This window comes from Nocardioides sp., assembly GCF_047602075.1.
Taxonomy (GTDB): domain Bacteria; phylum Actinomycetota; class Actinomycetes; order Propionibacteriales; family Nocardioidaceae; genus Nocardioides.
This window is the reverse complement of the sequence record NZ_JASGIF010000002.1, coordinates 737,879-795,549: the sequence shown is the minus strand read 5'-3', so window position 1 is coordinate 795,549 and position 57,671 is coordinate 737,879. Positions and strand designations below refer to the sequence as shown.

The 57,671-nt window shown below is 68.1% G+C and carries 54 protein-coding genes, 2 pseudogenes and 1 riboswitch (2 of these 57 running past the window's edge); of the genes and pseudogenes, 20 read left to right on the top strand and 36 right to left on the bottom strand.

Annotated features, from left to right (window positions below; translation table 11 throughout):
• Nucleotides 1-735: the final stretch of a hydantoinase/oxoprolinase family protein gene (locus tag QM714_RS16560; protein ID WP_415102440.1), read on the top strand. 1,269 nt of this gene lie to the left of the window's left edge; the window shows 735 of its 2,004 coding nt (coding positions 1,270-2,004); its start codon lies off the left edge, out of view; the stop codon is at nt 733-735.
• Between the two features lie 6 nt (nt 736-741).
• Complete coding sequence (locus QM714_RS16555; protein ID WP_415102439.1) at nt 742-2,337, top strand: hydantoinase B/oxoprolinase family protein; 1,596 nt, start codon at nt 742-744, stop codon at nt 2,335-2,337.
• 187 nt (nt 2,338-2,524) lie between these two features.
• On the opposite strand, the gene QM714_RS16550 is transcribed toward QM714_RS16555, so the two are convergent.
• Nucleotides 2,525-4,198: a thiamine pyrophosphate-binding protein gene (locus QM714_RS16550; RefSeq protein ID WP_415102438.1), complete on the bottom strand. Its 1,674-nt coding sequence runs from the start codon at nt 4,196-4,198 to the stop codon at nt 2,525-2,527.
• Between the two features lie 334 nt (nt 4,199-4,532).
• Here QM714_RS16550 and QM714_RS16545 point away from each other — a divergent pair, with 334 nt between their 5' ends.
• From QM714_RS16545 to QM714_RS16510, 8 genes are all read left to right on the top strand, one after another.
• Nucleotides 4,533-6,143: an ABC transporter substrate-binding protein gene (locus QM714_RS16545; protein WP_415102437.1), complete on the top strand. Its 1,611-nt coding sequence runs from the start codon at nt 4,533-4,535 to the stop codon at nt 6,141-6,143.
• A gap of 111 nt (nt 6,144-6,254) precedes the next feature.
• A complete protein-coding gene (locus tag QM714_RS16540; RefSeq protein ID WP_415102436.1) occupies nt 6,255-7,478 on the top strand; it encodes an acyl-CoA dehydrogenase family protein in 1,224 nt (407 codons plus the stop codon).
• A 69-nt stretch (nt 7,479-7,547) separates the two neighbouring features.
• Nucleotides 7,548-8,474, top strand: coding sequence for an ABC transporter permease (locus QM714_RS16535; RefSeq protein ID WP_415102435.1), 927 nt, complete (start codon nt 7,548-7,550; stop codon nt 8,472-8,474).
• The gene (locus QM714_RS16530) at nt 8,471-9,385 is read left to right on the top strand and encodes an ABC transporter permease (protein ID WP_415102434.1); all 915 of its coding nucleotides are present in this window, start codon (nt 8,471-8,473) and stop codon (nt 9,383-9,385) included. The genes QM714_RS16535 and QM714_RS16530 overlap by 4 nt, the downstream gene beginning before the upstream one ends.
• Nucleotides 9,385-10,428 carry an ABC transporter ATP-binding protein gene (locus QM714_RS16525; protein ID WP_415102433.1) on the top strand — a complete coding sequence of 348 codons (1,044 nt, stop codon included), beginning with the start codon at nt 9,385-9,387 and terminating at the stop codon, nt 10,426-10,428. Before QM714_RS16530 ends, QM714_RS16525 begins: the two co-directional genes overlap by 1 nt.
• A gap of 67 nt (nt 10,429-10,495) precedes the next feature.
• On the top strand, nt 10,496-11,458 hold the full coding sequence (locus QM714_RS16520) for an ABC transporter ATP-binding protein (protein WP_415102432.1): 963 nt from the start codon (nt 10,496-10,498) through the stop codon (nt 11,456-11,458).
• The gene (locus QM714_RS16515; protein ID WP_415102431.1) at nt 11,455-11,967 is read left to right on the top strand and encodes a flavin reductase family protein; all 513 of its coding nucleotides are present in this window, start codon (nt 11,455-11,457) and stop codon (nt 11,965-11,967) included. Before QM714_RS16520 ends, QM714_RS16515 begins: the two co-directional genes overlap by 4 nt.
• Nucleotides 11,968-11,978: 11 nt before the next feature.
• Entirely contained in the window at nt 11,979-13,781 is a 1,803-nt protein-coding gene (locus QM714_RS16510) for a helix-turn-helix domain-containing protein (protein WP_415102430.1), read from the top strand.
• A 380-nt stretch (nt 13,782-14,161) separates the two neighbouring features.
• Here QM714_RS16510 and QM714_RS16505 read toward each other — a convergent pair whose 3' ends face one another.
• A complete protein-coding gene (locus tag QM714_RS16505) occupies nt 14,162-15,007 on the bottom strand; it encodes an IS5 family transposase (protein ID WP_415102429.1) in 846 nt (281 codons plus the stop codon).
• 108 nt (nt 15,008-15,115) lie between these two features.
• Between QM714_RS16505 and QM714_RS16500 the strand changes: the two genes are divergently transcribed.
• Nucleotides 15,116-15,259, top strand: a complete 144-nt coding sequence (locus tag QM714_RS16500; RefSeq protein WP_415102428.1) for a hypothetical protein — start codon at nt 15,116-15,118, stop codon at nt 15,257-15,259.
• A gap of 588 nt (nt 15,260-15,847) precedes the next feature.
• On the opposite strand, the gene QM714_RS16495 is transcribed toward QM714_RS16500, so the two are convergent.
• Together QM714_RS16495 and QM714_RS16490 are read right to left on the bottom strand one after the other, a co-directional pair.
• On the bottom strand, nt 15,848-16,234 hold the full coding sequence (locus tag QM714_RS16495; protein WP_415102427.1) for a VOC family protein: 387 nt from the start codon (nt 16,232-16,234) through the stop codon (nt 15,848-15,850).
• A complete protein-coding gene (locus QM714_RS16490; RefSeq protein ID WP_415102426.1) occupies nt 16,231-16,431 on the bottom strand; it encodes a hypothetical protein in 201 nt (66 codons plus the stop codon). Before QM714_RS16490 ends, QM714_RS16495 begins: the two co-directional genes overlap by 4 nt.
• Before the next feature lie 96 nt (nt 16,432-16,527).
• Here QM714_RS16490 and QM714_RS16485 point away from each other — a divergent pair, with 96 nt between their 5' ends.
• Nucleotides 16,528-17,013, top strand: coding sequence for a MarR family winged helix-turn-helix transcriptional regulator (locus QM714_RS16485; protein WP_415102425.1), 486 nt, complete (start codon nt 16,528-16,530; stop codon nt 17,011-17,013).
• A 48-nt stretch (nt 17,014-17,061) separates the two neighbouring features.
• On the opposite strand, the gene QM714_RS16480 is transcribed toward QM714_RS16485, so the two are convergent.
• The 6 genes from QM714_RS16480 to rsmI all read right to left on the bottom strand — a co-directional run bounded on the left by QM714_RS16480 (nt 17,062) and on the right by rsmI (nt 23,929).
• Nucleotides 17,062-18,858 (bottom strand): ABC-F family ATP-binding cassette domain-containing protein, encoded by a 1,797-nt coding sequence (locus QM714_RS16480; protein ID WP_415102424.1) that lies wholly within the window; start codon nt 18,856-18,858, stop codon nt 17,062-17,064.
• The gene (locus QM714_RS16475; RefSeq protein ID WP_415102423.1) at nt 18,858-19,784 is read right to left on the bottom strand and encodes a 4-(cytidine 5'-diphospho)-2-C-methyl-D-erythritol kinase; all 927 of its coding nucleotides are present in this window, start codon (nt 19,782-19,784) and stop codon (nt 18,858-18,860) included. The genes QM714_RS16480 and QM714_RS16475 overlap by 1 nt, the downstream gene beginning before the upstream one ends.
• Before the next feature lie 11 nt (nt 19,785-19,795).
• Nucleotides 19,796-20,692 (bottom strand): 16S rRNA (adenine(1518)-N(6)/adenine(1519)-N(6))-dimethyltransferase RsmA, encoded by an 897-nt coding sequence (rsmA, locus tag QM714_RS16470; protein WP_415102422.1) that lies wholly within the window; start codon nt 20,690-20,692, stop codon nt 19,796-19,798.
• Nucleotides 20,693-20,760: 68 nt separating this feature from the next.
• Nucleotides 20,761-21,891 (bottom strand): transglycosylase family protein, encoded by a 1,131-nt coding sequence (locus tag QM714_RS16465; RefSeq protein WP_415102421.1) that lies wholly within the window; start codon nt 21,889-21,891, stop codon nt 20,761-20,763.
• Nucleotides 21,892-22,175: 284 nt separating this feature from the next.
• On the bottom strand, nt 22,176-23,045 hold the full coding sequence (locus QM714_RS16460; RefSeq protein WP_415102420.1) for a TatD family hydrolase: 870 nt from the start codon (nt 23,043-23,045) through the stop codon (nt 22,176-22,178).
• On the bottom strand, nt 23,042-23,929 hold the full coding sequence (gene rsmI, locus QM714_RS16455) for a 16S rRNA (cytidine(1402)-2'-O)-methyltransferase (protein WP_415102419.1): 888 nt from the start codon (nt 23,927-23,929) through the stop codon (nt 23,042-23,044). Before rsmI ends, QM714_RS16460 begins: the two co-directional genes overlap by 4 nt.
• A gap of 34 nt (nt 23,930-23,963) precedes the next feature.
• Between rsmI and QM714_RS16450 the strand changes: the two genes are divergently transcribed.
• The gene (locus tag QM714_RS16450) at nt 23,964-25,781 is read left to right on the top strand and encodes a dolichyl-phosphate-mannose--protein mannosyltransferase (RefSeq protein ID WP_415102418.1); all 1,818 of its coding nucleotides are present in this window, start codon (nt 23,964-23,966) and stop codon (nt 25,779-25,781) included.
• A 269-nt stretch (nt 25,782-26,050) separates the two neighbouring features.
• Here the strand turns inward: QM714_RS16450 and katG are convergent, their stop codons facing one another.
• Together katG and QM714_RS16440 are read right to left on the bottom strand one after the other, a co-directional pair.
• Nucleotides 26,051-28,300: a catalase/peroxidase HPI gene (gene katG / locus QM714_RS16445; protein ID WP_415102417.1), complete on the bottom strand. Its 2,250-nt coding sequence runs from the start codon at nt 28,298-28,300 to the stop codon at nt 26,051-26,053.
• Between the two features lie 28 nt (nt 28,301-28,328).
• Entirely contained in the window at nt 28,329-28,778 is a 450-nt protein-coding gene (locus QM714_RS16440) for a Fur family transcriptional regulator (protein ID WP_415102416.1), read from the bottom strand.
• A 128-nt stretch (nt 28,779-28,906) separates the two neighbouring features.
• On the opposite strand from QM714_RS16440, the gene QM714_RS16435 reads away from it, so the two are divergent.
• Nucleotides 28,907-29,896, top strand: a complete 990-nt coding sequence (locus tag QM714_RS16435; RefSeq protein ID WP_415102415.1) for a Gfo/Idh/MocA family protein — start codon at nt 28,907-28,909, stop codon at nt 29,894-29,896.
• A gap of 3 nt (nt 29,897-29,899) precedes the next feature.
• Here the strand turns inward: QM714_RS16435 and QM714_RS16430 are convergent, their stop codons facing one another.
• The 13 genes and pseudogenes from QM714_RS16430 to QM714_RS16370 form a co-directional block, all read right to left on the bottom strand.
• The gene (locus tag QM714_RS16430; protein ID WP_415102414.1) at nt 29,900-30,589 is read right to left on the bottom strand and encodes an HAD family hydrolase; all 690 of its coding nucleotides are present in this window, start codon (nt 30,587-30,589) and stop codon (nt 29,900-29,902) included.
• Between the two features lie 58 nt (nt 30,590-30,647).
• Nucleotides 30,648-30,878, bottom strand: coding sequence for a hypothetical protein (locus QM714_RS16425; RefSeq protein WP_415102413.1), 231 nt, complete (start codon nt 30,876-30,878; stop codon nt 30,648-30,650).
• Between the two features lie 170 nt (nt 30,879-31,048).
• Nucleotides 31,049-31,276, bottom strand: a riboswitch (cobalamin riboswitch).
• A 106-nt stretch (nt 31,277-31,382) separates the two neighbouring features.
• Nucleotides 31,383-31,820: a VOC family protein gene (locus QM714_RS16420; protein WP_415102412.1), complete on the bottom strand. Its 438-nt coding sequence runs from the start codon at nt 31,818-31,820 to the stop codon at nt 31,383-31,385.
• Nucleotides 31,817-32,887, bottom strand: a complete 1,071-nt coding sequence (locus QM714_RS16415) for an NAD(P)-dependent oxidoreductase (protein WP_415102411.1) — start codon at nt 32,885-32,887, stop codon at nt 31,817-31,819. Before QM714_RS16415 ends, QM714_RS16420 begins: the two co-directional genes overlap by 4 nt.
• Before the next feature lie 16 nt (nt 32,888-32,903).
• Nucleotides 32,904-34,634 carry an IlvD/Edd family dehydratase gene (locus QM714_RS16410; protein ID WP_415102410.1) on the bottom strand — a complete coding sequence of 577 codons (1,731 nt, stop codon included), beginning with the start codon at nt 34,632-34,634 and terminating at the stop codon, nt 32,904-32,906.
• Nucleotides 34,621-34,956: a dihydrodipicolinate synthase family protein gene (locus QM714_RS16405; RefSeq protein ID WP_415102409.1), complete on the bottom strand. Its 336-nt coding sequence runs from the start codon at nt 34,954-34,956 to the stop codon at nt 34,621-34,623. Before QM714_RS16405 ends, QM714_RS16410 begins: the two co-directional genes overlap by 14 nt.
• 79 nt (nt 34,957-35,035) lie before the next feature.
• Nucleotides 35,036-35,545: pseudogene (locus QM714_RS16400) on the bottom strand (dihydrodipicolinate synthase family protein); the annotation flags it as partial.
• 146 nt (nt 35,546-35,691) lie between these two features.
• A complete protein-coding gene (locus tag QM714_RS16395) occupies nt 35,692-36,450 on the bottom strand; it encodes an SDR family oxidoreductase (protein WP_415102408.1) in 759 nt (252 codons plus the stop codon).
• Between the two features lie 40 nt (nt 36,451-36,490).
• On the bottom strand, nt 36,491-37,321 hold the full coding sequence (locus tag QM714_RS16390) for a hydroxypyruvate isomerase family protein (RefSeq protein ID WP_415102407.1): 831 nt from the start codon (nt 37,319-37,321) through the stop codon (nt 36,491-36,493).
• A complete protein-coding gene (locus QM714_RS16385) occupies nt 37,318-38,121 on the bottom strand; it encodes an HpcH/HpaI aldolase family protein (protein WP_415103051.1) in 804 nt (267 codons plus the stop codon). Before QM714_RS16385 ends, QM714_RS16390 begins: the two co-directional genes overlap by 4 nt.
• A 117-nt stretch (nt 38,122-38,238) precedes the next feature.
• Nucleotides 38,239-39,255: an NAD(P)-dependent oxidoreductase gene (locus QM714_RS16380; protein WP_415102406.1), complete on the bottom strand. Its 1,017-nt coding sequence runs from the start codon at nt 39,253-39,255 to the stop codon at nt 38,239-38,241.
• 31 nt (nt 39,256-39,286) lie between these two features.
• Nucleotides 39,287-40,333 (bottom strand): hypothetical protein, encoded by a 1,047-nt coding sequence (locus QM714_RS16375; protein WP_415102405.1) that lies wholly within the window; start codon nt 40,331-40,333, stop codon nt 39,287-39,289.
• The gene (locus QM714_RS16370; RefSeq protein WP_415102404.1) at nt 40,330-41,778 is read right to left on the bottom strand and encodes an NAD(P)/FAD-dependent oxidoreductase; all 1,449 of its coding nucleotides are present in this window, start codon (nt 41,776-41,778) and stop codon (nt 40,330-40,332) included. Before QM714_RS16370 ends, QM714_RS16375 begins: the two co-directional genes overlap by 4 nt.
• Nucleotides 41,779-42,063: 285 nt before the next feature.
• Here QM714_RS16370 and QM714_RS16365 point away from each other — a divergent pair, with 285 nt between their 5' ends.
• A complete protein-coding gene (locus tag QM714_RS16365; RefSeq protein WP_415102403.1) occupies nt 42,064-42,621 on the top strand; it encodes a helix-turn-helix domain-containing protein in 558 nt (185 codons plus the stop codon).
• Between the two features lie 30 nt (nt 42,622-42,651).
• Here QM714_RS16365 and QM714_RS16360 read toward each other — a convergent pair whose 3' ends face one another.
• Nucleotides 42,652-43,443 carry an IclR family transcriptional regulator gene (locus tag QM714_RS16360; RefSeq protein ID WP_415102402.1) on the bottom strand — a complete coding sequence of 264 codons (792 nt, stop codon included), beginning with the start codon at nt 43,441-43,443 and terminating at the stop codon, nt 42,652-42,654.
• A gap of 58 nt (nt 43,444-43,501) precedes the next feature.
• On the opposite strand from QM714_RS16360, the gene dhaM reads away from it, so the two are divergent.
• Both dhaM and QM714_RS16350 read left to right on the top strand, forming a co-directional pair.
• Nucleotides 43,502-43,894 (top strand): dihydroxyacetone kinase phosphoryl donor subunit DhaM, encoded by a 393-nt coding sequence (dhaM, locus tag QM714_RS16355; protein ID WP_415102401.1) that lies wholly within the window; start codon nt 43,502-43,504, stop codon nt 43,892-43,894.
• Nucleotides 43,878-44,177 carry an HPr family phosphocarrier protein gene (locus QM714_RS16350; RefSeq protein ID WP_415102400.1) on the top strand — a complete coding sequence of 100 codons (300 nt, stop codon included), beginning with the start codon at nt 43,878-43,880 and terminating at the stop codon, nt 44,175-44,177. Before dhaM ends, QM714_RS16350 begins: the two co-directional genes overlap by 17 nt.
• 60 nt (nt 44,178-44,237) lie before the next feature.
• Here the strand turns inward: QM714_RS16350 and dhaL are convergent, their stop codons facing one another.
• The 8 genes and pseudogenes from dhaL to QM714_RS16310 form a co-directional block, all read right to left on the bottom strand.
• Nucleotides 44,238-44,861: a dihydroxyacetone kinase subunit DhaL gene (dhaL, locus tag QM714_RS16345; RefSeq protein ID WP_415102399.1), complete on the bottom strand. Its 624-nt coding sequence runs from the start codon at nt 44,859-44,861 to the stop codon at nt 44,238-44,240.
• Nucleotides 44,858-45,905, bottom strand: a pseudogene (gene dhaK / locus QM714_RS16340) (dihydroxyacetone kinase subunit DhaK). The gene dhaL and the pseudogene dhaK overlap by 4 nt, the downstream one beginning before the upstream one ends.
• Nucleotides 45,902-47,713, bottom strand: coding sequence for a dipeptide ABC transporter ATP-binding protein (locus tag QM714_RS16335; RefSeq protein WP_415102398.1), 1,812 nt, complete (start codon nt 47,711-47,713; stop codon nt 45,902-45,904). Before QM714_RS16335 ends, dhaK begins: the two are co-directional and overlap by 4 nt.
• Before the next feature lie 3 nt (nt 47,714-47,716).
• Entirely contained in the window at nt 47,717-48,601 is an 885-nt protein-coding gene (locus tag QM714_RS16330) for an ABC transporter permease (RefSeq protein ID WP_415102397.1), read from the bottom strand.
• Nucleotides 48,598-49,554 carry an ABC transporter permease gene (locus tag QM714_RS16325; RefSeq protein ID WP_415102396.1) on the bottom strand — a complete coding sequence of 319 codons (957 nt, stop codon included), beginning with the start codon at nt 49,552-49,554 and terminating at the stop codon, nt 48,598-48,600. The genes QM714_RS16330 and QM714_RS16325 overlap by 4 nt, the downstream gene beginning before the upstream one ends.
• Before the next feature lie 38 nt (nt 49,555-49,592).
• Nucleotides 49,593-51,017, bottom strand: a complete 1,425-nt coding sequence (locus tag QM714_RS16320; RefSeq protein WP_415102395.1) for an ABC transporter substrate-binding protein — start codon at nt 51,015-51,017, stop codon at nt 49,593-49,595.
• A gap of 389 nt (nt 51,018-51,406) precedes the next feature.
• Nucleotides 51,407-52,483, bottom strand: a complete 1,077-nt coding sequence (locus QM714_RS16315) for a cobalamin-binding protein (RefSeq protein ID WP_415102394.1) — start codon at nt 52,481-52,483, stop codon at nt 51,407-51,409.
• Between the two features lie 63 nt (nt 52,484-52,546).
• Nucleotides 52,547-53,149 carry a TetR/AcrR family transcriptional regulator gene (locus QM714_RS16310; protein WP_415102393.1) on the bottom strand — a complete coding sequence of 201 codons (603 nt, stop codon included), beginning with the start codon at nt 53,147-53,149 and terminating at the stop codon, nt 52,547-52,549.
• A 65-nt stretch (nt 53,150-53,214) separates the two neighbouring features.
• Here QM714_RS16310 and QM714_RS16305 point away from each other — a divergent pair, with 65 nt between their 5' ends.
• Both QM714_RS16305 and QM714_RS16300 read left to right on the top strand, forming a co-directional pair.
• Nucleotides 53,215-54,120 carry a homocysteine S-methyltransferase family protein gene (locus QM714_RS16305; RefSeq protein WP_415102392.1) on the top strand — a complete coding sequence of 302 codons (906 nt, stop codon included), beginning with the start codon at nt 53,215-53,217 and terminating at the stop codon, nt 54,118-54,120.
• Between the two features lie 64 nt (nt 54,121-54,184).
• A complete protein-coding gene (locus QM714_RS16300; protein ID WP_415102391.1) occupies nt 54,185-56,470 on the top strand; it encodes a glycoside hydrolase family 3 N-terminal domain-containing protein in 2,286 nt (761 codons plus the stop codon).
• Between the two features lie 142 nt (nt 56,471-56,612).
• On the opposite strand, the gene QM714_RS16295 is transcribed toward QM714_RS16300, so the two are convergent.
• Nucleotides 56,613-56,834, bottom strand: a complete 222-nt coding sequence (locus tag QM714_RS16295; protein WP_415102390.1) for a ferredoxin — start codon at nt 56,832-56,834, stop codon at nt 56,613-56,615.
• A gap of 159 nt (nt 56,835-56,993) precedes the next feature.
• On the bottom strand, nt 56,994-57,134 hold the full coding sequence (locus QM714_RS16290) for a hypothetical protein (RefSeq protein ID WP_415102389.1): 141 nt from the start codon (nt 57,132-57,134) through the stop codon (nt 56,994-56,996).
• 275 nt (nt 57,135-57,409) lie between these two features.
• Between QM714_RS16290 and QM714_RS16285 the strand changes: the two genes are divergently transcribed.
• Nucleotides 57,410-57,671: the start of an IclR family transcriptional regulator gene (locus QM714_RS16285; protein WP_415102388.1), read on the top strand. Its footprint extends 533 nt past the window's final position; only the first 262 of its 795 coding nucleotides appear in the window; it begins with the start codon at nt 57,410-57,412; the stop codon falls past the right edge of the window.

The following is a 57,671-nucleotide window of genomic DNA, read 5'->3' as shown; positions in this document are numbered from 1 at the left end:
ATCGCCACCACGGAGCGCGGAATCGACCCGACCGAGTTCGACCTCTTCGCCTACGGAGGGGCCGGCCCGCTGCACGCGGCGAAGGTCGCGGAGGATCTCAAGATGCGGCGCGTGATCGTGCCGCCGAACGCCGGGATCGCCTCCGCCTTCGGACTGCTCGCCGCCGACTTCAAGCGGGAATACTCCCAAACCTGGTTCGTGCAAAGCGAAGAGGGCGGGGACCTTGCCGAACCGGCGGGTCACCTCTTCGAGCGGGCCGCCGCCGACCTGGAGGCGTACGGCCTCGACATCGCCGACGGCGATCTGAGCTACATCGCCGACATGCGCTATCGGGGGCAGGGCTTCGAGATCGCGGTCGAAATGCCCCACCCGGATGCGTCTGTCAACGAGATGCTGGTGCGGTTCAACGACCACCACGCCGCCCGCTACGGTCACGCCGACCGCGACCGCGCGGTGCAGATCGTCACGATTCGGCTCACCGTGCGAATCGTGAACCCCGCCAAGCCTCGGATAGTCGCCCAGGTCGGGGATACGAGGCCGCCGGGGCGTCGAATCACGGTGTTCGAAGGTGGCGAGAGCCGTGCGGCCCTGCTCTTCGACCGCGCTGAGTTGGCGACCGGCGAGAGCTACCGAGGCCCGGTGATCGTCACCGAGCCGACCTCGACGACCTTCGTACCGAGCGGCTGGACACTGCAGGTCGACGAGCTGGCCAACCTGACTCTTGAAAGGGGCTGATCCGGGGTGACCGAAGTGGGGATCGCCGACTTCAGCGTGATCAAATCGGGGCTGGACGCAGCCGTGCGTGAGATGTCGGTGAATCTGCGCCGCAGCGCATTCTCGTCGATTGTGCGCGAGATGCGCGACTTCGCGGTCGCCGTGACGGACACCAAGGGCGAGGTAGTAGCCCAAGCGGAGTGCATCCCGATCATGACCGCGGGCATCTCACTCGCCTTCCGGGCGATCGGCGAACTCGGCGAACTGGACGACCTGACCCCAGACGACGCGTTCATCATGAACGATCCCTACGCGGGTGGCCAGCATCTGCAGGACGTCTACCTGTTCTCCCCTCTGTTCGACAGCGACGGGGTCCACATCGGCTTCGCGGGCAACACTGCCCACCACGTGGACCTCGGTGGTGCGCACGCGGGCCTCACCGCCAACGCGAAGGAGCTCTTCCAGGAGGGCATCCGCTTCCCGATGAGCCGCTTCTCCGTTTCGCGCGACTTCGACTCACCGAACGGGTTCGTTCGGCGTTTCATCGCGGCCAACGTACGCACACCCGACTCGGTCCTCGGCGACCTCCGTGCCCAGTTCGCCGCGAACAACACGGCGGCGAACCGGCTGCGCGAGATCGTGGACAAGTTCGGCCGCGCGAAGGTCCTCGCGGTCATGGAACACCTCAAGGACTACTCTGACCGGCGGACCCGAGCCTCGATCCGGCGCATTCCCGACGGGGTCTACTCGGCGACCGAGGTCTTCCAGCGAGGCGGAGACGCTGCGATGGTCGAGATCGCAGTGACCGTGACGGTGGCCGACGACCAGCTCGTTGTCGACTTTACCGGGACGGGCGATCAGATCGACAAGCCGCTGAACTGCCCGCTGGCGTCGACGATCTCGGCAGCTCAGTCCGGGGTCCGCTGCATGCTCGACGACACCGACATCGATTTCAACGAGGGCTGCAACCGAGCGCTGACCTTCGTCGTGCCTCACGGCAGCGTGCTGAACCCAAAGTTCCCCGCGCCGGTGCGCTCCCGCCTGACGCCGGCCTCGCGAGTCTTCAACGGCGTGGTGAAGGCCCTCGGCCAGGCGATGCCCAAGCGCGCGGTCGCGACCGGCTTCGACACTTCGACAGCAGTTTCACTGAGCAGCCTGAAGCGCGATGGCGCCTACGAGGTGGTGGTCGAACTGATCGGCCACGGATGGGGCGGATGCGCCGAGCACAGTGGCGCGGACGGCTTGGACAACCCGATCTCGAACTGCGCGAATGCCCCGATCGAAGCCTTGGAGCTGGACTACAGCCACTTCGAGATCGACGAGTATTCGCTCCGCCGCGATTCAGCAGGTGCCGGCAGGAATCGAGGCGGCTACGGCGTACGACGCACCTACCGCGCCACTCGAGACGGCGTGCAGATCTCCGGTTACAGCGACCGCCAGATGATCGGGCCCGACGGCATCTTCGGCGGCGGATCCGGCGCCCCCGGATCCCACCTCATCAAACGCGCCGACGGCAGTGAGGAGCGGCTCCCGGTGATGTACGAGCGGATCCTGAACGAGGGCGACCAGATCGTGATCGAGACCGGGGGCGGTGGCGGATACGGCGAGCCGACGCCAGTCTGAGAACGTGTTGGGGAAGTCGAGGCCGTCGCGAGCGGCGCACCCGTGATGCTCCGCAAGGCAGCGGACTCGCGGCCATACCGGGTTGCTCGCGAGATTTCGCAACGCAGCGGAGCGCCGGTGGGCGCCGCGCAGCAGACCCATAGGCTTCTGAGTACGTGTTAGACGCCGCGTGATCCGGAGCGGCCCATCAGACGAACAGCCCGAGCGGCACGTGAACCAAGTTCACTCCCGGGGCTGAGATCGCCTCCGCGAGCACCGCCTCCAGATCTTCAGCGCGAGGGACGCGAAGGCCACGTCCGCCGAAGGCATCCATCAGCGCCGCCCAGTCGGGCTGGGCGAGGTCGACGGCAACCGGCGCGATGCCGCGCGCCGCCTCGTTCTCGCGGATCTCCTTGTAGCCGCCGTTGTCGACACAGACCACCGTCAGGTCCAGCCCTTGCTCGACGGCGGTCTGGAACTCCTGCAGCGCGAACATCAGCGCGCCGTCGCCGAGGACGCTGACAACGGTTGCCTCGGGGCTGGCGACTTTGGCGCCGATGGCGGCGGGGAGGCCGTAGCCGAGGGTCGCGTACGTCGGAGTCGAGAGGAATGCGCTCGGCCGCTCTGGTGCGAAGCGATACGCCATGCCGAAATAGCTCACCTGCGAGGCGTCGCCGGTGACGATGCTGCCTTCCGGCAACATCCGGACGATCCGGGCGGCTAGGCGGTCCTCCACGGGCGCGAAGTCGGCGGATACCCGGACCAGCGACGTCCTCAGCTTCGCGAGGTCGAGGTGCGGAGCCCTCGGCTCGGTGACAAGAGTCGCAAGCGCGTCACGCAGCTGCTCGGTCACCCGTTCCGCATGCCCCACGAGCCCGACGGTGGCAGGGAGGTTCTTGTCTAGCTGGGACGCGAGGACGTCGATGCGAATCACCGCACCGCGCGGCGAGATGCTGTGGCCCCAGAGCTCCTGTCGGCCGATCTTCGCGCCAACCACTAGGAGCACGTCGGCATCTTCGGCGAGCTCCTGCACGTTCCGCAACCGCATCTCCGCGCCGAGCGAGTGCGGATGCGACTCGGGGACGACGCCCTTGCCGTTCAGGGTCGTGGCGATCGGCGCGCCCAGCCGTTCGGCGAGCTCCCGCAAGGTGTCCCCAGCGGCGAGACTGCCCCCACCGGCAACGATAAGGGGGCGCTGCGCCGCGCTCAGAAGGCGGGCCGCCTCATCCACCGCGTCGGCGTCTGCCGGGGTCGGCCCTGGTGCCGGTCGGGGTTCAAGCGAACCGGTCGCCAGGTCGGCCCGGCTCTGCAGCACGTCCAGCGGCATCTCGATGTACACAGGTCGTGGCCGACCGGTGCGGAACAGCGCGAAAGCGCCGTGGACGGCGTCGACGGCCTCCTGCGCAGAGGTGGCCCTGGTCGCTTGCGCGAAGACCGCCTCGGCTGCAGCGAGCTGGCCCTTGGTCTCGTGCAGCACCCCGCTGTCGTTGAACTCCTCGCCTCTGGGGGCGCCGGGGGCGAGGACGATCATCGGGCGGGACTCGCAGAACGCCGTTCCGGCAGCGGAGAGCACGTTCAGCAGCCCGGGCCCGGAGGTCGTGATCACGACGCCGGGCAGACCGGTCCGCCGTGCCCAGGCCTCGGCCGCGTAGCCCGCCCCCTGTTCGTGGCGAGTGGTGATCGGGCGGATGCCGAGGCGTCCGACGTGCCGGTAGAACTCCAGGTTGTGTGTGCCGGGGATGCCGAAGACGGTGTCGACGCCGTAACCGGCGATCACGGCGAGTACGGCATGGCCGGCGTTCATCGGGTCGATCCCGCGCGATCGGGCCAGCTTGGCCTCGGCTGCGGGGACGGGCTCATCTGTTGTGAGGCGGTGCGGCATCGGATCTCCTTCATCCGAGAGTCTTCATGACGCCTCCCGGAAGTGTGACCCCGCTCGGGTGGAGGAATCGCCACCAAACACGCCGGCGCGGTGTAGCCGACATGCGGCCGAGAGTTTCGGCCGCACGGCGCACCAAGCGGTGGTGAATTCCACACCGGAATCGCCGCCGAAGCCGTCCGCGCAACATCAGTGAGCGATGGATCTCGTTGCTAACTTCATCGACAACCCGCACATTGCACGCCGACACGGATCGGAGCATCCACCAATCCGTGCGCCTATCCACTGGCAGCACCCCGATTCCACGACGACGTTTGGAACGATCAAGGAGAGTCAGTTGAACAAGATCCTGCTCAACCAGTCGGCAAGCCTGGGTTCCAGCGATGGGCTGCAGATGAGCCGGCGGATGTTCGTCGCCGGCGCACTGGCGGTTCCCACCATCGCCACGCTCACCAGCTGCGGCCTCAACTCCGAGGCCGGCGGCGACGGCAAGGAAACCGCGAAGCGCACGCTCACCATCGGCATCGGTCAGCTCGCGCCATCCACCGACCCCCGGGTCGACGCTTCCTCGACGAGCCGTAGTTCCCTCATCCACGTCTACGACCGCCTCATCACCCCCAACAACGAAGGCGGCTTCTTGCCCAACGTCGCCACCGAGTGGGAGTTCAACGACGACCTGACGACCCTGACCCTGAAGCTCAACCCCGCGGCGACTTTCAGCAACGGCGAGCCCGTCGATGCGACGGCGGTCAAGTACAGCTTCGACAGCCAGGTGGACCCCAAGAACAACCCGGCCCTCATCGGCACCTTCTCCTCGGTGTTCTCCAAGGTGACGATCGTGGACGACCACACGGTGACCTTCCACATGCTCGCACCGAACATCACCTGTTTCAGCGCGCTCTGCTTCCTCTTCCTCGTCCCGCCGGTATACGCGGAGAAGGCCGGCTGGGGCATGGACGGCAAGGGCATCGGCTCCGGCCCCATGCGAGTGAAGTCGTTCGAGCCGAACGACCACCTCACCCTCGAGCCCAACCCCGACTACTGGGGCGACACGAAGGTCGAGAACCTCGACGAGATCACCTGGCTCAGCATAGAGAACGAGGGCGCCCGCCGCACCGCGCTGGAGAGCGGTCGCGCCGATATTGTGTTCCCCCTCTCCCCCGACAACTGGGGCTCCCTCAAGGACAACGACAAGTTCCAGGCGTACTCGACGCTGCTCGGCCAGTACCAGGCGCTGCTGCTCGGCAAGTACGTGCAGAAGTCGCCACTGAACGACGAGCGGGTCCGGCAGGCCGTGAGCTATGCGATCAACACCGAGCTGATCACATCGAGCATCCTCCTCGACACGACCGAGCCGACTCCGGGCCAGCTCGCAACCCCCGGCACGGCGTTCTTCAACGACAACGTCTCCGCCTACCCGTTCGACCAGGACAAGGCCAAGCAGCTGCTCGCCGACGCCGGCTACCCGAACGGGTTCAAGATCGACATGGAGTCGACCTCGGGCCGCACCCCGGGCGACGACGACGTGTGCGCCGCCATCGTGCAGATGCTCGGCGAGGTCGACATCACGGTGAACTGGACCGCGCTGCCTGCCACGGAGTGGCTCGATAAGTTCCGCAACGCGACTGGCGCTCCGCTCTACTTCATGAACATCAGCATGGAACCGTCGATGATGCCGGAATACTGCATCGGTCTGTGGACCACGGGAAGCTTCACGAAGGTGATGTCCGATCCGGACTACGACGCGCTGGTCGCCAAGACGCTGAGCACGAAGGACGACGCAAAGCGCGCGAAGCTCGTGCAGGACTGCCTGAGCTTCCTTCACGACGCCGCGCCCGCGGCGTGGCTATATCAGATCCCGATGCTCTACGGGCTCGCCGCCGACGTGAAGAACTTCGTCGGGAACCCGGACATGTCGCAAGACCTCACGAAGGTCACCTTCGCCTGACAACGCCCGTCGGGACGCACGCCCTCGTCTCGTGATTGCCGTTCTCCGATCACGAGACGAGGAGCGTGCCCCGGCGCTCCTACCGATCCACTCTGAAAGGAATCGCTCGATATGTGGCACAGCTCGGCAATCCACGAGAAGGACATCCAGCCGGAGTACTTGACGGCCGCACGCGAACTCCGCCAGAGGTTCGAGGAGACCGCGGGCGAGGTGGACCGCCGGGGGACGTATCCCGAGGAGAACATGCAGCTCATAGGCGAGTCGGCGCTGCGCAAGCTCCAGCTGCCCAGGAGCGTCGGAGGTAACGCCTCCGACAATCCGATCGACGACATCCCTACGACCGTCCAGCTGCTCAAGCACCTCGGTGCCGGCGAGCCGTCCACCGCGCAGATCTGGATCTTCAGCAGGGACCTCTCCGTGATGCTGACCGGCGAGTCCTCGCCGCTGCCAATGGAGGTGCGCCAAGAGCTCGCCCGCGAGGTACGCGAGAACGGGGCCCGGTTCTGCGCGCCGTCCGCCGAGCGCTACTCGAAGCGGTACGACTTCCGCGTCCCGATCCGGCGCGTGGAGGGTGGCGTGGTCATCAGCGGGACGAAGTACTTCGCAACCGGTTGTGCCGGCTCTCGGTACGCCCACTCGTTCGGCCTGATGGAGGGCTACAGCAGCGTCATGGACGGCGGTGGTCACAACGTCCTCGTCGACATGCAGAGCCCCGGGGTGGAGGTGCACGACGACTGGGACAACATGGGTCAACGGGCCTCCTCAAGTGGCTCGGTCACCTACCACGACGTGTTCGTTCCCGACGGCTACCACTGGGCCCCGCCGAACGGCGGGTTCAACAAGAACCCCAACGACCCGACCGGCGTCGTCGCGCCGTTTGCGCTCGCGCCGATCATGCTCGGCATCGGCCTCGGTGCACTCGACGTCGTCAGCGACTTCCTGCAGAACCGCTCGATGTACAAGGGAGCGCTCGAGGACAACTCGATCAGCTATCAGCTCGGTCTGCACGCCGTTCGCCTCGCCGCTGCTGAAGCGCTGCTCATGGAGGCAGTCCGGCACGTGACCGCCTACTTCGCGGAAGGGCTCGGCACCAGGGCTGAGGCCGCGCTCGCGGGAAGTCGTGCCAAGGTTGCCGTCAGCAACGCGGTGCTTGAGTTCACAGCCGACATGCAGAAGTTCCTCGGCGGCCAGTCGACCTCGAACGCCTATCGTTACGATCGGTTCTGGCGCAATGTCCGAACCCTGACGCTTCAGGATGTCATCGACATCCGCGTCAAGCAGATCGGCGCCTGGGCCCTCAAAGGCGAGGAGCCCGAGGTGAGTTGGACAAGCTAGCAGTGGCATAGCCTGCCGACCCGCCAAAGCCCCCGGCGCGGACAACGTCGACCAAGCGGAGGAGCGCAGTTGTTCATCGCAATCTTGCGGCGATTGCTCTCGTCGATCCTCGTGATCCTCGGCGTTGTCACCACGGTCTTCGTCATCCAGCGCTTGGTGAGCGACCCCGTCTCGCCGTACGTGTCGAGCAACATGAGCTCCGGCGACATCGAGCAACTCCGGCACACCCTCGGCTACGACCAACCGTGGTGGGACCAGTTCCTCACCTTCCTCGGGCGGGTGCTGACCGGCCAACTCGGCACCTCGCGGGTCTATGGGATGCCGGTGATCGACGTCGTCGCTCGGGCCGCCCCGATCACCTTCACCATCGTGATTCTCGCGCTCGTGCTCTCCCTCGTCGTCGGGGTCGCGCTGGGCATCCTCTCAGCGGTATACAAGGGCAGCTGGGTCGACAGCACGATCATGAGTTGGTCGATGCTCGGGCAGGCGCTCCCGGCGTTCTGGCTCGCAATCCTCCTGATCCTCATCTTCTCGGTCTCCCTCAGGTGGCTGCCAGCCGGTGGGTACGGCACCGTGCCGCAGTTGGTTCTCCCCGTCCTCGCCCTCAGCGCGAACAGCGCCAACCAATTCGCGCGCGTGGTCAGATCGGAGATGATCGAGGTCCTCTCCCAGGACTACATCCGCACGGCGAAGGCGCAGGGCGTGGGAGATTTCCGCATCTTCATCCGTCATGCGTTCCGCAGCAGCCTACTGCCGGTCGTCACCGTGCTCGGCGTGCAACTGAGCGTGCTCATCACCAGCACCGTCGTGATCGAGCAGGTATTCTCCGTGCCGGGCGTCGGGCGACTCCTGTTCAACTCGATCATGCAGAACGACTACGCCGTGACGCAGGCCATCGCCATCTATGCGGCGATCGTGGTGACCCTCGTGAACCTAGTCGTCGACATCAGCTACACCTGGCTCGACCCGCGCATCAAGCTAGGGGCGCAATCATGACCGACGTGCCCAGAGCCGAGGCTGTCGAGACATTGCCGACCGCTGGAGCGCCCCGGGGTGATGCGCTGCGTTCTCTGTTCCGCAGCCCGCAGGGGATTGTCGGTCTCGCGAGCATTGTCTTGGTGCTTGCGTTTGCCTGCATTGTCCCGATCTTTGCGAGCGACCCCTACTACCAGGACCTCACGCAACGTCTCGCTCCCCCGGTCTGGGCCGGCGGCTCCTGGGCGCACCCCTTCGGCACCGACGCCCTGGGCCGCGACCTGCTCGCACGGCTCGCCGACGGCATCCGAGTTTCCCTCGTCATCGTCGTGGCGACCGTGCTCATATCCACCTTCATCGGAACGGCGCTGGGTCTCGTCGCCGGCTTCTGGGGCGGTCTCTTCGACTCGATCGTGATGCGGCTGGTCGACGTGCAGCTGGCGTTCCCCCAGATCCTCCTCGTGCTCCTCGTTGTCGGGACCATCGGACCGGGGGTCGGCACACTTATCGCGACGCTCTCAATCACCACCTGGGTGCTCTACGCCCGCGTCGTGAGATCGCAGACACTCGCCATCAAGAATCAGGAGTACATCGAGGCAGCCCGTTCCATCGGGTCTACGAGAATCCGCACCGCTGTCATGCACGTGCTGCCCAACGTGAGCGGCCAACTCATCGTGCTCGCGAGCTTCGCTGCGGCGAATGTCGTGCTGTTCGAGGCGGCGCTGAGCTTCCTAGGCCTCGGCGTCCCCTCACCGCAGCCCAGCCTGGGCGGCATCATTGCCGACGGCCAGGTGCATCTGACCTCGGACCCCTGGCTGTCGGTCCTACCTGGCATCGCGATCTTCTTGTTGGTGATCGGCGCGAATCTCCTCGGCGACTGGCTCCGCGAAGTGCTCGACCCCCGCGGCACCCTTCGGCAGGGGAAGGTCTGATGGACGCGGAGATCATTCCGACGAGCGCACCGACCGCCGCCGCGCTCGAGATCGAGGCTCTGACGGTCGAGGTCGGCATGATGGACCGCACCGTCCGGCTGCTCGACAACGTCAGCTTCGCCATCCAGCGAGGCAAGGTGCTGGGCCTTATCGGTGAGTCGGGCTCCGGGAAGACGATGACCGCGCTCAGCACAATAGGGCTCTTGCCGAGGGGTGCCAGGGTCGCGAATGGCTCGATCCGGCTCGCAGGCGAAGAACTGCTCACGAAGAGCGAGGCACAGATGCGGAAGGTGCGCGGAGCCCGTATCGGCTTCGTGTTCCAGGATCCGATGACGACGCTGAACCCCGTGCTGACCATCGGCATGCAGATCAAGGAGTCGCTCCGGGCGCACGGAATCTCCACGGGCAGAGAGGCCGACGACCGCGCAGCGGAATTGCTCGACATGATGGGCATCTCGAACCCGCGGATGCGTCTGAAGCAGTATCCGCACGAGTTCTCCGGCGGCATGCGTCAGCGTATCGTGATTGCGATGGCGCTCGCCTGCGAGCCGGAACTCCTCGTCGCCGACGAGCCGACGACCGCACTCGACGTCACGATCCAGGCACAGATCCTCGAACTCGTGCACGGGCTGAAGGACAAGACCGGCGTCGCCTGCCTGTGGATCACGCACGACCTCGGTGTCGCGGCAAGCCTCTGTGATGACCTCGCGATCATGTACGGAGGTCAGGTGGTGGAGACCGGCAGCATCGACCAGGTGTTCACGCACCCGTGGAACCCCTACACCCGGGCGCTCATCGACGCGCTCCCCCGGCTCGATCGGGATTCCGGAACCCGTCTGGCTGCGCTACCTGGCTCGCCTCCCCCGGCGTCCGCGGGTCACACCCGCTGCGCGTTCTACGAGCGCTGCGCGTTCCGCACCGAGCGCTGCGGCAGGGAGGTGCCGCGTCTCGTGCCGCGGCCTGGCGAAGGGGCGTTCTCGCGCTGCTTCGGGACCGAGGAGGGAGGCTGGATCGATGAGCAATCGCTCACTAGTCGAGGTTGACGGCGTATCCGTCGACTACCACATCGGCCGCGCCGGCATGTTCGGGCGCGGAAGGCAGTTCCGTGCCGTGGACCATGTCAGCCTCGACATCCCCGCCGGCAAGGTGTTCGCGCTAGTCGGCGAATCCGGAAGTGGCAAGTCGTCGATCGGCCGCGCGATCGCGGGGCTGAACAACGCGGCGACCGGCAGTATCCGCTTCGACGGCACGGATGTCACCCACGCCCGCGGCCCGGAGCTGCGTAGCTTCCGGCGGTCCGTGCAGTTCGTGTTCCAAGATCCCTTCGGCAGCCTCGATCCTCGAATGAGTGTGGAAGACATCATCGCCGAACCGCTCGTCGTGCACCGGCTCGAGCGCGGTGCGGCCAGGAACCGCCGCATCACCGAGCTCTTGGACCAGTGCGGGCTCGGACGGTCATGGCTGGACCGCAAGCCGCACGAACTCTCGGGCGGTCAGCGCCAGCGCGTCGGAATCGCCCGCGCCCTCGCGGTGCGGCCGCGGTTCCTGGTCTGTGACGAGCCAGTCTCGGCGCTCGACGCGTCCGTACAAGCGCAGATCCTGAACCTCCTGATGGACCTCCGGGAGGAGATGGGCCTTACCTACCTTTTTATCGCGCACGATCTCGGGGTTATCCGGCACATCAGCGATCAAGTGGCGATCATGTATCTGGGCACGATCGTCGAACAGGGGCCGCGGACGGAGGTGTTCGCCGATCCGAAGCATCCATACACAAGCGCGCTGCTCTCCTCCGCACCAATTCCGGACCCTCCGCTGGAGCGGAGGATGAAGGAGTCACGGATCGTGCTGCAGGGCGAGATCCCAGCGGCGGACTCCCCACCAACCGGATGTCGGTTCCACACCCGCTGCTGGCTCTATCAGGACCTGGACCGGCCCGCGGCGTGCGTCACGCAGGTGCCGAACACGCGCCCGGTGAGCGACGACCGAGAGAGCGCCTGCCACTTCGCGGAGCCTGATCGGATGTTGCCCACCCCAGTGGTGATCACCGAGGCACAGTCCGAGGAGACCCGGTGAGGTTCGACCGTGAGTCCGCAAGCGCGACCGACGTCCGCGAGGCAATGTCGCGTCTGGTAACCGGTGTCGTCGTGGCGACGACCCAGACCAGAAAGGGGCCATTCGGGATGACGATCAACTCGCTGACGTCGATCACCTTCGAGCCGCCGATCGTCCTGATCTGCCTGAACACCGCCAACCGCGGCTATCAGGCGATCCTTGAGTCTGGCTCCTACGCGGCGAACATCTTGGGAGGCTCCCACCAGTGGATCGCTCGGCGCTTCGCCACACCAGGTCTCTCGAACAAGCAGCGCTTCGACGGGGTGGAGACCCGCGTCGCCACCACGGGGTCACCGATCATCCGGGCCGCGGCCGGATGGCTGGACTGTCGAGTGGTCGACATTCAGTACTTGGGAACGCACGGCCTGTTCTTCGGGCAGGTCGCCGCGGCCGCCCAGGACGAGCTAGACGAGGTGCCCCTCGCCTACTACCAGCGGAAGATGTATCCGCTCGGCGTTCCGGAGTCATGAAGGTGAGAAGGATGGACGTATCGCAGATCGAGCCCGGCCGCGAGATCGTGCCGCCGATCACCGAAGATCTGCTCACGCTGGCCGGGAGCGCGCTGGACGCGGACTCCTTCCGCTCCCGGAACGACGCACTGAGCCGCATCTGCGACTACGCCCAGGCGCGGCTCGGATGTCTCGAGGTGGTGATCCGGGTGCGGGAGGACGATTCCACGCTCGTCATCAGCGGGACGACGCAGGGCAGGGAACTCGGCGACTACGACGCCGTCCTCGGCCTCGGGGACGAAACGCTCTCCTCTGCGTTCCACGGGCAGCGTAGTCCGAGCGTCGAAGTACTGAATAGTGGGCGGCCCCGCTTCGTGCGGGATGCCGACATGGATCCCGACCTCCCCACGAAGGAGCGCCTGCGCCAGGTCGGCATCCGATCGGCCTTCTACTACCCGATCGTCCGGCAGGGCGTCGTATTCGGTGTGCTCGCCATCTTCTGGGACGAGGATCGGGTGCTCAGCGACGAGGATCTCTCGTTCGTCGCAGCGATCTCACGTATCTCCGCGATCGCCGCGATGACCGCCGTCTTCGCGGACCAGACCGACGCGCTACGACGGGAGTCGGACGAACTCTCTGCGCAGCTGCAGAGAGACAACGTGCACTTGCGCAAAGTGCTCTCCGCGCAGAGCCGCATGATCCAGATCCTCAGCGAGGGCTCCTCGCTCGCGGTCGAGCAACTCTCCGGTGTGCTCGCCTCCGCGTTCGACAGCACCGTGCTCATCACCGATCGCGAGCAGCACCAACTCGCCTACTCCGGCCGGCCGACGCTCGCCGACCAGCTGCGTGGGGTCGCGACGGCCGATCTCCTGGATCGACCTGGCCCGGAGGACACGGAGGACGACGACTTCACCTACACGCTGCTGCGCATGAATGCCCCCGGCACCCACACCGACCTCGGCAACGTCGTGCTCTCGCCGGCGATCGACCCTGACGACGAGGTGGGCAGCGTGATGCTGCGGCAGGTGGTGCTCGCGCTGTCGGCGCACCTCTACGCCCGGCGCACCGACCGCGCACTCTCGACCGCCGTACTACCGGTGTCGCTGCTCGCCCTGACTCGAGACCTCTTCAGCCAGTCGCTGCTGAAGGAGGCATCCGCCCGGTTCGGCATCTCGCAGGAGAGCCGTCTGTGTCTCGGGATAGCGGCCACGCCGACCCCGGAGGCCGCGATGCGACTGAGCCGCGCCCAGAGCGTTTTCGAGGCGGCGAGGTGGCCGTGCATCACGGCAGTCGCTGACGGCAGCGACGTGCTCGTATTGCTCAAGGGCGGTGCCGTCGACGCGTCCGCGGCGCAGCGGTTGATGACCAGCCAGCCGCAGGTGGAGCAGATCGGGTTCAGCTCGCCCTTCCACGGTCTGGATCGGATCCCGAACGCGTTTCACGAGGCGCGGACCGCGAAGAAGTTGGCCGCGTCCACAGGAAGGTTCGCCTTCTACGACGTGCTCGGAACCTTCGCCGAGGTCACCGGCGCGATGAGCGTGGACCAAATGGTGTCCTTCGTTTCGAAGGTGCTAGGGCCGGTGGTTCGCTACGACGAGAAGCGCGACACGAACCTGCTCGACACCCTGAAGATCTTCGTTGAGAACAACGGGCGGGCCCCGGAGACCGCTAGGGCGATGTCGATCCACGTGAACACCCTGCACAAGCGCATCGCGCGCATCGAAGAGATCACCGGGATCAGCCTGCACTCGTTCCAGGACCTCTCCCGTGTGCTGCTGGCGCTCGACATCATGCCGACGCTCATGAAGCTTGAGGTGAACAGCGAGAACGAGTAGCCGAACCGTCGATCAGTCCATCAGACGAGGAACTTGGTGGCCAGACAAGGAGCTCGGTGGCCCCCTCCAACGATCATGTCGAAGCTGGGCGGCGAGAACCCGAGAAGCGCGATGCCAGACGGTCGAGCTAGCGGCTGGCCTTCGGTTGCCTTTGACAGTCCTTCGTGACGAACCCAATGCGGCGACGACCCGCATGCGAGGTGACGTCGCCCTCGCCCGTGGCTGGACCCAGGTGCCATCGCGGATCGCGGAGGTGACTTCGCCGGGCCAGCGTTGGCGGCGATGTGCTGCTCGACACGCCGGGCACGTTCCGTTCCGCGTTCGTCCGGGGAGTGGGCACGCCAACGGCCATCGGGGCGCTTAGAGGTTCCGCAGGTAGGTCACGGGCGTCGCTTTGGTCGTAGGGCCCATCGGTGGGTTAGCCAGGCTTCGGCGAGTAGCCGGCGGGTGATGATGACGGCGTTGGCCAGGGCGATGAATGCCTCGATGACGCGGGCTCGGCGTTCGGCGCAGATCGTGAGTTTCTTGAAGCCGCGGTTGTGCCAGGAGTTGGTCCGTTCCACGACCCAGCGTTGGTCTGCTTGGAGTGGGGTTCCCTTGGCGCTGATGACGCCGTGGCAGCCCAACTCCTCAAGCAGTTCACGAGTCTTGCCCGAGTCGTAGCCGGCATCCAGATGCACGGTGATGTCCTCGGGTAGCCCGACACCCAGACCCTCATCGAAGCGAGCCAGGCGCTCCAGAGTCGGGCGTAGCAGCGGGGAGTCGTTGCGGTGTGCCCCGGCGACCACGCACCCGATCGGGATGCCGCGGGCCTCGACCATGAGCGAGCGTTTCGTGCCCTGCTTCCCGCGATCTACCGGGGATCTACCTGCGGCTTCACCGCCGCAGGGTGCCTTGACGATGCACCCGTCGACCGTGATGTCGCCCAGGTCAAGGCCCACGATCTTGTCGTAGGCATCCAGGCACATCTGCTCTAGCCGAGCGAAGACCCCGGCCGTGATCCACTCATCGCGCCGGTTGCGGATCGAGGTCGCCGAACATGTGGAGTCAGCGATGCGTTCGTAGGCGGCGCCCAAGACGAGAACCTGGATCAGTTTGTCGAAGATGACCCGATCCGGGATACGTGGGTTGTGACAGCCCAGAGGGTGGGTGTCGATGTGTTCAGGTAGCAGCGCGGCGAACTGGTCCCAGACCGGTTCGATGACAGAGGATGGCAAGGCAGGCACGAGCACCTCGGGGAAGGAAGGCGGCGTTAGACACCCCTTCTGTTACCGAGGCTCGTGCCTGTTCTTCGGTAACGACACGCGCCTACCTGCGGAACCTCTTAGCCTGCCTTGAAGACGCAGATCCTGCGCATCGAACCGGCCTTCAAAGAGAACGACAACGACGCCGGGAGTTTCAGTGAGCTTCTCGGTCGCCACACCAGCCAGGTCGAGGTCAAGGAGAACAAGGCCAGGCTGCGCTCGGGAGGCAGTTGAGGCTGGCCCAGCGCTGCCCGGTCGTGAACGGCGAGTCGGTCAGCGCTGCTCGGACCGACCATTCGGCTCCGGTGTCGACGAGATCATCAGCGCCGAGGCAGGGCCATTCCTCACCCGGAAGTCCCGGTCAACCCCGAGTTCGCCCCTTCTGTCCAACCCTCTTCGGCCGCCAGAACCAACCAATCGGTCGCGTCCAACGCACGGGGCCGCCAAGCACACCGGCGCCCCCAACACTCGGGGGCGCCGGGCCCTGGAAGAACCCACCAGTTCCTCAGGTCTAGGTGACGGAATCAGACAAACAGCAACGGTGCGCAGTGGTGGTCGTCATGATCCCCGGGAGAGAGGTACGGTGGGCCGTGCCACAGCGAAGCGGGTCAGACGCCCCCGCGCTCTCCGGCTTGACACCATGCTCTGCCGCCGCGGTGCGTGCTCCGAAGACCGCCAGCGCTTTGGAGGCCAGCGCTTTCGAGGCCAGCGCTTTCGAGGCCAGGGGGTTCATACGTCCGTTGTACCCCTAGGGGTATCTCATCCACCAGGGTTCGCGCCTGTCTGCTCCATCACGCAGGGCGCCCTAACTGGGCGTCTCCGTCAGGGCTCTGCCAACACCTCGACTCGGTTGCCGTGACCGTCGAAGGTGTGGAAACGCTGGTGAGGCGGCAGCGTGTGCCGCTCACTCCAGTCGACCAGGAAGCCGAGCTCGTCGAGCCGGGCGGCCAGTCCGTCCAGCTCCTCGACGGCGTCCACTACGACAGCAGGATGGGCCTTGCGGGCCGGCACGAACGGCTCCTCGACGCCGACGTGGATCTCGGCGACGACGCGCCCCCTGTCGTCGTACGCCCTGAACCAGGCGCCGCCCCGGGACCGCAGGGCCTCCGGCTTGGCCACCTCGGTCAGGCCGAGTCCGTCGGCGTAGAACCGCCGGGCGGCTGCCTCGCCACCGCGCGGCATGGCGACCTGGACGTGATGAAGCCTCATCGCAATCCTCCCGCGTCCACGTCGAAGGGGCGCTGAGCCACCATGAAGATGCGCCGGAAGGGCAGCACCACTCCGGAGCCACGGGCCGGATAGACCGCGCGCAGCCGGGCGAGCAGCTCGTGGAACGGTCGTGATCGCTCGTCGGCGAAGGTCAGGCAGCGGTCCGGATCCCCGGTGGGGCGAGTGTCGGGCGCCATATCCCTCCTAGATATCTTGACATCAAGATACTCACAGACTGGCCGGGGTTCATCTTGATGTCAAGATTCTCGACCGATCGGCTACGATCGGACGCCATGCGCGACGAGGTGGACGAGCTGGTCGAGGCGTGGGCCCGGGAGCGCCCCGACCTGGATCTGGCTCCGGTCGAGGTCTTCAGCCGGATCACCCGGCTCGCCCGCCACCTGGACCTGGCTCGGCGCGACGCCTACAGCGCCCACCAGGTCGAGCCATGGGAGTTCGACGTCCTGGCGGCGCTGCGGCGCGCAGGAGCACCGTACGAACTCTCGCCGAGCCGCCTCCTCCGCGAGACGCTGGTCACCAGCGGCACCATGACCAACCGGGTGGACCGGCTCACGGCCCGGGGTTTCGTCGAGCGTTACCCCGACCCAGGGGATCGCCGCGGTGTCCTCGTCCGGCTCACCCCCGAGGGCAGAGCCGCCGTCGACGGAGCCTTCGAGTCGCTCCTCGCCGCCGAGCGCACCCTCATCGAGAGCCTCTCCGCCGCCGACCGGCGACAGCTGGCCACCCTGCTCCGCCCCCTGATGGCGCCGTTCCGCTGACCGTGCCGCATGATCCGGGCCGCGTGGCTCACCTCTCGCGGGAGAAGGTCACCCCAGATCGGCGGCGGCCTCGAGCCACTCGGTCTCAAGGGTGTCGCGCTCGCTGGTCAGTGCATCGAGGCGGGCGCTGAGGTCGGCGAGCCGCTCGTAGTCGTGGGCATGGGCAACGATCTCGGCCTGCAGCGACGCCTCCTGCTCCGCGACCCGGGCGAGCTGTTTGTCCAGTCGCGACAACGCCTTGCGGGCCGCCCGCTCCTGGGCGCTCCCGGCGCGAGCAGCCGGGCCCGCTCCGCTGGCGGGGTCGGACCTAGGGTCGGCGGTAGCGACAGCTTCGGCAACCGGGACAGCGGCCGCATACAGGGCGCGGCGATGCTCGAGATACTCCTCCACGCCGCGCGGCAGCATCGAGATCTGGCCGTCGCCGAGCAGCGCCCAGACCGAGTCGGTGACGCGCTCTAGGAAGTAACGGTCGTGCGAGACCACCACCAGCATCCCGGGCCAGGAGTCGAGGAAGTCCTCGACTACGGTGAGGGTCTCGATGTCGAGGTCATTCGTGGGCTCGTCGAGGAGCAGCACGTTGGGTTCAGCGAGCAATAGCCGGAGCAGCTGGAAGCGACGCCGCTCGCCCCCGGAGAGGTCGCCGAGACGGGCGGTCAGCCGGTCGCCGGTGAAGCCGAAGCGCTCCAGGAGAGCGGTCGCGGTGATCTCACCCGTCGCGGTCCGGGTGACCCGCCGGATCGACTCGATGGTCTCCAACACCCGGGCCTGCGGATCCAGATCATCGAGCTCCTGGGTCAGGTGCTGCAGCGAGACCGTCCGACCGCGCTTGACCCTGCCTGCGCTGGGCGCCAGTCGACCGGACAGCAACGACAGGACCGACGACTTCCCCGCACCGTTGACGCCGATCACCCCGACCCGGTCGCCGGGGCCGAGCCGCCAGGTCGCCCCGACGAGCAACGACCGGTCGCCGCGCACCAGGTCGACATCCTCCATGTCGAGCACGTCCTTGCCGAGCCGTTGGGTGGCGAAGCGCTGCAACTCGAGGCGATCGCGAGGAGGGGGTACGTTGCCGATCAACGCCGCGGCAGCCTCCAGGCGGAACTTCGGCTTGGCGGTGCGGGCCGGGGCGCCACGGCGCAGCCAGGCAAGCTCCTTGCGGACCAGGTTCTGCCGGCGTGCCTCGCTGGCCGCGGCCTGGCGCTGCCGCTCGGCCTTGGCGAGCACGAAGGCGGCGTACCCACCCTCGTAGATGTCCACGACCCCGTCGTGCACCTCCCAGGTCTGCTCACAGACCGCGTCGAGGAACCACCGGTCGTGGGTGACCACGACCAGCGCCGACGGGCGGGCGGCGAGATGTTCGGCCAACCACGCGACCGCCTCCACGTCGAGGTGGTTGGTGGGCTCGTCCAGCACCAGCAGGTCGTGGTCGCCGAGCAGCAGCTCGGCCAACGCGCAGCGACGACGCTCTCCACCGGAGAGGCCCACCACGGCGCGGTCCAGGTCGATGCCCGCCAACAGCTCCTCGACCACCTCGCGCAGGCGCGCTTCGCCTGCCCACTCGTGGTCGGATCGTCCGCCGAGCACGGCCTCACGGACGGTGTGCGTGTCGTCGAGGGTGTCGCCCTGGGCCAGGAAGCCGATCGCGAGGCCCCGAGTGAGCGAGACCCGCCCGCTGTCGGGCGGCTCCAGTCCCGCCATCACCCGCAGCAGCGTCGTCTTGCCGTCCCCGTTGCGACCGACGATCCCGATCCGCTCACCGGTGGAGATGCCCAGCGACACCTCGGTCAGCAGCGGGCGCACGCCGTACGCCTTGTCGACCCGCTCCAAGTTGAGCAGGTTGCCCATCAGGTCAGCTCCACCACGTGGGCGCCAGCCACCGGCCCATTGGCCACCAAGATGACCGGACAGCCCCGGTCCGTCAGCCCCGCGGCAACCTCTCGCGCATGGTCCCCGCTGGCGCACAAGAAGACGCACGACGGCCCCGAACCCGACACCATCCCGCGCAGTGCGCCGATCTCCTCCCCCTCGGCGATCAGGTCCGAGAGGTCGGGCCGCAGGTCGAGAGCGGCCGCCTCGAGGTCGTTGTGCATGGCGGCGGCCAGCCGCGCGGGGTCACCGCTGGCCAGTGCCGTCAGCACGCCGTACGCCGGCGCCGGATCGGCGGGCGCGTCGGGGAAGAGCAGGTCGAAGTGCCGGTAGACCTCGGGCGTGGACAGACCCTCCTCGGCCGGCACGACCACCCACCACCAGGTCCCCTGGTCGCTCACCTGTTCCACCTGCTCGCCGCGACCAGTGCCGAGCGCGGTGCCGCCGACGAGCGCGAACGGGATATCACTGCCCAGTCTGGCCGCCAGTGCGAGCAGCACGTTGTCAGGCGTGCGCAGGTCCCAGAGCCGATCCAGCGCCACCAGCGCCGCCGCTGCATCCGCCGATCCGCCCGCCATGCCACCGGCCACCGGGATCGCCTTGTCGATCATCACCGAACCCAGCCGCTGGCAGCCGTGGTGAGCAGCCAACAGCTCCGCGGCCTTGTCCACCAGGTTGTCGCCAGGTCGCGGGATCTCGGTGTCTCGGATGTACGACGCCAGCCGGACATCCACCTCCCACGACGAGTGGCCGGCCACCCAGACGTCGTCGTAGAGCCCGATCGCCTGATAGACGGTGACCAGCGGGTGGTAGCCGTCCGGTCGTGGGCAACCGACGCCCAAGTGCAGGTTGATCTTCGCCGGCGCCCGGACGGTCAGCTCGGGCAGCGCCGAGACGGGAACCATCCCTCCTCCCCTCATCGGCCACCCCCCGGAAGGGCAGGGTCGAGTGCGGGCAGCTCCTCGGCGATCCGCACGAAGTCCTCGATCCCGAGCACCTCGCCGCGAGCATCCGGATCGACCCCGGCGCGCTGCAGGACCGCCACCGAGGCGTCAGTGGAGCCGGCGAGCGGTCGCAATGCGGCCCGCAGGGTCTTGCGCCGTTGAGCGAACGCGGCATCGACCACCGCGAAGACACCGGCCCGGCTGACCGAGGTTGCGGGCGGCTCACGATGCGTCCAGGCGACCAGTCCGGAGTCGACGTTGGGCACCGGCCAGAAGACCTGCCGGCTCACCGAGCCGGCCCTGCGGAGGTCGGCGTACCACGCGGCCTTGACCGACGGAACGCCATAGGTCTTCGAGCCGGGCGGCGCGGCCAGCCGATCGGCGACCTCGGCCTGCACCATCACTAGACCCTGGCGGAGCGTCGGCAGCGTCTCGAAGAGGTGCAGCAGGACCGGCACCGACACGTTGTAGGGCAGGTTCGCGACGAGCGCGGTCGGAGCCGACGCACAGGCTGCGGCAAGGTCGGCGCCGTCGACCCGCAACGCGTCGCCGGCCACCAGCGAGAACCGCTCGACCAACTCCGGGGCGTGCCGAGCAATCGTCCCTGGCAGCGCCTCGGCCAGCAGCGGGTCGACCTCGACCGCGATGACTCGGGCACCCGTCTCCAGCAGGGCCAGGGTGAGCGAGCCGAGGCCGGGGCCCACTTCGACGACCACGTCGTCGGCACCGACCCCTGCCTCGCGAGCGATCCGGCGCACCGTGTTGGGGTCGATCACGAAGTTCTGCCCGCGCTGCTTGGTCGGCCGCAGCCCGATCTCCTCGGCGAGTGCACGCACCTCGGCGGGACCGAGCAACTGCACCGACGGCATGCGGATCAGCCTATCCGCGGGGAGGTCGTCCCCCGCCGCTGGCCGCACCACTCCCGACGGGTCGGAAGTCAGCGGGGCAGGCCGAGCCGGGCAGCGCAAGCCGGCCAGGCGCCGTACCCACCTGAGGCGTTGCGCAGCTTGGTGGCGATGGCGATCTGCTCGGCGCGGCTGTGCTGCGAGGGGAGGCCGGTGCCGCCGTACGCACGCCAGGTGCCGAGGGAGAACTGCAGGCCGCCGTAGTAGCCGTTGCCGGTGTTGGCCGCCCAGTTGCCGCCAGCCTCGCACTGCGCCAGCCGGTCCCACACACTGTTGCCGCCGGAGAAGTCGGCTGTCGGCTGCGGCTTGGTGCCGACCTTGCGGACCTCGGCGACGGGTGCCTTGGTGACCTGCGCCCGCACGACACGGGTGGCGACCAGCTGCCCGTTGCGATAGGTGAGGCGGTAGGTCACGTCCCGGAGCCCTGGGACGCCGGACCGGACCACGGAGCTCTCGCCCTCGTAGATCGAGGAGTCGTCCTTGTCGATCGTCTGGAAGTCGACCTGCTCGCCCTGCACGGCCTTGGTGACGAACCGGATCCGGGTGAGCACCACCCGATCGCCGTCGGAGACCGGGGTGTCCAGGGCCGGGCTGACCTTGTCGTGCCGACCGATCTTGACCCCGAGCGTCCGCAGCGCCTCACCCACGGTCAAGGCGGGGACCTCCTGTCGGGCGAACGCCCGACCGCCGACCTTGACCCGGATCGTCTTCTCGGTGACCACGTCGAGAGCCATCCCGTCACGACCGATCGGAGCGCTGCGGCTGGCGGACAGGTCCGCGTTGCGGAAGTCCTGGCCGATCTGGAGGAGAGCGCCGTTGACGTCGGTGGCATTGACCCAGTACGTCGCCGTGTCACCGTCGACGGTCACCTCGAGGGGGCGGCCGTAGCGCACCGAGATCTCGCTGCCGTCGACGACCTTCTCGTCGAGCGCGGGCACCACCTGGTCGTGCTTCCCGATCGAGATGTGCTGCGAGGCGAGCACCTCACCGACCGTGTCACCGAGCGAGGTGACCTCGCGCGACGACCCGTCCACGGTGAGAGTCACCGACCTGGACATCGCCCGATAGCCCATCACCGTGGCCGCCACTGCGAGGGCGACCACGCCGACCAGGGCAGCCAGGAGGGGCTTGCTGGTGCTCAGGTGTGCGATCCGTGCGCGCACGTGTCTCCGATGTTCGTGCTCCCCGGTCCTCGGGCGCCGGCGCGGCGATCCCGCGGGCACCGTCGCGGACGACGGGGAAAGGGTGCGAGCGGGGGGTCTCGCGGCGGCCCCACAGTCCAAGCTGGAGCCACCTGCACCGGCAGGAATCCGTCCCGATCCCGGCCAACAGTCACAAGACGATAACGGTCCCCCGGTGGCCACGCCAATCCTTCGCGCTCACTCTTGGGTGAGGCACCTCGTCCGTGAGGCTCACCGTGAGACCCGCGGGGCCTGTTTCGGGTCCCTCACCAAGCGCCGCCGAAGGCAGCGAAGGTGTTCGCTTCGAGCGCCTGACAGAGGTCCTCCAGCCGGTCGCCACGGACCTGCGCCATCGCCCGCACCGTGTGCGGGATGAGGTACGACGCGTTGGGGCGGCCGCGGTAGGGCACCGGGGTGAGGAAGGGCGCATCGGTCTCGACCAGGACCCGGTCCAGCGGCGCCACGGCGAGCGCCTCCCGCAGCAGTGGCGCGTTCTTGAAGGTCACCGTTCCGGAGAAGGACAAGTATGCGCCCCGGTCGAGGCAGCGGCGCGCGAAGTCGGCGTCGCCAGAGAAACAGTGCATCACCCAGCGATCCGGGACACCGACCTCGTCGAGCACCGCGAGCACGTCGTCGTGGGCGTCCCGATCATGGATCACCAGGGTCTTGCCGAGTCGGCGCGCCAGGTCGACATGCCAGCCAAAGCCCTCCCGTTGCACCGGTCGGCCCTCCTCGCCGGTGCGGAAGTAGTCCAAGCCGGTCTCGCCGACCGCCCGGACGACCGGGTCGACCGCCAGGCGCGCGATCTCGGCGAAGGCGTCGTCGAGCTCCCCCGTCGCCGCGAGCACGGGCACCTCGTTGGGGTGCAGCGCCACCGCCGCCACCAGCTCGTCGTGCTGCCGAGCCGTCTCGACCGCCCAGGCGGCACCCGGGAGGTCACAGCCGACCTGCACGATCCGGGTGACGTTGACCGCGGTGGCCGACGCGATGGCGTCCTGGACGGGCAGCCAGTCGCCGTCTGCGATGTCGAGGTGACAGTGGTTGTCTACGACCGGGCCGGGCAGCGGCTCGGGGGCAGCCGGCCGGTCACGCGGTCCGCGGGGCCGATCTCCACGCTGGCGGGTCGGTCCCGTCACGACGTCTCGTCCCCGGAAGAGTCGCCGACGGCCTCGGGACCGTGGACACGGTGCACGACGTCGTACACCTCCCGCTTGGGGCGCTCGGCCAGCCGGGCCACCTCGGCGATCGCCTCTTTGCGGGTGCGGCCCTCGGCCTCCCGTGCGGCGACGGCGGCCCGCAGCGAGTCCGGATCGGGGGGGACGGCGGGGGTGGGCGCCGCGCCCGCCACGACCAGGGTGATCTCGCCGAGGACACCGGCCGCAGCCCAGCCGGCGAGCTCGGCCAGCGCGCTGCGGCGTACCTCCTCGTGGGTCTTGGTCAGCTCACGACAGACAGCCGCGGCGCGATCCGGCCCGAACGCCTCCGCCATAGCCGCCAGCGTCGCCGCCGTGCGGTGCGGCGCTTCGAAGAAGACCATCGTGCGCTGCTCGCCTGCCAGGCCCGCCAGCCGCCGGCCCCGGTCCCCAGCCTTGCGCGGCAGGAAGCCCTCGAAGCAGAACCGATCGACCGGCAGGCCGGAGATCGCCAGCGCCGTCGGCACTGCCGACGGGCCAGGGACCACGGTGATCGGCACGTCGTGCTCGATCGCCGCCGAGACGAGGCGGTAGCCCGGGTCCGAGACGCTCGGCATGCCCGCATCGGTGACCAGCACCACTCGCTGGCCGGTGCGCAGCGCGTCCAGCAGCAGCGGAGTCTTGGCGGCCTCGTTGCCCTCGAAGTAGGACACCACCATCCCGCGGGGGCGGATGCCCAGATCGGCGCAGAGACGGCGCAGCCGACGGGTGTCCTCGGCGGCCAGGACGTCGGCGCCGGCAAGCTCCTGACCCAACCGCAGCGAAGCGTCGGCGAGCTGCCCGATGGGCGTCGCCGCGAGCACGAGCACGCCGCCTGATCCGTCCACGAGTCGATCATGTCAGCCCGTACAGTTGCAGACCATGACGACGTCCCCGACTGCCGCCGACTCCGACGTCGTCGACCCGACCAGCGCGGAGCCGGAGGCCGAGGACTCGGGCCCCCAGGACGGCGGCGCAGACAGCGGCACCGTCAGCGATACGCGGGAGATGGTCGGGCTCTCTCGGATGGCCTCGGGCAGCAAGGTGCCGACCGCCATGGTCCGGGCGCTGCGTCGAGTCGACCTGGAGGACCGGTTCACCGGCTGGGTGGCCAGCATCGCGGTCGCCCTGCTGGCGCTCTTCCTGCGGCTGTGGCACCTGGCCTCACCGAAGAAGTTCCTCTTCGACGAGACCTACTACGCCAAGGACGCCTGGTCGCTGGCGAACTTCGGCTTCGTGAAGACCTACGTCGACGACGCCAACGACCTCATCCTCGGCGGCAAGACCACCGGCCTGTGGAACGACACCGCGTCGATGGTGGTGCACCCCGAGGTCGGCAAGTGGCTGATCGCGCTCGGCGAGAAGTCCTTCGGGATGAACCCGTTCGGCTGGCGGGTCGCCGCAGCCGTAGTCGGGTCACTGATGATCCTGGCGATGTGCAGGCTGGCCCGGCGACTGACCGGGTCGACCGCACTCGGCTGCATCGCCGGCCTGCTGCTCTCCTTCGACGGCCTGCAGCTGGTGCTGTCCCGGCTGGCGCTGCTCGACATCTTCGTGGCCTTGTTCATGCTGCTGGGCCTGCACCTGATCGTGATGGACCGGGACTGGTTCCGACGCCGGATGGCACGGCGACTCGAGGGCGACGCCGAGGTCGGCCACTGGGGACCCATCCGCGGCGTGCTGCTGCGGCCCTGGCTGCTGCTGGCCGGGGTGAGCTTCGGCCTCGCCGTCGGCACCAAGTGGGACGCGGCCTATCCACTCGCGGCGTTCGGCGTGATGACCTGGTTGTGGAGCGCGGGTGCGCGGCGTTCGTTCGGCGTCCGGTTGCCGGTGGTGAAGTCGGCGCTGGTGGACGGCGTGCCCGCCTTCTTCCAGCTCGTCCTGGTCGCCCTGGTGGTGTATGTCGCCAGCTGGACGGGCTGGCTGATCCACGCCCACGCCTACGAACAGGATCTGTCCAGCACGCAGTACACCCACTTCGTGTCCTGGGACGGCACCTGTGACGGCGAGACGATGACCGACGTCAAGTCCGACAACGACCGGACCTGGCCGACCGCCAAGGAGCCCGACGCCCACGGGCTCGGCGAGGTGGTCCAGTCGCTCCGCTCGTTGTGGTACTACCACCAGGACGTCTTCACCTTCCACAGTCACTTCCTCAACTGCGCCTCCCACACCTACGGGTCCAAACCGCTCGGCTGGCTGCTGGTCAACCGGCCGGTGGGCGCGGATGCGCAGCTGCACATCCAGCCCGGCGACCAGGGCTGCGACGCGGCGCCCGGCTCGGACTGCCTGCGCCAGGTGCTGATCATCGGCAACCCGACGTTGTGGTGGGGCGGTGTGATCGCCCTGATCGCCTCCCTGGTGTTCTGGATAGGCCAACGGGACTGGCGATTCGGCATCCCGGTGATCGGCACCCTCGTCACCTGGCTGCCGTGGTTCAGGTTCGACGACCGGCCGATCTTCATCTTCTACGCGATCTTGACGCTGCCGTTCCTGGTGCTCGCCCTCACCTTGGTGATCGGCAAGCTGCTCGGCGCCTCCTCGGAGCCCACCGGCCGACGCACCCTCGGCGTCATCGTCGCCGGCTCGTTCTTCGTGCTGGTGCTGGTGAACTTCGCCTGGTTCTGGCCGATCTGGACCGACCAGCTGATCACCCATCACGAGTGGACCGAGCGGATCTGGTTCAAGCGCTGGGTCTAGCGCCGCTCCGGAGGCCAGCAGGAAGCCGCCCGGGGAGCGCGACCAGCGGCTCCGATCCGGACCCGCCTGGGGCTACCGGAGCGCGCCAGCCTCCCAAACTGGTCCAGATTGAGCCTGCGCAGTGAGGCCAGGGCGGCTCGCGGCCGACGACCTCGGGCGTCTGCGTCCCACCTGGTCCGTCGACGTGCGCGGCGCCACCTCCCAGCGCTGGGTCGAGCGCCGGGAGGTGGCCACGCACCGCAGCGGTGTCGAGGACACCGGCGGGCACCTCAGCCCAGGTCGTAGCGGTCGAGCTCCATCACCTTGGCCCACGCGGCGGCGAAGTCCTGGACGAACTTGTCCGCGGCGTCGTCGCTGGCGTAGACCTCGGCGACGGCCCGGAGCTCTGCGTTGGCGCCGAACACCAGGTCGGCCCGGGTCGCGGTCCAGCGCACGTCGCCACTGGCCCGGTCGACGCCCTCGAAGGTCGAGGAGTCGTCGCTGGTCGAGCGCCACTCCGTCCCCATGTCGAGCAGGTTGACGAAGAAGTCGTTCGTCAACGTGCCGGGCTGGTCGGTCAGCACGCCAAGGGCCGAGCCGTTGTGGTTGGCGCCCAGCACCCGCAGGCCACCGAGCAGCGCCGTCATCTCCGGCGCGCTCAGGTTGAGCAGGTTGGCCCGGTCGACCAGGAGGTACTCGGCCGGGACCGGGTTGCCCTTGCCAACGTAGTTGCGGAAGCCGTCCCACCCGGGCTCGATCACCTCGAAGGACTCGGCGTCGGTCTGCTCGGCCGAGGCGTCCACTCGACCCGGCGTGAACCGCACCTGCAGCGGCCGCCCGGCCGCCTTGGCAGCGGCCTCGACAGCGGCAGAGCCGGCCAGCACGATCAGGTCGGCGAGCGAGATCTGCTTGCCGTCCTCGGCGCTGGCGTTGAAGTCGGCCTGGATGCCCTCCAGCGTGCGCAGCACGATGGCGAGCTGGTCGGGGTTGTTGACCGCCCAGCTGCTCTGCGGCTGAAGACGGATTCGAGCGCCGTTGGCGCCGCCTCGCTTGTCGCTGCCGCGGAACGATGCCGCCGAGGCCCACGCCGTCGAGACCAGCTGCGAGATGCTCAGCCCGGAGTCGAGGATCCTCTCCTTGAGGGCCGCGATGTCGGCTGCATCGACCAGCTCGTAGTCACGCGTGGGCAGCGGGTCCTGCCAAATCAGCTCCTCGGTCGGCACCTCGGGCCCGACGTAACGGCTGACCGGGCCCATGTCGCGGTGGGTGAGCTTGAACCACGCGCGCGCGAAGGCGTCGGCGAACTCCTCGGGGTTCTCGTGGAACCGCTTCGAGATCGGCCCGTAGATCGGGTCGAAGCGGAGGGCCAGGTCGGAGGTGAGCATCCGCGGCTCCCGGCGCCCGGAGCCGAAGGCGTCCGGCACCATGTCCGCACCACCGCCGTTGACCGGGCGCCACTGCTTCGCGCCGGCCGGCGACTCCGTCAGCTCCCAGTCGTAGGCGTAGAGGATGTGGAAGAACTCGTTGTCCCACCGGGTCGGGTGGTAGGTCCAGGTGACCTCGAGCCCCGAGGTGATGGTGTCGGCTCCCACGCCGGTGCCGAATGCGCTCTTCCAGCCCAGGCCCATCTGCTCCATCGGGGCGGCCTCCGGCTCGGGCCCGACGTTGTCGGCGGGTCCGGCACCGTGGGTCTTGCCGAAGGTGTGCCCACCGGCGACGAGGGCGACGGTCTCCTCGTCGTTCATGGCCATCCGACCGAAGGTCTCACGGATGTCGCGAGCCGAGGCGATCGGGTCGGGGTTGCCCTCGGGGCCCTCCGGGTTGACGTAGATCAGACCCATCTGTACGGCGGCCAGCGGGTTCTCCAGGTCGCGGTCCCCGCTGTAGCGCATGGCGCCGCCCTCGTCGCCACCGAGCCACTCGGTCTCCGGACCCCAGTAGACGTCCTCGTCGGGCTCCCAGGCGTCCACCCGGCCGCCGCTGAAGCCGAAGGTCTTCAGGCCCATCGTCTCCAGCGCGACGTTGCCGGCCAGCACGATCAGGTCGGCCCACGACAGCGACTTGCCATACTTCTTCTTCACCGGCCACAGCAGGCGGCGGGCCTTGTCCAGGCTGACGTTGTCCGGCCAGCTGTTGAGCGGTGCGAACCGCTGCTGACCACTGCCGGCGCCGCCGCGACCATCGCTGATCCGGTAGGTGCCGGCGCTGTGCCAGGCCATCCGGATCATGAACGGGCCGTAGTTGCCGAAGTCGGCGGGCCACCAGTCCTGCGAGGTGGTCAGCACCTCGGCGATGTCGCCCTTGACGGCGGCCAGGTCGAGCGCCTCGAAGGCAGCGGCGTAGTCGAAGTCGTCACCGAGAGGGTTCGCCACGGTCGGGTTCTTGGCGAGGATCTTCAGGTTCAGCCGCTCCGGCCACCAGCTGCGGCTGCCGCCGCCCGCGGTGGGCAGGGGGGCACGTTCGTGGACGACCGGGCAACCGCCCTCGCGGCTCTCGTCGTTCATGTCGCCAACAACAGCATCGTGGTGCTTCTCGGGCATCGGAGTTCCTTCCTGGGGTTGGGTGAAATCAGGTGAGATCGGTGGAGGTCGGGGTGCGCGCGGCGGCACAGTCAGGGCACAGGCCCCAGTAGATGACCTCGGCTTCGTCGATCAGGAAGCCGCTGTCGTCCGAGGCGGTCAGGCAAGGGGCGTCGCCCAGGGCGCAGTCGACGTCGGCGATCTCGCCACACGAGCGACACACCACGTGGTGGTGGTTGTCCCCGACCCGTGACTCGTAGCGCGCCACGGAGCCGGTCGGCTGGATCCGGCGGACCAGACCGGCATCGGTCAGCGTCCGCAACGAGTCGTAGACGGCTTGATGTGAGACCGACGGCAGGTCGCGGCGTACGGTGCCGATGATGCCGTCGGTGTCGGCATGCGCGAGCTCTCCGAGCGCGGCGAGGACCGCCACCCGGGGCTTGGTCACCCGGAGGCCCGTCGCCCGCAACCGCTCGGCGAAATCGGCGTCACTCCCCACCCTCCGGAGTCTTCCTCCTAATCTTGAACGAGTCAAGACAAGCCGTCAGTCCCGTCGCCGACCGATTCGATAGCGTGGGCCGCGATCGATCAGGTCCGCTTCCAACAAGTTCCGAGAAGGGCAATGCCATGACCATTGGCTGGGGAATCCTCGCGCCGGGCGACATCGCTCACCAGTTCGCGACCGAGCTCGCGCTGGTGCCCGAAGCCCGCATCGCCGCCGTGGGTTCACGTGACCTCGGCCGGGCCGAGGCGTTCACTGGTCGTTTCGGCGGCACGCCCTACGGCAGCTATGCCGAGATGGTCGAGGATCCGGCCGTGGACGTGGTCTATGTCGCCTCGCCACACGGCGTACACCCCGAGCACACGCGGCTGGCGATGGCGGCCGGCAAGGCGGTGCTCTGCGAGAAGCCCATCGCGGTCTCCGCCGACCAGGCCACTGCGCTCTTCGCCGAGGCCCGCGAGCGTGGCGTGTTCTTGATGGAGGCGATGTGGACGGCCTGCCACCCCCTGATCCGGGCGATGCTCGCGCGCTTGGCGGAGGGTCGGTACGGCGAGGTCCGACAGGTCAGCGCCCGGCTCGGGTTCGTGATGCAGCCCGACAAGAACGCTCGGTTGTTCGACCCGGCGCTCGGCGGGGGCAGCCTGCTCGACATGGGCATCTACCCGGTGACCCTGGCCACCCTGGTGCTCGGTGAGCCCGAGGCGACGACGGCCCTGGCGACCCTGTCCGACCGCAGCGTGGACCTCGATATCGCCATCGCCGCGCGCTACCCCGGCGGAGCCGTCGCCGCCCTGAGCTCGTCGATAACCGGGTGCCTCGCGAACACCGCGACCATCGCCACCACGACCGGCCATCTCGACCTCGCCGAGGAGTTCCAGCACCCGACCTCGATCACGTGGACACCCCTGGAGCACTCCGGCGCAGCTGTCCCGCCGGCCGAGGAGATCACGGGAGACGAGCCCATCGTAGGCGAGGGCTACGGCAACGAGATCCTCGAGGTCCATCGGTGTCTGGCGGCGGGACGACTCACCAGCGACCTGGTCTCCCCCGAACAGTCGATCGCCGTGCTGACCCAGCTCGACCGGCTGCGCCACCAGGCCGGCATCGAGCTCTGAAGGCTAGCCGACCAGGCTCTCGAGCTGGGCGAGGGTGATGCCCTCGAGCGAGTCGACGATCGCATCCGCAGCGGAGAGGTCCAGCACGCTCGTCAGTGGGTGCGGATAGGCGAGGCAGCGCAATCCGGCCGCCTGGGCGGCCCGGATCCCGATCGGCGAGTCCTCGATCGCGATGGCCTCCTCGGCACTCACGCCGAGCTTGGCCAAGGCCTCGAGATAGAGCACCGGCGACGGCTTCGCGCGCTCGGGGTCGACACCGGCCGCGAACATGTGCGGCCACTGGTCGAGCTCGCCCAGTCGATCCAGGTGCAGCTCCACCCACTCCGGCTCCGCGTTGGTGACGATCGCGACCGCGAGCCCGGCGTCCCTGGCCGACTGCGCCAGAGCATCGATGCCCGGCCGCAGCTCGAGCTGGCGATAGAGCGTGCGGAAGCGCTCCTCACGACGAGCCGTCACCTGCTCGGCGTCCAACGCGACCGACGTGCGCCGTTGCAGCAGCGCCATCGGGTCGAAGTCGCTGCCGACCGTCCCGACCACACCCGCCCAGTCATGCTCGTCGATCTGCGCCCCGTGGAGCTCGAAGATGTGCTGCCAAGCGGCGAAGTGCGCCTGTTCGGTGTCCATCATGGTGCCGTCGAAGTCGAACAGCAGGGCGCGCAGCGGCGCCCCGGATCTGGGGCCTGTAGTCGTCATCGGTGGCAACCCTAACGACATCACGGCACCGCCTTCACACACCGTCCTGCGACCGAGATCACTCCGTCAAGAGGTGGACCCAGGCGGGGTCATAGTCTCGATGGGTTCCATAGCCGAACAACAAGATGCGCAGCTCGCGCCGCCGGGGCAGGACACCGGCTCGCAAGGTCGTGAGCAGCTCGTCGAGCACCGCGACCTGGGCGGGCAACGCCGGGCGTGCCCGCCCGCTCCCGAGCCGTTGATCGCGCGACCAGAGCTGGCCCAGCTCCTCGGTGAGTCGCTCGGTCAAGAAGCCCACCATCCGTTCGCGGGCTGAACGGCGTTGGTCGCTGTCGGATGCGGATGCGGATGCGGATGCGGATGCGGATGGGATGCGTGAGTGTCGTCGTACGACCGGGCAGGGTGGTAGCTACTAGCCATCGTGCTCATCCCTCGAGAGCTCGTCGTGGACCGAGTCCCGTGCGGACCCGGTGCGGAGGCAGGTCTTCGGACTCGAGGGCTTGGCTCGTGGCGAGCTTCTCCTACTGGGTGTCGCTTCCCGGGTTTCCGGCCTTCGGCCGGTGACCCAGTGCTGGTGACACCGGTTGTTCCCTCTTACCGCTGCGGGGCAGTCCCGGAATTCTCACCGGGTTCCCTCTTGCGACGGCCGGTCTGCCGACCGGCCGAACCGCCGCAGGGCGAGTCTAGTCAATCCTTGGGCCTGGCACGGCCACGCCACAGGGCGATGTGTTCACTGCTTCGAGGCCAGCCGCCACCCACACCCCGATCTCGGCGACGAGCCGACGGTGGCGGCCTATGGTCCCTGAGGCGGCGGTTGCCCGACGGGCTGGAGGAACTGCAGGCGAAGGCCCCCGAGCGTCGCCCAGAGATGACGGCTGTCGCCGAAGTCGAGCGGCTCTTCGATCGGCCGGTCGATCGGGTCGACCACGGTGGCACCGGCGGCGCGGAGCGCCAGGAACGCGGCTTCCAAGTCGTCGACCTGATAGGCGACATGGTCCAGTCTCATTCGGTCATCGCCCCGACGAGCGCGGTCCAACTCCGGGTCAAGGATGCGCAGGAGCTCGATCTTCTCGGTCCCGCTCTGCAGCATGGCCTGCCGGAGGCCGAAAGCACCCAGGTCCTCCTCGACCAGCACCACAAAGCCCAACCGGGCGAACGCCGCCTTCGCCTCGGCAAGGTCTGCCACCACGTAACCAACATGGTCGGTGGCTTCGGTCGCGGGCACGCTCATCGGGGGTGCTCCGCCCCGTCGCCTTCGGGCGCGCCGAACCTCTCACGAAGCCGGGGATGATCCAGCACACCGGGGTTCAACAGGTGCTGGGGGCGGCGCCCGGTCGCGACCTCCAGGACGCTACGGGCCGCGCTCTCCCCGGTCACCCGCATGATCTCGTCGTTCATCCCGATCCCGTGCGGGGTCAAGATCACGTTGTCGAGCGCGAGGAGCGGATCGTCGGGGTCGATCGGCTCTTGCTCCATCACGTCGAGTCCGGCACCGGCCAGGCGGCTGTCGGCGAGTGCGGCGGTCAGCGCCGACTGGTCGATGATCTGGCCGCGCGCCACGTTGATCACGTAGGCCCCCGGCTTCATCTGCGCGATCCGGGACTCGTCGAGCAGATGGTAGGTCTCCTTGGTGAGTGGACAGGTGATCACCAAGAAGTCGGCCCGCTCCAGCAGCGTGTCCAGATCAACCAGCGTGACGCCGTCGAAGGGCTTCGCATAGGGGTCGTAGGCGATCATCTCCATGTCGAAGGGCGCAGCCAGCCGACAGACGTCACGCCCGATGTTGCCGGCACCGAGCACGCCGAGCGTCCGTCCGGTGAGCGCCGTGCCGATGTAGCCGTAGATCTCCCACTGGCCGGCACGGAGCGACCGCTCGCGTTGCGGAAGCCAGTGCGAGAGTGCCAACAAGAACGCCATTGCCGAGGAGGCCATCGGGCGCCGCACGCTGTCGGGCGTGGTGGTCACCATGACACCAGCGGCCGTGCACGCCTCGATGTCGACGCCGTCGACACCGACCCCGGTCCGAGCGATGAGCAGCGGCGGGTCGGAGGTGGCGAGCGCCGCGGCCGGCACCCGCGGGTGCTCGACGATCATCGCGTCGCATCCCTGGAAGTCGGCGGCGGTCAACTCCCCGGTCAACTCGGGAAGAAACTCCCAGTCCACCGCGGGCTCCTGGTCGAGCAGGTCGAGCGGATAGATCGCCCGACCGTCGGAGCCGCGCATGTCGCGGGTAACCCCGACCTTGAACCTCGTCATCGCGTCCCGCTCGACATCTCGCTGTTCGACATCTTGCTTCAATGGTCCCACTTTCGGGTCAGAGGAATGACAGGGCGTCACGCTCGACGTCGGACGATCCCGCGAGAAAGTCGAAGTCGCAGCCCTCGTCGGCCTGGGTCACGTGCTGCAGGTAGAGGGAGCGATAGCCCCGGCTGCTACCACGCGCCGGTGGAGTCCAGGCCGCCCGGCGACGCTGCAACTCCTCCTCGTCGACGAGCAAGTCGATCCGACGCCCTTCGACGTCCACGCGGACTTGATCGCCCGTCTCGACCAAGGCGAGCGGACCGCCGATCGCCGCCTCCGGAGCGACGTGCGCCACCACCGCGCCGAAGGACGTGCCGCTGATCCGTGCGTCGCTAATCCGCACCAGGTCGGTCACCCCGCGCTCTAACAGCCGCAACGGGATCGGCAGGTGGCCCCACTCCGGCATCCCAGGCGCGCCCACGGGACCACCACCGCGCAGGATGAGCACGGTGTCCTCGTCGCACTCGAGGTCGGGATCGTTGACGCCCACCGCGAGCTCGGCCAAGGTCTCGAACACCAGCGCAGTCCCTTGGTGCTGCATGAGTCGGGGTTCGGCCGCGGTCACCTTGAGAACCGAGCCCGACGGGGCGAGTGAGCCACGCAGGACAACCAGCCCCCCGGTGGGCGAGAGTGGATCCTCCCGCGAGGCGATCACCTTGCGGTCGGTGCGATCGCGAGCCGGGAGGAGCTCACGCAGTGGCGTCGCATCCACTCTGATCCGGTCGAGATGGAGCTGGTCCTGCAACTCTGCGAGGACCGCGGGCAGGCCGCCGCCGTAGAAGAACGCCTCCATCAACTGGTCACCAGCCGGCTTGACGTTGACCAACCACGGCGTGTCCCGGCCGAGGGTGTCGAAGTCATCCAACTCGAGCTGGACGCCGGCGCGCCGGGCAACGGCGAGGAGATGGATGATGCCGTTCGTCGAGCCGCTGATCGCGTGCAGCACCCGGATCGCGTCCTCGAATGCCTCTCGAGTCAGGATCGCCGACGGGCGGAGGTCCTCGGCGACGAGTTCGACGGCGCGCCTACCGGAGCGCTCGGCGAGCGCACGCCGGCGGCTGTCGACGGCCGGGATCGCCGCCCCACCGGACAGGCTCATCCCCAGAGCCTCGGTGAGACAGGCCATTGTCGAGGCAGTGCCCATCGTCTGGCACGTCCCGACGCTCCGACACATGCCGTTCTCGATCTCCTGCCATTCTTCTCGCGTCAGCCGTCCGGCTCTCAACTCCTCGTGGAAGAGCCAACAGTCGGTGCACGCACCGATCTGACGGCCCTCGAACCGGCCGTCCAGCATCGGGCCGGCCGTCACCAGGATGGTCGGGATGTCGGCGCTCGCAGCACCCATCAACGCGGCGGGGACACTCTTGTCACAGCCGCAGAGAAGCACCGCGGCATCGAACGGATAGGCCCGGAGGCACTCCTCGATCTCCATCGCGCCGAGGTTCCGGTACAGCATGGCCGTCGGACGCATCAGCGACTCGCCGAGCGGCATCACCGGGAACTCGAGCGGGAACCCTCCGGCTTGCAGCACTCCGCGTTTGATCGACTCCGCCAACTCACGGAAGTTGCCGTGACAACCAACCAGATCGCTCCAGGGGTTGCAGATCCCGATCAGAGGCTTGCCCTCGAACGCCTCGTCGGTGAAACCGTCTGCTTTGAGGTAGGCGCGGTGCAGGAAGCCGTCGAGATCTGTCCGCGCCAGCCACTCGCCGCTGCGGAGTGGCGGCTGGTCAGGCTGTCTCAACCGTCACTCCCAGGGTCTCGAGCAGACCAGCGAGGTAGTCGCTGTCCTCGTCGGTCAGCGGCAGTAGCGGACGACGACACTGGCCGGCACGTCGCCCGAGCATTTCCAGCCCGGCCTTGAAGATCTGGTTGAAGTCGGGGCGCTCGTCCGGACGGCCGAACATCGGTTTGATCGAGGTCATGTTGACCAGCGGCAGGAGTGCGTACCAGAGCTCGCGAGCCGCTGGCAGGTCGCCGGCTTGGCAGAGCTGCCACAAGCGAACGGCGTGGCGGGGCACGATGTTGCCGATGCCTGCGAACCAGCCGTCGGCACCGACGAGCATCGCCTCGAAGCTTTCCGTAGTCCTCGCCGTAGAACAGCGGGGTGCCTTCGGGGCAGAGATAGCGCAGGTCGTGCAGACGGGCAGGATCGCCGTGAGACTCCTTGATCATCGCCGCCGTGCCCTCCTTTGCGAGCTCGGCCAGATCCGGAACGTCGATGCCGACGCCGGCGGCGCCGGGGTTGTTGTAGACCACCAGCGGGATTTCGACAGACTGCGCGACGTCACGGAAGTACTCCCGGATCTCGCGGAGCGGAGGCCCCGAATAGTACGGCGGCACGCTCATCACCGCAGTGGCACCCGCCTGCTCGGCATGGACGGCGAGGGCGCACGCCTCCCTGGTGGAGGTGTGCATGACACCGACGATGGTCGGCACTCGACCTGCGACGTGCTCGACAGACCGCCGGATCAGCGTGCGACGCTCATCAGGGTCGAGCGTGCCGAACTCGCCACAGGTCCCCGAGATCAGGAGCGCGTGGACACCGGCATCGATCAGCCAGTCGAAGTGATCGAGGGTCGCGTCGTAGTCGATCGCACCGTCTTCCGCGAAGACGGTGATCGCCGGGATGATAACGCCGAACTTGGTAGCCACGTCTGCCTCTCCTGAACCGCTTTGCACTGATCTCCGACCTCCGGGGGCGAAGCGTCGCCCAAACGAAAACTGATGTAAAGTATCACTTTTGATGCAAAACTCAGACTAGCACCCGGCCGTGGTCCGGAGGGACTCGGGGCCGACAGTCACCCGCGTCCGATCAACGGCATCTTGGTGGCCATGATCGTCATGAACTGGACGTTGGCTGTCAGGGGCAGACTGGCCATCTGCACCACGGCATCGGCCACTGCCCGCACATTCATCATCGGCTCGACGGTGACCGAACCATCCGCCTGCAGCGCCCCGTGGCCGAGCACGCTGCCGGTCAGTTCGGTCGCAGCGTTACCGATGTCGATCTGCCCGCAGGCGATGTCGAACGGCCGACCTTCGAGCGAGATCGACTTCGTCAGGCCGGTCATCCCGTGCTTGGTAGCGGTGTACGGCGCAGCCTCGGGTCGGGGCACCTGCGCCGAGACAGAGCCGTTGTTGATGATCCGCCCACCCTGTGGGGTCTGCTCCTTCATCCGACGGAAGGCCTCCCTCGCGCACAGGAAGGAACCGGTCAGATTGGTGTCGACCACGGCCTGCCAGTCCTCGAGTGTGATCTCGGCGAACGGCCCACCGGCACCGAAGATCCCAGCATTGTTGAAGAGAACGTCGACCCGAGACCAGCGCTCGACCACCGTGTCGAAGAGGGTTCGCACGCTCTCCTCGTCGGTGATGTCGGCCGTCGCGACGAGCGCGTCGCTCTCTCGACCCGACCGCTTCGCTGTCTCGCGGAGGATCTCCTCACGGCGGCCGACCAGGGCGACGCGGTATCCGGCGCCGAGTAGCGCCAGCGCCGTCGCTCGACCGACCCCTGAGCCAGCTCCGGTGACAACGGCTGTCGGTGGGTGGTCATTCACTGTGCAACTCCTCACTCCGCGTGCTCCTCACTCGTTCCTGTCAGCGTTCCTGTCCGCCGCTCAGCGACGCCATGTCGTCCAGCCAGGAGAGGCCGGCCCAGGTGTCCGCCGCGGGTTCATACTCGAATCCGACAGTGCCGTCGTACCCGCTTTCGGTCAGAAGCCGCAGCAGTGCCTTCCAGTCGAGGCTGCCGCTGCCCGGCTCGTGCCGACCGGGATGATCGGCAAGTTGGACATGACCCAGAGAAGGCAGGATCGACACCAGTTCTGCCAGCGGATCCTCACCCATCATCGCCGCATGGTAGGCGTCGAACTGGACCTTCGCCCGCCGGCCGGTGGTGACCCGGAGTTCGTCGAGCAACCCGGCGACCTCGCTGGTCCGAGAGAGCACGACGTTCGGGTTTGCCACGTTGTTCAGGGCCTCGACGACGACCGTCGCACCCACCGTGGCGGCGGCGTCGACGGCCAACGCCAACCCCTCGATCGCCACGGCGCGTTGCGCGGGCACCGTCGACAGCGGGTCGACGTTGCCGAACGGAACGCTGACCACGGGGACCCGCAGCTGCTCGATCACCGGCAAGGCCGCCTCGAGGTTGGCGACGAACTGGTCACGGTGGCGAGCGATCGACACCATGCCGTTGCTTCCCGCCTCGGGGCCAACATCGAGATTCATCAGGGCCACCCGAACGCCGGCACCACGGATGGCCTCCGCTAGCTCCCGGGTCTCCAACTGGTGAGGGATCGGCCGGCTGAACGGCCACCAGAACTCGACTGCGGCGAAGCCGGCCTCTGCGGCAGCGCGAGGTCGTTCCAAGAAGGGCAGCTCGCCGAACAACATCGAGATGTTCGCGGCGACCCGGTCGCTCGTCATCCTCGGGTGGACGGATTCTCTTGACCACCCGGCAGCGTCCGCAGGGTCGTGTGGACGGTGTGCTCGAAGATCCCGATGTCGAAGATCTCGAAGGCGCGGAACCCGTCGGTCGGCATCTGCCCCTCGGGGACACGGGTGTCGACCGTGAGACCGACGGCCTTGCCGTGGGCCTCGCCCGCGGCGAGCATCCGGTTGACCGCCTCTACGTAGGTCGGGTGCTCGAACTGCCCGGCGATACCGAGCGAGGCGCTCAGGTCGTGATGGCCGAGCCACAGCATGTCGATCCCCGGCACGGCGGCGATCTCCTCGACGTTCTCGATGCCGAGATCGGTCTCGATGATCGCAATCAGCAGCTGTTCACGGTTCCGCTGCAACAGCGCCTCCTCGTCACCGTCTGCCAGCTGGTCTGTGTAGAGGAGCCCGACGCCACGTAGCCCGTCCGGTGCGTACTTCGAGGCGGTCACGATGCGCTCTGCGTCCGCGGCATCCTCGACCGCCGAGAGCATCAGTCCCATCGCCCCGGTGTCGAGCGCGGCGGCGATCAGGTGCGGGTCCTTGCCGGGCGGACGCAGGATCGGAACCACGCCCCAGGAGGCCGCACTCTCCACCAACGGACGGAGTTTGTTGGCAGACCAGCCGGTGTGTTCCTGGTCCAGGAGCACGAAGTCGGCACCGGCGGCGGCCAGGATGCGGCCGATCCCTGGGGTGGCGAACTCGTAGACGCCGACACCGCGCACGGTGCCTCCGGCGGCCAGCTCTCGCTTCATCGGGTTGACCTTCATCATCGGGTCGATCTTCATCGTCACTGCACGAACTCCCTGGTAGTTACGTTCTTCGTGGAATGGTCTCGGTGGGCGCGGTCTTCATGGGCATCGATGTTGTGGGAACGGCCCTTTCGGGTAGTCATGGTCGGGTAGTCATGTCTCGAATCTCGACCGCACTCGCGGGTGGTCGAGGACCTCGCGGTTGATGATGTACGACGGCAGTGAGCCGCCGGCGACCGCGACGACTTCGGCTGCCGCGATCTGACCAGTCAGCGCGATGGCCTCGTCGTTGGTGCCGATCGCATGGGGCGTCATGATCACGTTGTCCAACCCGAACAGCGGATCCTCGGGGTCGACTGGCTCCTGCTCGAAGACATCGAGCGCCGCCCCGGCCAGCCGACCCTCGCGCAGCGCCTCGGCCAGTGCCTTCTGCTCGACGATCCCGCCGCGAGCGACGTTGATCAGGTAGGCGTCGGGCTTCATCTGCGCGATCCGCGCCGCGTCGAGGAGGTGCCTCGTCTGGTCGTTGAGCGGACAGGTCACCACCAAGAAGTCGCTTTCGCCCAGCAAGGTGTCCAGTTCCACCAGCTCCGCTCCGGCGAACGGCTTCACGAACGGGTCGTGGGCCAAGATGCGCATCTCGAACGGCGCCGCGAGGCGACACAGGTCGCGCCCGATGTTCCCGGCCCCGAGCACGCCCAGCGTCCTCCCAGTAAGCGCCTTGCCGACGCGGGAGGGTCCACTCCACTCCCCTGCCCGCAGCCGCCGTTCACGTTGCGGCAGGCAGTGCGAGAGGGCCAGCATGAAGGCCATCGCCCCGGCCGCCATCGGCCGACGGACGCTCTCGGGTGTGGTCGTCACGATCACACCAGCGGCGGTACAAGCCTCGAGATCGACCCGATCGACCCCTACTCCGGTCCGGGCCAGCAGGATCGGGGGGCTTGAGCAGTCGAGTGTGTCCGCCGTGACGTGAGGGTGCTCGACGATCACCGCGTCGTACTCGTCGACGTCCGCCGCGGTGAGCACCTGGCGTTCCTCGGGCAGGTACTCCCAGGCGACCGAGGCGGTGGCGTCGAGGAGGTCGAGCGGATACAGCGGCCGACCGTCTCGACCGAGGACGTCGCGGGTGACGCCGACTCGAAGCGGATCACAGTTGATAGGTGAATTCACGGGAGAAGAGCCATGCCTTTGGGGTCGAGAGTCAAAGCACCGAATGGTCAGCGGCGGCGGGCCGAGCAGTCCACGCGCTGGCTGGCACCTGGTCCGGCCGGTACAGCCCCGGTGGCAGCTCGCGCAGCGGCCACAGTGTGTTGAGCGCGCGGGCGGCGGTGGCGGGGTATGCGTCGAGCAAGGTCGTACCGGTCGCCACGACTTCGACGTCGGTCTCGCCGCGAATCACCAGCAGGGCCGATTCGACCAGCTCGTCGACGGCAGGATCGAGGCCGAAGACGGCATTCCAGCCGAGCCGCACGACCTCGGCACCGTTCTTCAGTCCGACCCCTGTCGCGCGGAAGCCCATCGTCGTACCCGGCTCGACGCGGCGTCCGGCTACCGAGCGCCGGTCGGTGGCGACGCGTGGCTCGAATCGCAGCTCGACGCAGTCCAGATCGAGGCGCAACGCATCGCTCACCAGTCGGAGGCACTCCGAAACTGGAAGGTACTCGGTCCACGAATCCACTGGGATCGCCTCGCGGGAGCCGATGCCGAGGCGATCGAGCACTCCGTCCCCCCAGGCGGCCAGGTCGCAGATGCGTTCCACAGCGACGGATTGGACTCCGGGGATCGAGTTGCCCCAGACGACCGGCAGCAAGTCGAGCAGGAAGCCTGGGTTCCACCCTGCCCCGACAACCCTGCTCCCCCCGCCTCGAGCCTGGGCGTCCAGCGCTGCTGCGCCCGACTCTCCCAGCGCGGTCTCGGGGTGGATCAACCCGGATACGGTCACACAGTCCTTGCCCCGCTCGGCGAGCCGGCCCAGCGTCGCGGCGACTCCGACGGGGTCGCCCAGGCCGCAGTAGACGATCGCATCGACGTCGGTGTCGGCCGCAACCTCCTCGAGGTCTTCGGTCGCCGTGACGCCGACAGGCTCCCGGTCGAGCAGAAGTCCGATGTCGACACCCGCCTTCGTCGGCGTGGTAACCACCCCTCCCTGCAGCTCGAGGTCGGGCCGATCCAGGCACATCCGGGCGACCAGCACACCCACCTTGCCCAGGCCAACGACAGCCACCCGGATGGGAGCGACGCTGCTCACCTGCCCACCTCACCGCTCGACCTCACCAGCCCGGCCGGGGCCAGGGCGGCGAGCGCGCGAACCGGAAGCGGGGCCGTCTTCCCGTTGTCCGCCGCGTCCTCACAGGCGCGCACGGCCCGTCGTACGACGATGCCGCCGGTCGACCGCGCCGGCTCGGGCGGAAAGGCACGCCGCGGCTCGCGGATGAGCCCGGTCGAGGCCCAACGATCGTCTCGATCGAGGGCGAGCGAGGTGAGCACATGCCCGGCCAGCACGGCCGGGCCGACGCCGTTCCCGGAGAAGCCGGCGCAGTAGATGACGTCCGGCGCATCCGGCAACCGGCCGAAGATCGGCACCCCCGCCTCGGTCCGGTCGACCGGACCACCCCAGGCGTGGGTGATCCGGGCCTGGGCCAGCGTGGGGTACAGCTGCCGGAAGGTGCGTTCGATCACCTTGGTGCGACGGGCGCCGTACTCGAAGGAGCGGCCGACCCGGGTGCCGTACGCAAGGTGGTGACCGGCGATACCGAAGAAGAACCTGCCTTCATGCGTGCGTGCGTTGCGAACCATCAACCGTGAGTCCGAGATGCCCCACTGGCCCTTGGGCCCATGCTCGGCCAACAGGTGGGGGATCGGCTCGGTCGCGATCTCGTCGCTCGACACGATGACCATGGCACGCTCGAGCGCCCGCAGCTCCTGCAGCCTGGCCGACCACGGACCTAGCGCGATCACGATGCGCTCGGCCTCGACCCGACCACGCTCGGTCACCGCGGCGGGGCGGATGCCGGTGGCCAGCCGCTTCACCGGCGATCCTTCGTAGATGGTCACTCCCATCCCCAGGGCGACGGTGCGGAGGCCGCGGGCGAGGCGAGCAGGGTGCAGCGTGGCCGCGTCCCTGGCCAGGACACCGGCCTTGAACGCGGCCGATCCCGCCCGTTCGCGGACCTCGCCCGGATCGAGACGCTGATAGACATCGGCACCCACCGCCTGCGCGAGCGCCACCGCGTCGTCCGAGGCTCCGATCTGGGCCTCCGAACTGGCTCCCCAGAGCCAGCCCTGCTTGGCGAAGCCGATGTCCAAGCCGTGCGTCGAGGCGAACTGGCCGATCTCCTCGACGGCATCCTGCGACTGACGACAGAGCCAGACGCCGTCGTCGGTGCCGCAGAGATCGAGCAACGCCTGTGCCTTCACCCACCAGGACAGCGCGAACCCGGCATTGCGGCCGCTCGACCCACCGCCGCAGATGTCGGCCTCCAGCAACGTGACGTCGAGCGACGGGTCGGCTTCCTTCAGCCGCACTGCGGTCCACAGGCCGGCGTAGCCGCCGCCCACGATGCAGATGTCCGCGCGCCGGCGCCCGCTCAGTGGCGGCGTCGCGAGATGCTCGCGTTCGTCCGCCAGGGCTTGCTCAAGCCAGAGCGAGCGATGCGGTCGCGGCTCGGCGCGGCCGGAGCGGGTTCGAAGCATGCCGGAATCCCCTGGTGGCAGGACGTGGTCTCGGACACCCGCGGTAGCTCAGGCGCTCCGTAAACTGCAACTTTCGATCAGAAAGGTACTCTATCGCACGCCGATGTCAACCCACCTTGGCCGCGGCTCGTTCTGTGAGCCCTCGGGATCACGCCGACCAACGCCACGCACTATGCTCCGGCCATCATGGCCCACAAGCAACCAGCGCGGTCCACCGAGTCCTCCGCCGACCAGTCCGAGCCTCCGGTTGCCCCATACCTGGCTGAGGATTCGGCGGACGACTCGGTGGCTCGCACGCAGGCCCTGCTCGCCAGCCGGATCCGCTCCATCCGCCAGGAGCGCGGGCTCACCATCGCCGCACTGGCCCGGGAGGTCGGCGTCACCGCCGCGATGGCCTCGCAGATCGAGCGGGGAGTGACCAACCCGTCGATGTCCACGCTCGTCCGCCTTGCCGGAGCCTTGAGGATCCCGATCGCCCAACTCTTCGAGATCAAGAACCCCGAGGGAATCGTCGTTCGCGCCGCCGACCGGCGGGCCATCCAATACCCCGAGACCGGCATCACCGACGAGGTCATCTCCTCCGATCCCGCGGGCAAGCTCCAAGTGCTCGACACCCACATCGGCCCGGGCCGCACGAGTGGCGCAGAGCTCTCCGCCCACGGCGCCGACGTCGAGTGTGTGGTCGTGCTCGAAGGGTCGCTCGACGTCTTCGTCGGCGGCAGGCGCTATCACCTCGACCAGGGCGACACCCTCACCTTCCAAGGCGAACTCCCGCATGGCTTCGCCAACACCAGCGAAAAAGAGGCACGCGTCATCTGGGTGATGACCCCGGGCAACTTCTAGTGCTCCGGCGCCGCCCAAGTCGGCTCGGCGTCAACCTCGTGGCGGCAGCCTGCCGCCCAGTTCACGCGAGAGGCCGGCCGCGGCTTCGAGCACTGCGGACGCGACCTCGCGCTCGGGGTGGTCGGCGAAGAGCCGAGACGACTCTCCGACCACCCCGATCGCTCCGACGGCAACACCCCCGCGGTCGAGGACCGGCGCGGCGACACTAGATTCGCCGATCACGGCCTCGTCGCTCTCGAAGGCGACCACCTCACGGCGGACCCGATCGATCTCTCGGCGGAAGCCCGTCAGGTCCTTGGAGGACCTGGTCAGCTTCGGCAACGGCGCGGCCGTCAGGTCGGCGAGCAACTCGGGCGGTCCGAAGGCGATGATCGCCTTGCCGAGCGCCGTCGCGTGCGCCGGCATCTCCAGACCGACCTCGGAGACCTGGAAGGCGCTGCCCGGCCGGAACACATGATGAACGACGAGGACCTGCCCACCCTGCAGGATGCCCACCCGCACCGCCGCACTAACGCGGGCGGCGAGATGTTCTGCGAAGGCGACCGACCGGCCACGCAAGTCGCTGACGTCCAGGTACGAGGCGCCCAGGTGAAGCAGACCGGGCCCCAGTTGGTACTTGTCCGAGTCACGGTCCTTCTCGACGAATCCGTGGGACCGGAGTGTCTGCAGCAGACCGTGGACCGTGGGTCGGGCCAGCTCGAGGCGGTCGGCGATCTCTGCGACCCCGAGTCGACGCGGCCCGGAAGCGAGCAGGGCGAGAATCCTCGCCGCGCGATCCACGGACTGGATCGACTTGCTCGGCGTCGGCCCGGAGGAGGTCATCTCATCTCACATATTGTTCGACATTGTCGAACGCTCATCGACATCGTAGAATCCTGCCATGTCTCAGCAGGTCGGCATCGTCATTGTCTCGCACAGTCGGAAGCTCGCCACTGGGCTGGTCGACATGATCCGGCAGATGGTCGATGAGTCGACACCCGTCCTCGCCGTGGGCGGGAACCCCGACGGCGGTCTGGGCACCGACGCCGATTGTCTCGAGGCCGCCGTCGAGAAGGCCGACCGGGGCCACGGCGTGGTGGTGCTCGGCGACCTCGGCAGCTCGATCCTCGCGACCCGCGTCATCATCGAGGCCCACGCCAACCCCGACCTCGTGCTGGCCGATGCCCCCCTCGTCGAAGGATCGATCGCCGCCGCGGTCACTGCCTCCACCGGGGCCACGCTGGCCGAGGTGCTCGCGGCCGCCGAAGGAGCCCGCGATGTCCGCAAATTCTGAGATCGTCAACCCCGGGGCGGTCTCCTTCAACGCCGAGGTGACCCTCCCCGGAGACGTTGACCTACACGCTCGTCCGGCCGCGGAGGTGGTGCGCGCCGCTGCAGGCTTCGCCAGCACCGTCGAGGTGCGGGTGGACGACCGCGTGGCCGATGCCACGAGCATGCTGGCCCTGCTGACGCTCGGGATACGACGCGGGACGACGGTCACTCTCCACGCCGAGGGCGAGGATGCGGCGAGGGCCGTCCAAGCGGTGGTCGACGCGATCTCGAACCTGCAAGACTGAGCCGAATCCGCAAAGACTGAGCCGAGGACCGGGCGTCACGAGCGCCGGGGCGAGAGGGCCTCAGCCGACGGTGTCGGCGAGGGCGCGGATCACGATCGCCGCCGAAGCGGCCCCAGGGTCCTCGTGGCCGATCGACCGCTCCCCCAGGTAGGAGGCGCGGCCCTTGCGCGCCTGCAGCGGAACCGTGCTCGCGGCCCCGAGCAGGCTGGCCTCCGCGGCCGCAGCGAAGGCCTCGCCGCCGGGTGGGGATGCCGACTCGAGGCACTCGACTGCCGGGGTGAGCGCGTCGACCATGGTCTTGTCGCCTGGTGCCGAGGCGCCCAGGGCCTTGATCGAGTCCAGACCGGCTCTCAAGGCGGCCACCAGTTGCTCCGGGGCGACCTCCGGCTGGTCACCCAGCACCTTGCTGGCAGCGCGAAAGAACACTCCCCAGAGCGCTCCGCTCGCACCACCGACGTTCGACAAGATCGCCTTGCCCGCGGACTTCAGCACTGATCCCGGCGGGGCGGCGGTGTGCTCTGCGAAGATGGCTGGCAGAGCACCGAAACCCCGGCTCATGTTGATCCCGTGGTCACCGTCTCCGATCGCCGCGTCCAGGCTGGTGAGGTCGTCCTGCCGGCTCGCCAGCACCTCGCCCGCGGACTCAAGCCAGACGATCACCGTCGCTCCGTCAAGCGCCCTCACGCCCGCCACCTCAGCGCCGGCGTGTGGAGCGGCGCGTCCCACAGTTCGAGCAGGTCGGCGTCGACCTCCATCATCGTGAAGGAGACACCAACCATGTCCAGCGAGGTCACGAAGTCACCGAGCATGATCCGTTCGCGCCGAAGCCCGGCCTTGGCACAGAGCTCGGCGATCGCCGCGTCGATCCCGTACAGCTCGATCAGCGGCGTCGCCCCCAGACCGTTGACCATGGTGATCACTCCCGTGCCCTCGACCAGCGGCCGATCCTCGGCCACTGCGCGGAAGAGCATCGCGGCCACCTCGTCGGCTGACTCGAGCGCCACCCGGCTGCGTCCTGGCTCACCGTGGATGCCGATGCCGACCTCCATCTGACCCGGCGGTAGATCGAAGACCGGGGCACGGCCGGGCGGCACGCACGGTGCGATGGCGACGCCGTAGGAACGAACCCTGCCCACCGCCTCCGCCGCGATAGCCTCCACCTGGTCGAGGGAGTCTCCGCGCTCGGCAGCGGCACCGGCCAGGCGCTCCACCAGCACCGTCCCGGCGACGCCGCGTCGACCAGCGGTGAAGCCTCGAGTTCTCGACGGCCACGTCGTCATTGACGACGACGGTGCGGACCTCGATTCCATCGTCCGCCAGCTCTTCGACTGCCATGCCGAAGTTCATGATGTCGCCCGTGTAGTTCTTCACGATGAGCAGTACGCCGGCACCGCCGTCGACCCGGCGACAGGCGGATTCAACCCGGTCCGCCGGCGGCGAGGTGAATACTTCGCCGGCCACCGCAGCGTCGAGCATGCCCAGGCCCACATAGCCGCCGTGCAGCGGTTCATGTCCCGATCCTCCACCGGACACCAGGCCGACCTTGCCGGGGCGCGGCCCGCCGGTCCGGAAGACCACCCGCGCCTCCAGGTCCACCTCGAGGAGATCGGGGTGGGCGGCGGCCATGCCGCGGAGGCCGTCGTCCACGACCGAGGCCGGGTCGTTGATCAGGCGCCTGGACGACCCGGGAGAGGCCGGTCCGGAAGCGGTCGGTGTGGACGAGGTCATATCTCTCCAAGCATTGGTTTGGTGGAGCGTTGACCGCTGGCAGCGTCGGCCAAGCGTGGGATGGCGGCCACCAGCTCCCGCGTGTAGGCGTCTTGCGGTTCCTCTATCAACCGATCGACCGAGCCACTCTCACGGACCACGCCCCGCTCCATGACGATCGCGCGCTCGGCGATGGAGCGCACCAGAGCGAGGTCGTGGGAGACGAAGACAATGGCAAGCTGCTCGCTCTCCGCCAGCCCCAGGATCAGGTCGGCGATGGTCGCCTGGACTGAGACGTCGAGCGCGCTGGTGACCTCGTCGCAGAGCATCACCTTGGGTTCGGCGGCCAGCGCTCGGGCGAGCGCGATGCGTTGCTTCTGACCGCCGCTGAGCTCGCTCGGGCGGCGGCTGGCGATCGCGCTGGGCAGCCGGACGGCCTCCAGCAGCTCGCTGAGCCGCTCACGCCGCTCCGCCTTGCTCAGGTCGGGGCGGAACAGCCGGATCGGACGATCGATCAGGGTGAGCACGTCCTGCCGTGGGTTCAGCGACGAGTCGGGGTTCTGGAAGACCAGTTGAACCAGGCGTCGCTCGAGGGCGCTTCGGCTCCGCACCGCGGGAGCGAGAGGCGCCCCGGCCAACTTGATCTCGCCCTCCACGGGCCGGTGCAAGCCCGCGATCGCCCGCAACAGCGTGGACTTGCCGCTCCCGCTCTCGCCGATGATCCCGAAGAGCTCGCCTCCGTAGACCTCGAAGCTGAGGTCGTTGACCGCCCGCATGACGCCCTGCGCGTCGGTGTGCTCGCAAGACACCCCCTGCACCGCAAGGACCGGCTCCTCCGAGCGCTTCCGCTCTGGGATCGGGTCGGAGATCCTGCCCACCGTGACCGGCTCGGCGAACAGGCACCGGGCAAGCCGGCTCGGACCGACCGGCTCGAGGTCGACATGGCTCTCCTCGCAGGCCGGGACCGCCTGGGGGCAACGCGGGACGAAGCTGCATGCATCCAAGACCACCTGAGGCGGCGGAGTGCCGGGGATACCTTGGGGTTTACGCCGAACCCCAGCGTCAAAAGCCGCCGACAACAGCGCTCGGGTGTAGGGCTGTGCCGGAGCGTCGACGACCTCAGCGGTAGGTCCACGCTCGACGATCTCGCCGGCATACATCACCGCCAACTCGTCCGCCACCGTCGCGAGCAACGGCAGGTCGTGACTCACATACATCGCCGCGAGCCCGCGCTCGTCGACCAGGCGCCGGATCAGGTTCGAGATCTGGGCCTGGGTGGTCACATCCAGTCCGGTGGTCGGCTCGTCGAGAACGATCACCTTCGGCTTGCTTACCAGGGCCAGCGCTAGGGCGGCACGCTGCTGCTGCCCGCCGGAGAGCTCGTGCGGATAGCGGGAGAGGATCCGAGCGGCGTCCTCGAAGCCCACTTCGCGGAGCGCTTCGACGGAGTGCGAGCGGGCCTGCCGGCGGCCCAGGCCCCTGCGTAGCTTGAGCACCTGCGCAAGGTGTCGTTCGAAGGTGAGCGCGGGGTTCAGCGACGTCGCGGCGTTCTGTCCGACGTAGGCGACCGAGCCTCCCCACAGCGCACGACGCTTCGAAGGCGACAGTGTGAGCAGGTCGACGTCGCCCAGACGCGACGTACCTTCCAGCAACGTCATCCCGCCGGAGAAGTAGCCCAGGGCCGCGAGCGCGAGGCTGCTCTTGCCACATCCCGATTCCCCGGCGAGCCCGAGGACCCGGCCGGCTTCGAGACGCAGGTCCGCCCGCCACACCACGGGTTGGTCCTCGTTGTAGGCAACGCTGATTCGCTGAACGTCCAGGATCGCCACGGCTCAGACCACCTGCCTTTGCCCCGAGGGCTCCTCGGCCGACCACGACCGAGCGAGGGTCTCGGCCACCAGGTTCAACCCGACACCCAGGACCGCAATCGCAGCGGCCGGGGCGAGCACGGAGAGCGGCGCGACCGGCAGGATCTGGCGGTTCTCCGCGATCATCAGGCCCCAGTCCGGATTCGGAGGCTGCGCCCCAAGCCCGAGGAAGTTCAGCGTCGCGACGAACACGATCGCATAGGTGATGCGAAGCGCGTAGTCCGACAGCATCGGGGCGGCGATGTTGGGCAGCACCTCGTGCAGCATCACCGAGGAGTCCCGCTCACCACGCGCCTGGGCGGCGACGACATAGTCCTGCAGGCAGACCACCTGGGCGGCGCCGCGGCAGACCCGCCCGGCGCGCGGAGCGAACACCGCGGCCACGGTCAGCACGATGACCACGGACGAGGAGCCGAGGCCCGCGACGACCACGAGCACGAGCAACAGCGGCGGGAAGGTCAACAAGATGTCGAACAGCCGAGCGATCACCGTATCGACCCGACCTCCGTAGTAGGCACCGGCAATGCCGAGGATCGACCCCACCAGATAGGAGATGGTCACCGCGAGCAAGGGCAGGATGATCAGGCTCCGTCCACCGTCCAGGACGCGGCTCAGCACGTCGCGGCCCAAGGCGTCGGTCCCGAGCAGATGCTGGCCGGACGGACCGGTCGCAGCCGGCCCTACAGCCGTCTCCGTGGGTGAGTACGGTGCGAGCAGAGGGCCGAGAAAGACCAAGAGGACCATGAATACGACCATGACCAGCCCGGCCTGGCCCATCCGACTGACCAGCAGCGAACGGAAGGGACCGCGCCTGAACTCGAGCTCGGCCGTGGACGTCGCGGCGCTCATCGCAGTGCTCGCAGACGCGGGTTGGCCAGCCGCACGACGGCGTCGGTGCCGTAGGAGATCACCAGGGTCAGGACGGCGATCGCCAGCGCAAGCGCCTGCACCGTGACGGTGTCGCCCTGGCCGATCGCCTCGACCAGACGACGCCCGAGGCCGGGGAAGGAGAAGACCTGCTCGACCACGATCGTCCCGCCGAGGAGGTAGACCATCATCTGGGCGATCACGTTGGCCATCGGTCCTGCGGCGTTCGGCAGGAGATAGCTGGAGACGACCTTCTTCTGGGGCAGTCCCCGGAGCGTGGCGGCCCGGACGTACGGAGCTGGGATCACCTCGAGCACCGCGGCACGGGTGAGCCGAACGATCGGCGGGACCACGGCGATCCCCAGGGTGAGTGCGGGCAGGACATAAGATTGCGCCTTGGCCACGAAGTTCCCGAAGAGCAGCCCACTGCTGTCTGCGGGGAACAGTGGGATCCAGACTGAGAACAGTGTGATCAGGCCGATGCCGAGAACGAACTCGGGCAGTGCCGCCATGATCACGATCAGCAGATTTGTCGACCGGTCGAGCTTGCCTCCCGCGCGCACGGCGCAGACCACCCCCACCAGGATCGCCAGCGGCATGCCGATCACGATGGCGAGGAGCATCAGGATCAAGGTCCGTTGCAGCCGCGGGAGAGCGTCCTCGGCAACCGAGCGGCCGGTGATCGGTGACTCGCCCCAGTCGCCTTGGACAAAGTCCCCGAGCCAGCTCACGTAGCGCTCGGGGAAGGGCTTGTCCAACCCGTACTGCTGCTTGAACGCGTCGATCTGCTCGGGCATCGCCTCACGCCCAAGGGCGGCCCGGGCTTGCGCCTCCGGACCGCTGCTCAGGTTCGTCGCCGCGAAGGTGACGATGGAGATCACCAGCAGCGTGCCGACAGCGACGGCGACGCCACGCGCCACCCTCGCTGCCGTCACGCTCCAGTTCTTCGCCGTCCGTGTCTTGGCTGACGGCGTCAGAGGATCGTTCCCGTCTTGAAGTTGACGATGTCGGTCGGGTTGTAGGTGATGCCCTGCACGCCCGGCTTGCGCATATAGATGGCTGCACCCAATGCGGGGCAGAGCCAACTCGCCTTGTCGACGACCCGCATCTGAGCATCCACCAGTGCCTGGCGCTGAGCCTCCTCGTTCGGCGCCTTCTGAGCCCGAGTGAGAGCGTCCTCGAACTCCTGGTCGTCCCACCGCGGTTCGTTGTACGGCGACTCGTTGGAAAAGGCGATCACCAGCGAGTCGAACGGGTTCCGCAGAATCCAGCGGGTCACGTAGAACGGCACCTTCGCGTAGACGCGGTCGAAGTAGGTGTCGGCGGGACGCTGTTCCACCGTGACGTTGAAGCCGGCCGGGGCGGCCTGCTCCTTGAAGACCGTAGCGAGGTCCACCATGCCTTCGTAGGCGTTGCTGGTGTAGAGCGTCAGATCGATCCCGTCCGGATACCCGGCCTCAGCCAGCAGCGACTTCGCCTTCTCGATATCTTGGGGCCTGATGCCCAGATCGGGTGGATAAGCATCGTCCTCGCTGGACACCGGCAGGTCGGAGGTGAGCACCCCGACATTGTGTTGAACCACCTGAAGAGTCTTCTCACGGTCCTGGACGAGCTTGAGGGCCTCGACCACACGCGGATCGTCGAACGGTGCCTTCGTCGAGTCAGCGACGATGGCTCCGTAGCTCATCCCATCGTCCTCGTCGAGCACCACGTCGTCGCGACCCTCGATGGTCGGGACGATCGAGTAGCCGAACGAACCTCCGAAGTGCGTGTTTCCCGAGATGATGTTCTGCGACAGCGCGGACTCGTCACTGCTGTAGGAGCACTGGACACCATCGAGTTTGGGGAGCTCGGGGTCCCAATAGTTCGGGTTCTTGACCACCTTGAACCCCTGACCGGGCTCGAACTGCTCTAGGGTGAACGGACCGGTCCCGGCCGCCGCGCTGAAGTCGTCGTACCCCTCAGGAAGGATCTTGGCGTGGCGAGCGCCGATCGCCAGCGGGAAGAACGCGTCCGGTCTCTTGAGTCGGAAACGGACCTCGTTCTTGCCGACGGCCTCGACACCGTCCGGGTCGAGCACCGGGGCGAGTCGTCCGTAGACGACCGACCCAATCTCGGGATCGAGAACCCGGCTGAAGGTGTAGACGACGTCTTCGGCTGTCAGATCCTTGCCGTTGTGGAACTTGACTCCCTCGCGGAGCTTGAAGCGCCACTCGGTGAGGTTCTTGTTGTTGGTCCACTCGGTGGCAAGCTGCGGCTCGGCCGTCCAACCGCCGATCCGGTTCTGCACCGTGAGGCCCTCGTAGAGGGCACCCGAGAGCATGGCTTCCGGCATCGAGATGGTCGAGGCCGGGTCAAGGGTCTCTTGCGTCTCACCGCCCGTGAGCGCGATGATCATGGTGCCACCAGGCTTTCCTGCGGCGGAGTTCCCGCCAGAGCCGGACGGATTCGAGCTTCCACCAGAGCAACTGCTGAGGAAGGTCGCCCCCGCTCCGCTGACCAGGACAGTCCCGGCGGCAACTTTCACAAACTGCCGCCGACCCAATCCTGGACTATTCGACGATGTGCTCATCAGGTCTTCCTCTTCACTTTCTGCAAGATCGATGTCACGTACTGGTCAACTGAACAGAGAACTGAAACTTTCGATTCGAAAGTTCTACTAGGTCATGGGGGGGTATGTCAACCGACCCCGTCAACCGAGGGTCGCGTGCGTGTCGGAGTCTGCGAGCCACCAGCAGGGACGTGGGCGATGGTAGTTCGTGGCCCTTCGGAACCGAGCTGGCGAGGTCACCGACCCGGCAACGGTGGCCTCATGGGTAACCCACCACCAAGTACGTGTTTAAGAAGTCTCGGCCGTCGCGCGCGGCGCATCCATGTGGGATGCTCCGCAAGGCGCGGAATCGAAGCCATACCGGGGTTGTCTCGCGAGATCTCGCAACGCAGCGGAGCGCCCTCGGGGCGTCGCACAGCAGGCCATGGGCTTCTCAAACACGTGCTCAGGGCCTGACCGGGCGCTCGCGCGGACCGCCCGGGGTGCAGGATCTCGGCCAGCGCCTCGACCCCGTCGACCAGCCGTGGACCGGGACGGGCGTACGACGCGTTCGCATCCACCGCCCATACCGGGATCCCAGGGAAACGGCTCACCACGTCCTCCGCGAGAGCACGGGCCTCGGGCAGCCCATAGCCACACGGCGCGCAGACGACAACGTCAGGCTCGGCTGCGGTCGCCTCGTCCCAAGTGATCCGGTAGGACTTCTCCCCCGTCCTGCCGAGAGCGGGCACGCCGCCGGCGAGTTCGACCATCTCGGGGATCCAGTGCCCCGGCGCGAACGGCGGATCGGTCCACTCCAACACCAGCATCCGTGGGCGCGAGCGGCCCCCGACGGCACGGCGTACGGCGGCAAGCCGATCACGTAGGCCCGCCTGGATCTCCGCGGCCCGGTCGGAGTGCCCGGTGCGCTCGCCGAGGCGACGCACCGAGTCGAGGACCTCGTCGAGGTTGTGCGGGTCGATGGTCATCACCTCGGCCCGACAACCGAGATAGGACAACGCGTCGTCGACCGCGGTGACGTCGACCGCGCACACCGCACACAGATCCTGGGTCACCACCAGGTCGGCGTCCAGCCCCGCCAGGGCGTCCGCCTCGAGGTGGTAGAGGTCATCGCCGCGTCTCACCGCGCTCGCGACGAAGGCATCGATCTCGGCGGGCGCCAGCCCCTCCGGCATCGCCGAGGTCGACACGATCTTGCGCGTGCGTGCCTCGGCCGGGAAGTCGCACTCGAAAGTCACCCCGACCACGTCGTCGCCCGCCCCGATCGCGAACAGGATCTCGGTCGTCGAGGGCAGCAACGAGACGATCCGCACCCGTCCCACGATAGGACTGCGACCGTTGTCCACGATCGGCGCCACGCGCCGTTCGCCCGCTCCCTACAGCAATGCCGCGACGAGTTGTCGATAGACGAGGAGTTGGGTGCGCATCGGTTCGGGCGACCCCGTCGCGCGGCACATGAGGAAGCCGCCCTCGATGACCACGAAGAGCTGGTCGGCGAGATCCTCCGGGACCGGGCGGACCATAGCGGTCGGCCTGGCCGCGAACGCACCTCGTAGAAGGTCGGCCACTGCTACGCGCCAGCCGACGATGGCCCGCTCGACGTGGGCCGCGTTCTGCTCGTCGAGCAGGTCCTGCTCGACGAGGACGGCGATGTAGAGGCACGCCGACTCCGAGGTCAGTGCCTCCGCGCGCCCGACGAAGTAGTCCAGGAAGGACAGCAGCCGCGCCGCCGGGTCGGTCTCGGCGGACGCTGCTTCCAGCCCGGCGGCGAGCGTGCCGAGGTCGGTCGCGACGTACCGCTCGACGAGCGCATGAGCGAGAGCGCGTTTGGAGGAGAAGTGATGGAAGAAGGCCCCTTTCGAGCTGCGCGCTTCGCTCAGGATCATGTCGACGGAGGTGGCGGCGAAGCCGTTGCGCTCCACGAGCCGTTCGGCAATGTCGAGGAGATGTTCTCGGGTAGTCCCTCCGTCGCGTGGCACTCGCCCATTGTCATAGACTGTTTGGTCTGATACAAACAGACCAAACAGTCTGGAAGGATGATGCGATGGGACTCCTTGACGGCAGCTGGGTGACCGAAGGGGGCCTCGAGACCGACCTGATCTTCACCCACGGCGTCGATCTCCCAGAGTTCGCGGCATTCCCACTGCTCGACGACGCTGACGGATCGGCACTCCTGCGGCGCCTGTACGCCGACTACGCGGCGATCGCCGAGACGGCAGGCGTGGGGCTGCTGCTCGAGACGCCGACCTGGCGAGCGAGCTCTGATTGGGGCCAGATCCTTGGCTACGACGCGGCCGCACTCGATGCGGTCAACCGGGCCGCGGTCACGCTCGTCCGCGCAGTTCTCGACGACGCCGACGTTCGCGACCGCCGGGTCTCCGGGTGCGTCGGACCGCGAGGCGACGGCTACGTCGCTGCTGGCGCCGATGTCGATGCCGCCGCCGACTACCACCTGCCTCAGATTCGCTCCCTCGCCGACGCCGGCGCCGCGTTGGTGCACGCGATGACGATGACCGAGGCCAACGAGGCGATCGGGATCGTGCGCGCCGCCCGGAGCGTCGGCGTTCCCGTTTCGGTCTCCTTCACCGTCGAGACCGACGGTCGGCTGCCCGACGGAAGCACCTTGGGGGACTCGATCCACGCCCTCGAGACGGAGGCACCCGCCGACTACTACGGCATCAACTGCGCCCACCCGACGCACGTGCTCACCGCCCCCGACATCGGATCCTGGGCGGACAAGATCACCTTCTTCCGCCCCAACGCCTCGACCCTGTCGCACGCCGAGCTCGACGTCTTGGAGGAACTCGATCCCGGCGACCTCCCCCTGCTCGCGAGCAGCACCGCCGAGTTACGCGCCGAACTGCCCGCAGCCGCCGTCATCGGCGGCTGCTGCGGCACCGACAGTCGACACGTGGCCACCCTGTGGGGAACTCGAACCGCACAGTTGTAGCGGCACCCGGCCAGCCCGCTGGACCGGCGGCGAAGCGATCGGGCCCACGCGGCAGGATCGGGGGGTGACCCGGACCCCCTACCTGGACCCCTCCCGCCCTGTCACCGATCGTGTGACGGATCTCCTCACTCGGATGACGGTGGCGGAGAAGGTGGGGCAGATGCTGCAGCTCGACGCTCGCAAGGACCTCGACGACATCGTGCTCGACAAGCACGCCGGGTCGCTGCTGCACACCTCTCCGGAGCGGCTCCGCCAGGCGCACGAGCTGGTCGCCCGCACCCGCCTCGGCATCCCGCTCCTCGTCGGTGAGGACTGCATCCACGGCCACTCGTTCTGGGAGGGGGCCACGATCTTCCCCACCCAGTTGGGCATGGCCGCGTCGTGGGATCCGGACCTGCTGCGCCGGGTCGCCCGAGCGACCGCCGTCGAAGCATCGGCGACCGGCATTCACTGGACCTTCTCCCCGGTGCTGTGCATCGCGCGGGATCTGCGTTGGGGTCGGGTCGGCGAGACGTTCGGCGAGGATCCCCTGCTCGTCGGCGAGCTGGCGGCAGCCATGGTGCGCGGCTACCAGGGGGCTGGTCTGGCCGATCCGACGGCGATCCTGGCGACCGCCAAACACTTCGCGGGCTACTCGGAGACGCAGGGCGGTCGCGACGCCAGTGAAGCCGACATCTCCCGGCGCAAGCTGCGGTCCTGGTTCCTGCCCCCGTTCGAGCGGGGCGCCCGCGAGGGCTGCCGCAGTTTCATGCTCGGCTATCAGACGATCGACGGTGTGCCGATCACGACGAACGGCTGGCTGCTCGACGAGGTGCTGCGCGGCGAGTGGGGCTACCCGGGCATCCTGGTGACCGACTGGGACAACGTCGGCCGAATGGTCTGGGAGCAGCACGTGCAACCCGACTACGCGCATGCTGCTGCGGCCGCCGTACGCGCCGGCAACGATCTCATCATGGCGACCCCCGGCTTCTACGACGGCGCGTTGGAGGCCATCGAGAAGGGGATGATCACCGCAGCCGACCTCGACCCTGCCGTCGCGCGCATCCTCACCGTGAAGTTCGAGCTCGGGCTCTTCGAGGATCCACGTCGTCCCGACCAGGCACGCATCACCAGCGAGATCGGCAGCCAGTCGCACGTCGACCTCAACCTGGAAACCGCGCGGCGCTCCCTCGTGCTGCTGCGCAACGAGGGCGTCCTGCCCCTCTTCGGGGGCTTCACGCCCGATCCTTCCGGCCGCGCCGTCGGATCGGGACAGCTGCGGCGGATCGCGGTGGTTGGTCCGCTCGCCGACGATGCCCAAGCCCAGCTCGGCGACTGGGCCGGTGGATCCGGACAGGCCGGGTGGCTCGACGGGCAGCCGCGAGAGCTGATCCGCACGGTGCTCGACGGGTTGCGGGCCCACGCACCCAGCGATTGGACGATCACCCACACCCCCGGTGCGGAGATCGTGAGGATCGTCCCGCACCCCGACGGCGACCTCTTCCCTGACGGGCAGCCCCGGCCACCGCTGGCCGTCTCGGTGCCCCCCGACGAGCAACAGATCGCCTGTGCGGTTGCCGAGGCTCGGCGCGCCCACGTCGTCGTGGCGGTGGTCGGTGACCGGATCGAGCTCGTCGGCGAGGGCAAGTCCACCGCGACACTCAACCTGCTCGGCGGGCAGGTCGCGCTCCTGGAGGCACTGGCGGCGACCGGCACGCCGCTCGTGGTGGTGTTGATGGCGTCCAAACCGCTCGTCCTCCCGCCGGCGGCGACCGAGGCCGCGGCGCTGCTCTGGGTCGCCAACCCCGGCATGCAGGGCGGCCGGGCGATCGCCGAGGTTCTTCTCGGCCTGGTTGAGCCCACCGGGCGGCTGCCCATCTCGTTCGCCCGGCACGTCGGCCAACAGCCGACCTACTACAACCAGATCCGCGGTCAACACGGCGATCGCTATGCCGACCTCACTCAGGAGCCGGCGTACGCCTTCGGCGAGGGGCTCTCCTACACCGAGGTGGAGTACGACGACCTGCAGGTGGCCCCCGGCCCCCTGTCGACCACCGACGTGCTACGCGCCGAAGTGACCATACGCAACGTCGGCCACCGAGTCGCGCACGAGACCGTCCAGGCCTACGTCAGCGATCGGGTGACGTCGGTGAGCTGGGCCGAGCAGGAGTTGAAGGCCTTCGAGCAGGTCACCCTCGCGCCCGGTGAGCGCCGGCGAGTGGCGATCGAGATCCCGGTGCGCGACCTGACGATCGTCGACCAACACGGCGACCGTGTCGTCGAGCCTGGCGAGTTCGAACTGCGCGTCGGCCGCTCCAGCCGCGCACCCGACCTGCTGCGCGCACCGGTCCGGGTGACTCCACCGCGATAACCATCCCCGTTGCCGCGACCACCCCGACGCGGCGCGCGGCCAGATCCCGCCCCGCTGGTATGGCTTCGATTCCGCACCCTGCGGAGCATCCCACGGATGCGCCGATCGCGACGGCTGAGGCTAGCCCGGCACGTTCTCAGACTCAAGACGGCGCCTCCTCCGCTATGAGTCGTATCGCGGCCATCGGGCAGTTCTCCGCCGCCTCTTGCAACTGCTCGTCGCTCGATGGACCGTCCGGCAGGAACACGCCTTGGCCGTCCGCGTCGAAGTCGAAGTCCCCGGGTGCGAGTTGCACGCACATTCCTACCCCGACGCATAGATCGTGGTCGACGTCGGCACGCACTCGGCGTTGCCTTTCGGTCACCTTGTGTCCGTCCTGTCCTAATCCCGGCTCAGAGTCCGCACAAGATCAAGGCCAGCCACGCCGGCCAGAACCGGCGACCGCCGGTCTTCGCCGCGTGACCCTTTGCATCCACCGTCACCACCGGCCAGCCGGGCCACATGCTCCACGGATCCATGGGGGTCAGTCCCACCGGTCGCGAACCGCGGTGCTGCCGATCCGTCCAGTCGCGTCCACCCAGACGAACCGCGAGCAGAGTTCGGCGGCCTCGTCGAGATTGGTGGCCCCTGCGCCGAGAAACCCGAGTCCTGAGACGATCGGCATCTGCGCTCCTTCTCCAAGGTGCCCCTCGGCCTCGGTTGACGGCCGAGCCGGCTCCCTACCTATGAGGCGCACTCTCAGCGTCCGTCGCAGCCGGAGCCTTCGGCAACTCCGGAGTTCCGCCCTGCGGGACCGACATCCGGACCTGCCACGACCAGCACTGGGTTCCGAATCACCGCGGTCGTCGAAACTGGTAAACAGGGGTGTTGACAATCGTCAACGCCAATGTTGAGAATTGCCTAGTGGCAACCGTCACACCACGGCCCGAGGGAGGTTCTGTGACCTTGGACGCCATCGCCCGCGAGGCCCCGGCGCACCGACCTGCGGCCGTGGAGGCGTCGGGGGGGCTGGCGACAAGCGTCGGAAAGGCACTCGCCGTGCTGGCCGCCTTCGGCGGTGACGGCGTCCTGCTCGGTGTCACACAGGTAGCTGCGCGAGCTGGTATTCCGAAGAGCACTGCACACAGGATCTTGGCCGTCCTCGTCGAGCACGGCTACGTCGAGCGCGACGACACTCGCTACCAGTTGTCTCGCCGCATGT

Coding starts and splice junctions, on each gene's coding strand:
- QM714_RS16475 (WP_415102423.1), bottom strand. CDS start 19,784: ATGGTTCCCGTCTCGGCGCTGCCCGAGCTGACCGTCCGGGCGCCGGCG.
- QM714_RS16320 (WP_415102395.1), bottom strand. CDS start 51,017: ATGATCATCGCGCTCACGGGCGGTGAGACGCAAGAGACCCTTGACCCG.
- QM714_RS16530 (WP_415102434.1), top strand. CDS start 8,471: ATGACCGACGTGCCCAGAGCCGAGGCTGTCGAGACATTGCCGACCGCT.
- QM714_RS16490 (WP_415102426.1), bottom strand. CDS start 16,431: ATGGCGCCCGACACTCGCCCCACCGGGGATCCGGACCGCTGCCTGACC.
- QM714_RS16420 (WP_415102412.1), bottom strand. CDS start 31,820: ATGAGCGTGCCCGCGACCGAAGCCACCGACCATGTTGGTTACGTGGTG.
- QM714_RS16430 (WP_415102414.1), bottom strand. CDS start 30,589: ATGACGACTACAGGCCCCAGATCCGGGGCGCCGCTGCGCGCCCTGCTG.
- QM714_RS16290 (WP_415102389.1), bottom strand. CDS start 57,134: ATGCCGATCGTCTCAGGACTCGGGTTTCTCGGCGCAGGGGCCACCAAT.
- QM714_RS16540 (WP_415102436.1), top strand. CDS start 6,255: ATGTGGCACAGCTCGGCAATCCACGAGAAGGACATCCAGCCGGAGTAC.
- QM714_RS16495 (WP_415102427.1), bottom strand. CDS start 16,234: ATGAGGCTTCATCACGTCCAGGTCGCCATGCCGCGCGGTGGCGAGGCA.
- QM714_RS16450 (WP_415102418.1), top strand. CDS start 23,964: ATGACGACGTCCCCGACTGCCGCCGACTCCGACGTCGTCGACCCGACC.
- rsmA (WP_415102422.1), bottom strand. CDS start 20,692: ATGCCGTCGGTGCAGTTGCTCGGTCCCGCCGAGGTGCGTGCACTCGCC.
- QM714_RS16360 (WP_415102402.1), bottom strand. CDS start 43,443: ATGACCTCCTCCGGGCCGACGCCGAGCAAGTCGATCCAGTCCGTGGAT.
- QM714_RS16390 (WP_415102407.1), bottom strand. CDS start 37,321: ATGACGAGCGACCGGGTCGCCGCGAACATCTCGATGTTGTTCGGCGAG.
- QM714_RS16525 (WP_415102433.1), top strand. CDS start 9,385: ATGGACGCGGAGATCATTCCGACGAGCGCACCGACCGCCGCCGCGCTC.
- QM714_RS16435 (WP_415102415.1), top strand. CDS start 28,907: ATGACCATTGGCTGGGGAATCCTCGCGCCGGGCGACATCGCTCACCAG.
- QM714_RS16480 (WP_415102424.1), bottom strand. CDS start 18,858: ATGGGCAACCTGCTCAACTTGGAGCGGGTCGACAAGGCGTACGGCGTG.
- dhaM (WP_415102401.1), top strand. CDS start 43,502: ATGTCTCAGCAGGTCGGCATCGTCATTGTCTCGCACAGTCGGAAGCTC.
- QM714_RS16510 (WP_415102430.1), top strand. CDS start 11,979: ATGGACGTATCGCAGATCGAGCCCGGCCGCGAGATCGTGCCGCCGATC.
- QM714_RS16485 (WP_415102425.1), top strand. CDS start 16,528: ATGCGCGACGAGGTGGACGAGCTGGTCGAGGCGTGGGCCCGGGAGCGC.
- QM714_RS16370 (WP_415102404.1), bottom strand. CDS start 41,778: ATGCTTCGAACCCGCTCCGGCCGCGCCGAGCCGCGACCGCATCGCTCG.
- katG (WP_415102417.1), bottom strand. CDS start 28,300: ATGCCCGAGAAGCACCACGATGCTGTTGTTGGCGACATGAACGACGAG.
- QM714_RS16350 (WP_415102400.1), top strand. CDS start 43,878: ATGTCCGCAAATTCTGAGATCGTCAACCCCGGGGCGGTCTCCTTCAAC.
- QM714_RS16385 (WP_415103051.1), bottom strand. CDS start 38,121: ATGAAGATCGACCCGATGATGAAGGTCAACCCGATGAAGCGAGAGCTG.
- QM714_RS16330 (WP_415102397.1), bottom strand. CDS start 48,601: ATGAGCGCCGCGACGTCCACGGCCGAGCTCGAGTTCAGGCGCGGTCCC.
- QM714_RS16550 (WP_415102438.1), bottom strand. CDS start 4,198: ATGCCGCACCGCCTCACAACAGATGAGCCCGTCCCCGCAGCCGAGGCC.
- QM714_RS16305 (WP_415102392.1), top strand. CDS start 53,215: ATGGGACTCCTTGACGGCAGCTGGGTGACCGAAGGGGGCCTCGAGACC.
- QM714_RS16405 (WP_415102409.1), bottom strand. CDS start 34,956: ATGCTCGTCGGTGCCGACGGCTGGTTCGCAGGCATCGGCAACATCGTG.